Source organism: Bacteroides pyogenes (assembly GCF_014196225.1).
Lineage (GTDB): Bacteria > Bacteroidota > Bacteroidia > Bacteroidales > Bacteroidaceae > Bacteroides > Bacteroides pyogenes_A.
On sequence record NZ_JACIDI010000018.1, the window covers coordinates 1 to 57,671 of the forward strand.

Below are 57,671 nucleotides of genomic sequence, written 5' to 3' on the forward strand. Positions count from 1 at the left end.
CGGCAAGGCGATGGTTCCGTCATCGGCAAGGCGATGGCTCCGTCATCGGTCAGGCGATGGTTCCGTCATCGGCAAGGCGATGGCTCCGTCATCGGCAAGGCGATGGCTCCGTCATCGGCAAGGCGATGGCTCCGTCATCGGCAAGGCGATGGCTCCGTCATCGGCAAGGCGATGGCTCCGTCATCGGCAAGGCGATGGCTCCGTCATCGGTCAGGCGATGGTTCCGTCATCGGCCGGGCGATGGTTTCGCCCTATATATTATAAGATACGCGTACATTATTATATAAAATTACTATGGCATACATTAACTCTATAAATTGAAACAGGTATGATAGAATTCGAAGTAAAATCACGTAAGATGACTATCGGCAAGAACAAAGGCAAGACCATGTACTATGCCGTGCCCAAAGTAAGCAAACAGCACCTCACCTCCTACCAGCTGGAGAATGAGATTATTGCCGCCACCTCGCTCACACGGGGCGATGTGCGCAACGCCCTCACCTCGCTCGCCGAGACGGTGAACCGCGCCCTGAGTCGCGGAGACTCCGTCGACTTGGGCGACTTGGGCATGCTGAAGGTTATCGTCAACCCGGTGTATAAAGAAAAAGAAGAAGAGGTCACCGCCTCTGCCCTGAAAGGGCCCATCGTTCGCTTCTACCCCAAGCTGGGCATGCGACAGGCGTACAAGAGCGTGCAGATACGCGTAACGAACCCGAAAGCGCACACCGCAGGCGGAGGAGCCACCCCGCCCGCTTCCGGAGGCGGAGGCGAAGCCCCCGACCCGGCAGGATAAGGCCATACGTGCGTCTTTCCCGTTTCACAGCCGAGACAAGTCGCCGCCCACAGGAGCAACCATGACACACCGGCGCTGCATGCAAGCACGGCGAAAGGCATGTCAAGGGAGCGACCTCTGAAAGGCTTACAGCCTCACGCAGCGGCAAGTCCCCGTCTCTCGGTCAACGGACGGAAGAGACCGCCGCTGACCGGCCGCAGCGAAACCCACTTGGAAGCGCTTCCCGGCAGCCTGTCATGGTTCTCCTTTCCGGCACCGGCACGGAATGAGCATATATATAATATGGTGTAAATTACGCAGCGAGTAATTTAAACCATAGTATCAGCACTAAAAAACAGCAATAGTACTAAACTAAAAACAGTAACATTATGAAAACAACCCATTTCCTTGCAAGCACGGTGAAAGCAGCTTTCGCCCTTGCAGCAGTATTCACCCTCTCGTTCGCCATCGCCTCGTGCTCGAAGGACGATGACAACGAACCCAAAGTGCCTGCCAACACCATTGTTCTCGACGGTGTCACAATGCCGGTAACCGATGCGGGAATAGATGAAGTTGAATTAAATAAAGGCAACTACGAGATAATTCTCTTTGTGTCGGAAAAGAAGGGCATTAAAATAATGGCGGGGAAAGAGTACCATAATGGCAAGACCATCAACCTGACGAAGAAAGAGCCTGAACACGACGGATGGTATTGGAGCGTCGAATGCTATAATCCTGAGAAAATCTTCGATACTTATGGAGAACCCGGGAGTTCATATCCTGTCTTCATGAGCGGTACGCTCTATGTGAAACACCTTGGCAGCGAAGGCGGCAAGCCTGTCTTCGAAATCGTACTGAAGAACGGCAAGGTAAAAGGTGAAGGAGAGTATGGAGACGGCAAGGAGCATACCGTGAACATCAACTGGAAAGGAAGTCTGAGGTTCGATGACTACTAATCAACCGGTAATATAGAAGCAGATAAGCATATATATGGTAGCTACATTATATATCTAAGTGTAATTAAACTAAGTTCATTAACCTTTAAACTATTTACATTATGGCAAATTATGGAGGTGAATTATCAAGTTTGGATTTTAGTAATCTAATTGGCGGTCCGCTGACAGCGGTAGTGGAAGCACAGTCGCAAGCAGCTCAAAGCACGGTCGACTTCATAAAAGCAATGGGATTCGATGATGAAGGTAAGCCACAATATGTCACTTTCAAGTATCCTAAAGAGACACAACCCTACGTGCCTGCTGTATTAAATGAGCAAGGACAGGAAGTAAAAGCTGCTGTTCCGGCTAAGATAGAAATGATGGAAATGCAGGTACCTTTCCTGACGCTCATCCCTATTCCTTTCATACGCGTAGAAGAAGCGACAGTAGATTTCAACGCCAAAATCAATGCGGTGGAAACTAAAGATACCTCTTCGGAATTAGGAGTAGGCGCTTCATTAAACTTCAAGCAGAAGTGGTGGAGAGGGTCGGTAAACCTGAAAGCATCGTTCTCGTATAAGAAGAGTACGACTACCGGCAATAAAGTAGATCGTACCTACTCCATGGCAGTTCATGTTCGTGCCGTACAAGATGAAATGCCCGGAGGTATGGAAAAGATGCTCGGTATCCTCGAGTCGTCTATGCTCGAGAAGAAAGCGACAGAATGATGACAGACCATCGACCGTAACAACAGGTAGATACATCTGTCAGTAGTCAGTAATTATGAGTCCGGTAAAGCGTATCTGCATCCGGACTCATATTTCCCGAATAAAGGCAAAACATCTGATAAATAAAGAGAAAATGATAGAGTTAAGTGACTTTTTAGGCAATATCCTGTCTCAGATCAGCGAGGCAAGAAAGCAAGCCGACGAGGCAAGTATACGTATGGCCCGGCAGTATGCCGAAGACGAGCTGCTGCGGCATCTTCCCGTTCCCCGTGTACGCCTGCCCAACATGGAGATAACCATTCCCGTCTGTATCAAAGAAACTCGGAAAACAAGCGTATATGATCCTCAAAAGGGAATAGTGAGAAAAGAGCTGGTGCGCAATGTCTACAATACGATGCAGAAAGAATTCGTAAAAGCGTATCCGAAGCGGAAAGATTTGCAGAAAGGCTATATACATATCAACAAGCAGTTGCTGACCAATACCGACCGGCTGAAAGAACAATTGGAAAGAGAAAGAGAGATTGATCCGGTTGTGACACGTTACATAAACAAAGCTGTCGATGAGTTCGCCACTACCCGGAAGCTCTCGGGCAAGAACAAAGATGTTGTCATAGCAACCATGAAAGGCAAGCTCAGCACAATCGTCAACGAAAGCATTCCACTTACTAAAGGCAGACTTACCGCTATAGGCATAACGCCCGAAAGCAATGAAATGAAAGAGCTCGAAGTGTCGGGGCAGCAACCCATGATGCTGAAACTCTCGGTCAAAGAAGAAGCTTTCGAGCTTATACGCAAAGAAGAAGAAGGGCAAAGACAGGTAGAGGGCAAAGAAATCGACAATTACTTCCTGAGTATCGAATAACCATCAATACACGCGGCATATGAAACACTCGATAACCTTATTTACCGACAAGGCGCAGGAGCTGCTTCGCCAAGTCTCCTGCATAGCCGACCAAATGGAAAAGAGTTCTTCGGGACTTACGGAAACGCTTCGCAAATGGTTGTCGGAAACCGAAGAGTTCCTGAAACAGTATAATTGTGCCGAGCAAGCTACCTTTGCAGCCATACGCGCCTCAGTGGCAGCCATCGGTGACAGAGGACCTACAGACAAAGGAGACTCTTTATCCGACAGAAGAAAAAGAAGGAAACAACTCTTTGCGCAATACATCAACGAAGGCGCAGAGTGTCTCTACCGGGTATATATGAGAGAAAACATCAAAGTAGAAGAAGCCCGTAAGCTCATTACCCAAGTGATACTCGTAGCCCTGCAGAACGGTCACCTTCACAGTCTCCCTCCCGACGGCCCGATGACAATGCCTCAGCTCACAACTTTCTACTCGGCGCTTTATGCCGACAATGAGCTGCGCAAAGGGATTCATCAGGCATTGGCGCTTGTCTCCTACCCCGACATATTACGGCTGACAGACGAAACCCTCAGCAGAATACTCTATGCAGAGCCCCGACCGCATGATGGATGAATAACCATACCTATGCCCTTAACCTTAGGTCGAGAATAAAAGACTCTCCCGACATGATTGCCACCGGACAGGCGAAACACGAGGGAAGGGAACACCGGACAATACACACGGCATAAGAGAGGAAATCTTCTGCACCGCTCCCCGCCACTGGCAAGCAATAAGCAATCATTCCCGACAGCCCGGAATCCTGATGAAAAGCAAAAATTAAGAAGGTTTCCGGGTTGCGTATTGTATAGAAAAAGCTATCTTTGCAGGGAGTTCGAAAGACATCCATTAAATTCTACACAATATGAACGATAACAAGCTTATGAATCGCGCAGCGGACAACATCCGCATTCTTGCGGCCTCGATGGTCGAGAAAGCGAAGTCCGGACATCCGGGCGGTGTGGAGAGCACCTCCGGCCGGCTGGAACAAGGGCAAGTTGGAGTTCGTTTGAGTTAATTGCCCTGCCGGGCAACAATACCGAAGCAGTGACACTTAAAGCAACAACAGCAAGTATATGAAAACAACTCTATTCTTTGCAAGCGCAATGAAAGCAGCTTTCGCCCTTGCAGCAGTACTAATCCTTACCTCATGCTCAAAAGACGATGACCAACCCGCCAACATCGCTATCATCGATGGAGAGGCAATCCCCCTGATTGGAGCGAGTATAGATTATAAGCATTTGTCCGAAGGGACTTATGAGATATTGCTCACTACAGCGGAAAAAGGCTCCATTTATATAATGGGAAACGAAGAATACCACAACGGCAAGACCATCGACCTTACACGCAAAGAGCCTAAACACGGCAGATGGCATTGGAGTATAGAATACCGTAATTCCGGCACAATATTCTTTACTTCCGGGCATCCGGACTACTCGCATCCGGTCTTTAAAAGCGGAACGCTCTATATGAAACGCCTCGACGACACTGACGAAACCCCTGTCTTCGAAATCCGGATAAAGAATGGCAAAATAAAGAACAAAGATGGATATAAGGATGGTAAAGAACACACCATCAGCCTCCACTACAAGGGCAAATTGATGTTCTTGCCTCCATTTTGGAATAGAAAGTAAAAGACTCTCCCGACATGATTGCCGCCGGACAGGCGAAACACGGGGGAAGGGAACACCGGACAATACACAGGGCATAAGAGAGGAAATCTTCTGCACCGCTCCCCGCCACTGGCAAGCAATAAGCAATCATTCCCGACAGCCCGGAAATCCTGACCAAAAGCAAAAATTAAGAAGGTTTCCGGGTTGCGTATTGTATAGAAAAAGCTATCTTTGCAGGGAGTTCGAAAGACATCCATTAAATTCTACACAATATGAACGATAACAAGCTTATGAATCGTGCGGCGGACAACATCCGCATTCTTGCGGCCTCGATGGTCGAGAAAGCGAAGTCCGGACATCCGGGCGGCGCTATGGGAGGCGCCGATTTTATCAATGTGCTCTTCTCGGAGTTCTTAGTCTACGACCCCGAAAATCCCCGCTGGGAAGGACGCGACCGCTTCTTCCTCGATCCCGGTCACATGTCGCCGATGCTCTATTCTACACTGGCACTCACCGGCAAGTACACGTTGGAAGAGCTGAAGAACTTCCGCCAATGGGGAAGCCCCACGCCGGGACATCCCGAAGTGGACGTGATGCGCGGCGTGGAGAACACCTCCGGTCCGCTGGGACAAGGGCATACGTTCGCCGTGGGGGCCGCCATCGCCGCCAAGTTCCTGAAAGCACGCTTCTGCGAGCTGATGGATCAGACCATCTACGCTTACATTTCCGACGGGGGGATACAGGAAGAGATCTCGCAAGGGGCGGGACGCATAGCCGGAACGCTCGGACTCGATAACCTCGTCATGTTCTACGACGACAACGACATACAGCTTTCTACCGAGACCAAAGACGTGACCATCGAAAATACCGCCATGAAATACGAAGCATGGGGATGGAAGGTGATCAGCATCAATGGGCACGACGTAGACGAAATACGCTCCGCGCTCAACGAGGCGAAGGCGACGAAGGGACGCCCGGTGCTTATCATCGGCAAGACGGTGATGGGAAAAGGCGCCCGCAGGGCAGACGGAAGCAGCTACGAGGCCGATTGCGCCACTCACGGCTCTCCGCTCGGGGGCGAGGCGTATGTAAACACCATCCGCAACCTGAACGGCGCCCCTGAAAACCCGTTCGTAATCTTCCCCGAAACAGCCGGAATATACGCCAAACGCAAGGAAGAGCTGAAGCGCATCACGGCGGAAAAGCATTCGAAAGAGGCGGCTTGGGCGAAGGAAAACCCTGAAAAGGCAGCCAAGCTGGAGTTCTTCTTCTCGGGCAAAGCTCCGAAAGTGGACTGGGCGGCAATCGAGCAGAAGGCCGACGGAGCCACTCGCGCAGGTTCGGCTACGGTATTGAGTGCGCTTGCCACGCAGGTGGAGAATATGATCGTTGCCTCCGCCGACCTTTCCAATTCCGACAAGACCGACGGCTTCCTCAAGAAAACGCGCGCATTTAGTAAAGGCGACTTCAGCGGCGCTTTCCTTCAGGCAGGCGTTTCGGAGCTTACCATGGCATGCATCTGCATCGGCATGTCGCTTCATGGCGGAGTGATCGCCGCATGCGGAACCTTCTTCGTTTTCTCCGACTATATGAAGCCGGCAGTGCGTATGGCCGCCCTGATGGAGCAACCGGTGAAGTTCATCTGGACTCACGACGCGTTCCGCGTAGGCGAAGACGGACCCACCCACGAACCTGTGGAACAGGAGGCGCAAATCCGCCTGATGGAAAAGCTGAAGAACCATAAAGGAGAGAACTCGATGCTCGTTCTGCGTCCGGCGGACGTAGAAGAGACCACCGTTGCGTGGAAGCTCGCCATGGAAAATACGGCAACTCCCACAGGACTCATCTTCTCGCGCCAGAACATCGTCAACCTCCCCGCAGGAAACGCATACGCGCAAGCGGAAAAAGGCGCTTACATCGTGGCCGGTTCGGACGAGAACCCCGACGTAATTCTGGTGGCTTCGGGCTCGGAAGTATCTACTCTGGTGGCCGGCGCCGAGCTGCTCCGCAAAGAAGGCGTGAAGATACGCGTGGTATCGGCTCCTTCCGAAGGGTTGTTCCGCAACCAACCCAAAGCGTATCAGGAGAGTGTTCTCCCTGCGGGAGCGAAGGTTTTCGGACTGACGGCAGGTTTGCCCGTAACGCTTCAGGGACTGGCGGGCGGCAACGGGAAGATATGGGGATTGGAGTCGTTCGGCTTCTCGGCCCCCTACAAGGTGCTCGACGAGAAATTAGGCTTTACTGCCGAAAACGTATATAACCAAGTAAAATCAATGCTCCAATGAAACTAATCGGATTGGCTGCCGACCATGCCGGCTTCGAACTGAAAGAGTACGTCAAGCGTTGGCTGGCGGCAAAAGGGTTGAACTGCAAGGACTTCGGGACAGACTCCGACGCAAGCGTCGACTATCCGGACTATGCGCATCCGCTGGCTTCGGCTGTGGAAGCGGGCGAATGCTATCCGGGCATCGCCATCTGCGGAAGCGGCAACGGCATCAGCATGACGCTGAACAAGCATCAAGGCATCCGCGCCGCTCTTTGCTGGAACGAGGAAATCGCCCGCCTGGCACGGTCTCACAACGACGCCAACGTGCTGGTGATGCCGGGACGCTTCCTCGACACCGCCGAAGCGGACAAGATTCTGACGGCGTTCTTCGCCGCAGACTTCGAAGGGGGCCGGCATCAAAGGCGTGTAGACAAGATACCTTGCAAATAAACAGAACCGGGAGCAGGATTCGGCTTCCGGCTCATCACCTTTTTGGCGGAGCCTCTGTTCCGACAAAACAGAGGCTTCGACGCATAACGACAGAGGCTCCGTTCCGACAAAACAAAGGCTTCGCACCATAACGACATAGGCTCCGTTCGGACAAAACAGAGGCTTCGACGCATAACGACAGAGGCTCCGTTCGGACAAAACAGAGGCTTCGACGCATAACGACAGAGGCTCCGTTCAGACAAAACAAAGGCTTCGACGCATAACGACATAGGCTCCGTTGGGACAAAACGGAGCCTATGTCATTCATTATACAGGCAAACACTCAACTTTTCTCTCATTTATTCGCCGGAGTCGCAGAAAGTCGCTATCTTTACCCGGAATTTTGTATTATTCACCATTAACATGTAAACATTATGGCAAGCAGAAGACAACTGAAAAAGAACGTCAATTATATCGCAGGAGAATTATTCACCGAGTGTCTGGTAAACAGCATGTTCATTCCCGGCACAGACAAAGAGAAAGCCGACGAACTGATGAGCGAAATACTGAAAATGCAGGATGATTTCATCAGCCGCATCAGCCATACCGAACCCGGAAACGTGAAGGGTTTTTATAAAAAGTTCCGTCAGGACTTCAACGCGAAAGTCGATGAGATTATTGATACAATCGAGAAACTCAACTAAAACGGAATGAAGAAAGCCATATACAGCTTTATCTATTATCGCTTGCTGGGATGGAAAACCCACGTCACCGTACCCGATTACGACAAATGCGTAATATGTGCCGCACCGCATACGACAAACTTCGACCTGTTCATAGGGAAGCTCTTCTACGGAGCATTAGGCCGCAAAACCAGCTTTATGATGAAGAAAGAATGGTTCTTCTTCCCTCTGGGAATCTTCTTCAAAGCAGCGGGCGGCATCCCGGTAGACCGCGGGCGGAAGACTTCGCTGGTAGACCAGATGGTGAATCATTTCGCCAAGAGCCGCAAGTTTCATCTGGCCATCACCCCCGAAGGAACCCGAAAGCCGAATCCCGACTGGAAGAAAGGCTTCTATTACATCGCCCTCAAAGCGCAGGTTCCCATCGTCCTGGTCGGAATCGACTATGAAAAGAAGACGATTACGGCAACAAAAGCCGTCATCCCCACAGGTGACATCGACAAAGACATGCGCGAAATCAAGCTCTATTTCAAAGACTTCAAAGGGAAACATCCCGAGAATTTCGTTCTGGGAAAGATATAATGAAAGCATGAAGATCTCACTGATACAGACAGATATCGTTTGGGAAGACAAACAGGGCAATCTCCGTTCGCTTCACGAAAAGCTGCAAAGCCTCCGTGGAACAACGGAGATTGTTGTTTTGCCGGAGATGTTCTCCACCGGATTCAGCATGCAGACCCGCCTCCTTGCCGAGCCTGCCGCAGGAGAAACCATACGCACCCTCAGAGAATGGGCCGCCCTGTACGATACCGCCATATGCGGCAGCTATATGGCGGAAGACAAGGGAGCATATTACAACCGCGCCTTTTTCCTCACACCCGAAGGGAGCGAATTTTACTGCGACAAGCGGCATCTGTTCCGCATGGGAGAAGAGCCCGCGCACTTTTCGAGCGGGAACAGCCGGCTCATCTTTCCTTATCGGGGATGGAACATCCGCCTGCTCGTGTGCTACGATCTGCGCTTCCCCGTATGGAGCCGGAACGTAAACAACGCCTACGACCTGCTGATTTACGTCGCCAACTGGCCGCTTCCCCGCCGCACGGCATGGGATACCCTGCTGCGTGCGCGCGCCATCGAGAACCAATGCTACGTTTGCGGGGTGAACCGTACAGGCGCCGACGCGAACGGGTTGGAGCACGACGGAGGAAGCGTGATTCTTTCGGCAACGGGAGAAACCATAGTCTCGCTGCCCGACGGAAAGGAAGGAATAGCCACCGGAGAAATCGGCCTGCCGGCTCTCAGACGATTCAGAGAGAAGTTCCCGGCATGGAAAGATGCGGACGTTTTCCGTCTGTAACGCCTGCGCGACAGCGTCTCTCTTTGCACGCTACCGGTTCGGCCATGCGGACATTCGCGCCCATATTCCATTCCCCCGAAACAAATGTTAAAAGAGTCTGAAACCGCAACAATACCTATAAATAAGTAGTTAATGGTATAAACATCTTTCGTATCTTTGTCGTGACAAAACAATAACCGCACAGACTTTGATCGCATATAACTTAATTTACAAATTTATGAAAACAAATCTTAGCTCTCAAATCACTCTCAACAGGGTCTCCCCCAAATATTACAGACCGGAGAATGCGTTTGAAAAGTCGGTCCTGACAAGACTTGAAAAAATCCCGACCGACATCTACGAATCGTTAGAAGAAGGGGCGAACGGCATCGCCCGCGAAATAGCGAAGACCATCCGCGAGAAACAGAAAGAAGGACGTTTCTGCGTACTGGCGCTTCCCGGAGGAAACTCCCCAAGCCACGTATATGCCGAACTCATCCGTATGCACAAAGAAGAAGGACTCAGCTTCCGCAACGTAATCGTATTCAACATGTACGAGTATTACCCCTTGAGCGCAGACGCGGTGAACAGCAACTTCAACGCTTTGAAGCAGATGTTCCTCGACCACATCGACATCGACAAGCAGAATATCTTTACTCCCGACGGGACAATCGCCAAAGATACCATCTTCGAATACTGCCGCTTGTACGAGCAACGCATCGAGAGTTTCGGAGGCATAGACATCGCCCTTCTGGGAATCGGCCGCGTGGGAAACATCGCGTTCAACGAACCGGGGTCGCGTCAGAACTCCACTACCCGGCTGATACTGCTCGACAACGACTCGCGCAATGAAGCCGCAAAGAACTTCGGAAGTATCGAAAACACTCCGGTAAGTTCCATCACCATGGGAGTATCAACCATTCTGAGCGCAAGAAAAATATACCTCTTGGCATGGGGCGAAGAAAAGGCCGCTATGATCAAAGCGTGTGTAGAAGGACCGATCACCGACACTATCCCGGCGTCTTACCTGCAAACGCACCGCGACGCCCACATCGCCATCGACCTTTCCGCCGCTTCGAACCTTACGCGTATCCATCGCCCTTGGCTGGTGACTTCGTGCGAATGGAACGACAAACTCATACGCAGCGCCATCGTATGGCTTTGCCAGCTCACCGGAAAGCCGATCCTGAAGCTGACGAACAAGGATTACAACGAAAACGGGCTGAGCGAACTGCTGGCTCTTTTCGGCTCGGCATACAACGTGAATATCAAGATATTCAACGACTTGCAGCACACCATCACCGGATGGCCCGGCGGCAAGCCGAATGCCGACGACACTTACCGTCCGGAACGCGCCAAGCCTTACCCGAAGCGCGTGGTGATTTTCTCTCCGCATCCCGACGACGACGTCATCTCGATGGGAGGCACATTCCGCCGGCTGGTGGAACAAAAACACGAGGTGCATGTGGCTTACCAGACTTCCGGCAACATCGCCGTGGGAGACGAAGAGGTGGTGCGCTTCCTGCACTTCATCAACGGCTTCAACCAAGTATTCAACAACAACGAAGACAAGGTAATCAGCGATAAATACGCCGAAATACGCAAGTTCCTCAAGGAAAAGAAAGATGGAGACATGGACACTCGCGACATCCTGACCATCAAAGGGCTGATTCGCCGCGGTGAAGCACGTATTGCCTGCGCCTACAACAACATTCCGCTGGATCGCTGCCACTTCCTCGACCTGCCTTTCTACGAAACGGGCAAAATCCAGAAGAACCCCATCAGCGAAGCCGATGTAGAGATTGTACGCAACCTGCTCCGCGAAGTGAAACCTCACCAAATCTTCGTGGCGGGCGACCTCGCCGACCCGCACGGAACGCACCGTGTTTGTACCGATGCCGTGTTCGCCGCCATCGACCTCGAGAAAGAAGAAGGGGCTGAATGGCTAAAAGATTGCCGCATCTGGATGTATCGGGGCGCATGGGCAGAATGGGAAATCGAGCACATCGAGATGGTTGTCCCCATCAGTCCGGAAGAATTGCGGGCCAAACGGAACTCCATTCTGAAGCATCAATCGCAAATGGAAAGCGCTCCTTTCCTCGGAAACGACGAACGCCTGTTCTGGCAACGAAGTGAGGAACGAAACCGCGGCACTGCCGCTCTGTACGACCGCTTGGGTCTGGCTTCTTACGAAGCGATGGAAGCATTTGTAGAGTACGTTCCGCTATAAATACATCAAAAATGACAGAAGAGTGGGAAGCTGGTCGCTTCTCACTCTTTTTTATATTCGCGAGATAATGATTCGGTTCGAAAACATACGTTCGGGAAGGCCGTGCAAGCACGACGGCGGGCATATGGGAAGCTTTTCTCAAAAATAATCCTCTTTTCCTGCCTGTTTCTCATTTAAAATTCTATCTTTGCTCCTATGAATAAAAAGGGGAGCAGCATCCGTGATAGCGGAAGCCTGCCGCCGACCGCATAGCGCATTGAATATGCAGAACCGCCGGTCTCTTTATCCATGCGCGGTCGTGTTGTAAACCGAGCATTAGAATTTGAAAATTAACCGTTAATACACAAAAGAATATGTATACGATACAAGCAAACCCCACCGGCACACGGAGCATAGAAGTATCCGACGAGAATCTGAAAACAGTCGAGAAGTATGCTTTGTTCCGTCATCTGATCGACAGCAACGGCATCGTAGACGAGAACGTACTGGACAAACTGAAACTGAATATCCGTTCACTGATTGCCAGTCAGGAAGAGAACAGCAAGGATCTGCTCGACCTCTGCATCGACGTCATATACCACAACAATATGAAGGCGTTCGGCTTGCAGCAACTGATCAAGCTTTATCTTACTTGGCTTCCCGGTCAGGAGGAAGAAGAGGAGGAAGAATGATTACCGTAGACACATGCGGAACAACCGCCTACAGCCCCCTGATTCCGGCAGTGAAAGCCATCTACCGGGCAAACCCGGGCGATACGCTCCGGATTATCATGAACCGTACCGATGCTTTTCAGGACTTGAAAGAATATCTTTCCGAGCAAGGAATCGGCTTTCGTGAAATTTACGACGGAGAGTGCATGACCATTCAGTTTACGGTCGGCAGCACGCTGTAAGCCTCGGCGCGGTGCCCGCCCCTATCCGGCAAACGATTGGAAAAAACTCTTATTATCCGTATCTTTGCGGCATGAATGACTATAAACTGACCGACTGGCTTCCCACGACCAAAAAAGAAGTGGAACTTCGCGGATGGGACAAACTGGATGTGATTCTCTTCAGCGGCGACGCGTATGTAGACCATCCTTCGTTCGGCGCGGCGGTAATCGGACGCATCCTCGAAGCGGAAGGGCTGAAGGTTGCCATTGTTCCCCAGCCCAATTGGCGGGATGATCTGCGCGACTTTAAGAAGCTGGGACGCCCCCGTCTGTTCTTCGGTGTTTCCGCCGGATGTATGGATTCTATGGTAAACAAATACACCGCCAACAAGCGTCTCCGCAGCGAAGACGCTTATACGCCCGACGGGCGCCCCGATATGCGCCCGGAATATCCCTCCATCGTTTACACGCAGATATTGAAAAAGCTCTACCCCGACGTTCCGGTGGTATTGGGAAGCATAGAGGCGAGCATGCGCAGACTGAGCCATTACGACTATTGGCAGGACGCATTGCGAAAAAGCATCCTTTGCGACAGCGGCGCCGACCTGCTGATTTACGGAATGGGAGAAAAGCCCATCATCGAGTTGGCTCGGAAGCTGGAAGAACACCAAAAACGGTCCGCCGACAATGTGCCGCAGCCTTCTTTCAGCATACATCGCTCGCCGCTGAACGGTATTCCGCAGATAGCCTACGTGGCAAATAAAAAAGAGTTTGCGGACGAAGCGGGCGATATCCGGCTCTATTCGCACGAAGAATGCCTGTCGGACAAGAAGAAACAGGCGGCCAACTTCAGGCACATCGAAGAGGAATCGAACAAATACAGCGCGTCGCGCATCACGCAGTCGGTGGGCAACCGCATCGTCGTGGTGAATCCTCCCTACCCTCCCATGAGCGAGGAAGAACTCGACCGTTCGTTCGACCTGCCTTATACGCGTTTGCCCCATCCCAAATACAAAGGCAAACGGATTCCGGCATACGACATGATCAAGTTCTCCGTCAACATCCATCGCGGATGCTTCGGCGGGTGCGCTTTCTGTACCATCTCCGCCCATCAGGGCAAGTTTATTGTGAGCCGCAGCAAAGAGTCTATCCTGAAAGAGGTGCGGAAAGTGACGCAACTGCCCGACTTCAAAGGTTACTTGAGCGATTTGGGAGGTCCGTCGGCCAACATGTACCGCATGAAAGGACGCGACGAATCCGTATGCCGGAAGTGCAAGCGTCCTTCTTGCATACATCCGAAGGTTTGTCCGAACCTGAATACCGACCACCGTCCGCTGCTCGATATCTACAAGTCGGTAGACGCTTTGCCGGGAATCAAGAAGTCTTTCATCGGAAGCGGCGTGCGTTACGACCTGTTGCTACATCAAAGCAAAGATGCCGAAACGAACCGCAGCGCAACCGAATACACGCGCGAGCTGATTACCCGCCACGTAAGCGGACGTCTGAAAGTGGCTCCCGAACATACGAGCGACCGGGTATTGGCAGTGATGCGGAAGCCTTCTTTCGAACAATTCGAGCAATTCAAACGAATATTCGACCGCATCAACCGGGAAGAGAATCTGCGGCAACAGCTCATTCCCTACTTCATTTCCTCACACCCCGGCTGCCGAGAAGAAGATATGGCGGAGCTGGCTGTCATAACCAAACGGCTCGACTTTCATCTGGAGCAGGTGCAGGATTTCACGCCCACTCCGATGACCGTAGCTACCGAAGCATGGTACACAGGATACCATCCTTACACACTGGAGCCGGTGTTCAGCGCGAAAACGCAACGGGAGAAGCTGCGTCAGAGACAGTTCTTTTTCTGGTATAAACCGGAGGAACGCCGGAACATCGTGAGCGAACTGAAACGCATCGGACGGCAGGACCTGATAGACCGGCTGTATGGAAAGAAAAAACAAGCAAGACGATAGTTCCGGATAAAGCAGTCATTCCGCTTCCGAAAGCGGAATAATCCGGGAATAAACAACCTGCCAGAACGTAGAAAAGCGGATAAAGCCGCATATCGTAGAATGAAGAAAAAAACTTTATCCTTTTCTCCCAAAAGGTTATTCTCTGTAACGATAAAGCTGCATATCGTAGAAAAAAGACTTCTTTCAACGCTTCGTCTGTCACCCTGCCTCTGATTGATAAAGCTGCATATCGTAGGAAAAAGGCCGGCAGTGCCGCTAAAAGTATGTGCCTGAAAAGGCAGACAACCTCTACACCGGAAGCTTGTACGGACAGATCCGACATTGAAACCGGGAACAAAAAGCCGCTCATTCCCCCACCGGTATCGCAACCATCTCTTGCAACACGCTGACCGCCGTTTCCACATTCCCCACATCTTTCACCACCATGCTCCGTCTTCCGTTCTGTTCACGCAAGTCACAGCGACGGGTGTATTTCATCATATACTCTATCGCTTGGCCGAAAGCCCGGCTTTGATAGAACGGACTGTCGGGGTTGGAAACGAAAAAGAGCGTCATCCTCCCTCCTTTCAGGAATATCTTCTCCGCTCCGAGTCGCGCTCCCAAGCGTCGGAGAGGTACCACACGCAGCAGTTCCTCCGTTTCGGGCGGCACCGTTCCGAAGCGGTCTTCGAGCCGTGTACGGAAAGCGTCCACCTCTTTGTCGAGCGTCAGACCGTCGAGTTCGCGATAGAGCAGCATACGCTCGCTGCTTCCCGTCACATAATCCGCCGGAAGCAGTATCTCCAGATCGCTTTCGATCTGGCATTCGTCGACAAACAGCTCGCCGCTGATCTCTTTCGATTCTTTTATCTCATCCGCATACAGCTCGGCAAATTCATCATTCTTCAATTCGTGCACCGCCTCAGCCAATATTTTCTGATAAGTTTCGTAACCTAAATCGGCGATGAAACCGCTTTGCTCCGCCCCCAACAGGTTGCCCGCCCCGCGTATGTCGAGGTCTTGCATGGCGATATGAATACCGCTTCCCAAGTCGCTGAAGTTTTCAATCGCCTGAAGGCGCCGTCTGCCTTCGGTAGTCAGGCTGCTCAGCGGAGGAGCCAGCAAGTAACAAAAAGCCTTTTTATTGCTTCGCCCCACCCGCCCGCGCATCTGGTGCAAATCGCTCAGGCCGAAGTTCTGCGCCTGATTGATGATAATGGTATTCGCGTTCGGGATATCGATGCCGCTTTCGATAATGGTAGTGGCGAGCAGCACGTCATAGTCGTAGTTCACAAAGTCGAATATTACCTTCTCCAGCTCGGCGGGTTCCATTTGCCCGTGCCCTATCGCCACCCGGCAGTCGGGAATATGACGAAGAATCATGGCTTTCAGCTCCGGCAGGTTGGCAATCCGGTTGTTCACGAAGAAAACCTGCCCGTTGCGACTCATTTCAAAGCCTATGGCATCGGCAATCACCTCTTCGTTGAACGTATGCACTTCGGTCTGAATGGGGTAACGGTTGGGCGGAGGCGTAGAGATAACACTCAAGTCGCGCGCCCCCATCAGTGAGAATTGGAGGGTACGCGGAATGGGCGTGGCGGTCATGGTCAGCGTATCCACGTTCACTTTCATCTGTCGCAGCTTTTCTTTCACCGAAACGCCGAACTTCTGTTCTTCGTCGATAATGAGCAATCCCAAGTCTTTAAAGCGCACATCCTTCCCCAGAATACGATGGGTGCCGATAAGTATGTTCACTTCTCCTTCCTTCAACTCTTTCAGCACGGCTTTCGCCTGTGCCGCCGTACGGGCCCGACTCAGGTACTCCACCCGGCAAGGCAGACCTTTCAACCGTTCGCGGAAAGTCCGGAAATGCTGGTAAGCAAGTACCGTAGTCGGCACGAGCACGGCCACCTGCTTATTGTCCGCCACCGCCTTAAACGCGGCACGGATCGCCACTTCCGTCTTGCCAAATCCCACATCTCCGCACACCAGACGGTCCATCGGACGTTCGCTTTCCATATCCGTCTTCACGTCCGCCGTGGCCTTGCTTTGGTCGGGCGTATCTTCGTATATGAACGAAGCCTCCAGTTCCCGCTGCAAAAAGCTGTCGGGACTGTAGGAAAAGCCTTTTTCCTGTCGGCGTTGCGAATAAAGCTTAATAAGGTCGCGGGCAATGTCCTTAATCTTCGTCTTTGTACGCTCCTTCAGTTTTTCCCAAGCACCCGTTCCCAATTTATTCAAGCGCGGAGGCTCTCCTTCTTTTCCTTTGTATTTGGAGACCTTGTGCAATGAATGGATGGAGACGAACACCACGTCCTCGTTCTGATAGATGAGCTTTATCACCTCCTGCGTAGTGTCTCCGTTCGGAATCCGTATCAATCCGGCAAAGCGCCCGATGCCGTGGTCGGTATGCACCACATAATCGCCGGGAGTGAACTGGTTCAGCTCTTTCAGCGACAACGTTACTTTCCCCGAACGAGCCTTGTCGCTCTTCAGGTTGTATTTATGAAAACGGTCGAAAAGCTGATGATCGGTAAACACACACATCCGCAACGTATCATCCGCAAAGCCTTCATGAAGGGTGCGTTGAACGGGAGTAAAGGAAATATGCTCTTTGCGGTCTTCAAAGATGGCTTTGATGCGGTCAGTCTGCTTTGTACTGTCGCTGCAAACAAAGAGCGAATATCCTTTTCCGATATAATCTCTGAAAGCATCGGATACCAGGTCGAAATTCTTGTGGAAAATGGGCTGGGCGGAAGTCTCAAAAGAAACACTTGCATCGGGTACGCCTGTCGGCTTGTTGCCGAACTCCATCCGGCGGAAATCGAGCGCGCGCGACATAAACTCGCTGCCGTCTATCAATTTTCCCTCGAGCGTGATGCCTCCGTTCTCTTCGGCTTCCTGCACGGCAATGGCTTGCGGTGTCAAAGCCTCGTCGTGCACGGCCTGAATACGTTCGCGCAACCACAAGAAGTCGCGCATCGCCAACACAGTCTCTCCGGGAATAAAATCGAGAAAAGAGGTCGTCACTTCACCCGTCACCGCCAAGTCGGGAATAATCATTATCCCTTTTTTCTTTTCCCGCGAAAGTTGCGACTCCACCTCGAACGTGCGGATACTCTCCACTTCATCGCCGAAAAAATCGATGCGGTAAGGGTATTCGGAAGCAAAAGAGAAAGCGTCGATAATGCTTCCCCTCACGGCATATTGTCCGGGTTCATATACATAATCCACATATTCGAATCCGTAGCTATGCAGCACATCTGTAACAAACGCCGTATCCACACGCTCCCCTACATTCAGCTTCAGGGTTTTATCGTTCAGCTCTTTGCGCGACACCACTTTCTCTGCCAATGCGTCGGGATACGTCACAATACACAGACCTTTCTCCCCTCTTTCCAACCGGCTCAGCACTTCCGTACGCAGAATCTCATTGGCTGCGTCTTTCTGTCCGTACTTGACGGAACGGCGAAACGAAGAAGGGAAGAAAAGCACTTGCTCCGTTCCTAAAATCTGCGTGAGGTCGTGATAAAAATATCCCGCCTCTTCGAGATCGCCCAGAATAAAGACAAAAGGGCAAATGCCTCGACGCACCCACACCGATGAAGAAAGCGAGGCGGCAGAAGCGCACAGACCTCCGCAAAACACAGTCCGGATGGAAGGATCTTTCAAGATACGTTCCATCACCGCCATGTTGGGATGGGCGGCATATTGTTGCTGTAGTTCGGTAATAGTCATAAATATCATATTAACTCGCCACGAATTTGTAAAAACCCGTGGTACCATGTAATGAAAATCCACCGCAAAAGTACTAAATTATCCTTAGTTTTTCCTTTAACGAAAGGAAAAGCGTTATATTTGTCTTCAAATTACAAGTTTATATGCAAACATCCGATAGCATCGTCATCATCCCGACTTATAACGAACGGGAAAACATCGAAAACATCATTCGCGCAGTCTTCGGCTTGGAGAAAGTCTTCCATATATTAGTGATAGAAGACGGTTCGCCCGACGGTACGGCAGCTATTGTAAAGACCTTGCAACAAGAGTTCCCCGAACGCTTGTTTATGATAGAACGCAGCGGAAAACTCGGATTGGGAACGGCATACATCGCGGGATTCAAATGGGCGCTCGCGCATAGCTACGAATATATTTTCGAGATGGACGCCGATTTCAGCCACAATCCCAACGATCTTCCCCGCCTATATAAAGCCTGCGCGGAAGAAGGAGGAGACGTTTCCGTAGGTTCACGCTACGCAAGCGGCGTAAACGTGGTCAATTGGCCGATGGGGCGGGTATTGATGTCGTATTTCGCTTCCAAGTATGTGCGTGTCATCACAGGCATTCCCGTGCACGACACCACCGCCGGTTTCGTATGTTACCGCCGCCAAGTGCTGGAAGCCATCGATTTGGATCAGATACGTTTCAAAGGATACGCCTTCCAGATTGAAATGAAATTCACAGCCTACAAATCCGGATTTAAAATCACCGAGGTGCCTGTCATCTTCATTAACCGCGAACTCGGAACATCGAAGATGAACAGCAGCATTTTCGGCGAAGCCGTATTCGGAGTAATCACAATGAAAGTAAACAGTTGGTTCCATCCTTATCCGAAAAAGAAATGAAACGCATATTGATTCAAAACGCCATTCTCGTAAACGAAGGCAGGAAAGTGGCGGGCTCGGTGGTTATCGAAAGTGAAAAAATAGCTGAAATCTTGGTCGACGGCCAACTCCCCGCCGATTCATGTGAAGAGGTGATAGATGCCGCGGGATGCTATCTTTTACCGGGAGTGATCGACGAGCACGTCCATTTCCGCGATCCGGGGCTGACTCATAAAGCGGACATAACAACCGAAAGCCATGCCGCAGCCGCAGGAGGCATCACTTCCATCATGGACATGCCCAACACCAATCCCCAGACCACAACATTAGAAGCTTTGGATGAGAAGCTCGATTTATTGGCGGCAAAGTCTTCCGTAAACTACTCTTGCTACTTCGGAGCCACCAACAGCAATTATACATTACTTCCCCAATTGGATAAGCACCGTGTCTGCGGAGTGAAAATATACATGGGAGCGAGCACCGGCAATATGCTGGTCGACCGGATGGCGAGCCTGCGCAATATATTCGGAGGTACGGATTTGCTGATTGCCGCCCATTGCGAAGACCAGGGAACCATTCGGGAAAATACCGACAGATATAAAAAAGAATACGGAGAAAACGTGCCTTTGGAATTTCATCCGGCCATCCGGTCGGCCGAAGCCTGCTACCGCTCGAGCGAGCTTGCCGTGCAACTGGCGCGCGAAACGAATGCCCGCCTGCACATTATGCACATCTCCACGGCCAAAGAACTCAACCTGTTCACTCAGGCGCCTCTGACTGAAAAGAGGATTACGGCGGAAGCATGTATTCCGCATCTGATGTTTGCAGAAGAAGACTATGCCGTTTTGGGCGGACGCATCAAATGCAACCCTGCGGTGAAAACGGCCGATGACCGGAAAGCCTTGCGGGATGCCGTGAACGACGGACGGATCGACGCCATTGCCACCGACCATGCTCCTCACCTTCTGAACGAGAAAGAAGGAGGCGCCTTAAAAGCCGCATCGGGAATACCGATTCTGCAATTTTCACTCGTCAGCATGCTGGAGCTTGCGGACAAAGGAGTTTTCACCATCGAAAAGATAGTAGAAAAGATGTGCCATGCCCCTGCGGAAATGTACAAGATAGCAAACAGGGGATACATCCGCCGGGGATATCAGGCAGACCTCGTTCTGGTACGTCCCGACAGCAATTGGAAAGTTTCAGCGGAGTGTATCCGGAGCAAATGTAAATGGAGTCCGTTCGAAGGACATACTTTCAACTGGAAAGTGGAAAAAACATTTGTAAACGGACATCTGTTATATAACAACGGAAGCATAGACGAGAACTATCGCGGACAAGAACTTCGTTTTGAAAAATGACTAAAGCGATAAACCGCAAGAGTTTCTCAAAAAGTCACGGATATTTCCGCAGACTTGCCAAAAAACGAATGCTCCGAAGCCCATTGACAAAAACTTGAAGAGAACAATGCGACAAATCAGCGAACAATTATCTTTTGCCGTTCACGAAGTCAGCCCCTATATCAACTGGATTTATTTCTTCCACGCTTGGGGGTTTCAACCGCGCTTCGCCGCCATTGCGAACATTCACGGCTGCGACGTCTGCCGCGCTTCATGGCTCACCACATTTCCCGAAGAAGACCGCAGCAAAGCCTCCGAAGCGATGCAGCTTCTCAAAGAAGCCAACCGCATGCTCGATTTGCTCGACAGGGATTATCGGATAAATTCTCTTTTCAAAATCTGCAAGGCAAACTCCGACGGCGACAACCTGATTATAGAAAAAGAACCGGGACATTCGCTCGTGTTTCCGCTGCTCCGCCAACAGACACCGAAGCGAGACAAAAGTCCTTTCCTGTGCCTGAGCGATTTCATTCGTCCGGCAGCGTCAGGAATACCGGATACGATCGGAGCTTTCGCCTCTTCCATCGATGCCGATATGGAAGGACTTTATGAGAAAGACCCGTACAAGCATCTGCTTGTTCAGACTCTTTCCGACCGTCTGGCGGAAGCGGCAACCGAAAAGATGCACGAATATGTACGCAAAGTGGCGTGGGGGTATGCGAAAGATGAAGACCTGACCATACCCGAGCTTTTGGTTGAAAAATATCGAGGCATCCGTCCGGCAGTAGGCTACCCCTCACTTCCCGACCAATCGGTCAATTTCTTGTTAGACGAGCTCCTGGAGATGAACCGGATAGGAATTACACTTACCGAAAACGGAGCGATGCGTCCGCACGCTTCGGTCACCGGACTGATGTTCTCGCACCCTGCCGCAGAATATTTCTCGGTAGGGAAAATAGGCGAAGACCAATTGGAAGATTATGCCCGTCGCCGGGGAAAAACGATTGAAGAAATGCGCAAATTTCTGGCGGCTAATTTGCAATAAATTTCCTTTTCATGTGATTTTCGCCTTTCTTATACGACTAACTAACCGGAAAAGCTATCGAAGAAATCCATGAGCAAGCATATAACTGAAGCAACCCGCTCCGTCGAACAAGAGTTTCTGGCAATCATCCGCGAATACGAACGGATCATTTACAAGGTATGTTACTTATATGCCCGTCCCAATGCGCCCCTTAACGACCTGTATCAGGATGTAGTTCTCAATCTTTGGAAAGCCTATCCCAAATTCCGGAAAGAATGTAAAGTCTCCACATGGATTTACCGCATTGCATTGAATACATGTATTAGTTTTCTGCGCAAAGACAAACACGCGCCCGAGATCGTCACCCTTACTCCGGAAATGAATGAAAGAAAAGAGGGATATGATCCGGTGCACGAAATGCTGAAACGGCTTTACAGTATGATAAACCAATTGGGACAACTCGACAAATCGATTATTCTGCTTTATCTGGAAGAAAAAAGCTACGAAGAAATAGCCGAAATTACCGGACTGAGCGTAACCAATGTAGCAACCAAACTGAACCGGATAAAAAACAAACTAAGAAAAATGAAAAAGGAAGGATAAGATATGGAATTGGAAGAATTGAAAAAATCGTGGAATATCTTTGACGAACATCTGAAGAATAAAGAATTACTCAAAGAGGAAGAAGTGAATAAGCTGATAGATCATGCCGGCAAAGGAATTCATGCCATAGCCCGCCTGAATCTCCAACTGCTGTTGATATCGCTTCCGATACTGTGCTTACTCATAGCGGACGTATGGTTCAATGGCAAGCTGAATCTTGTTTATATAATCGTTATTGTATCTTTGATTCCCGCATTTTGCTGGGATATATTTACATTTCGCTTTCTCCGGAAAATCCAAGTAGACGAAATGCCGCCGGTAGAGGTGATCGGGCGCGTCAACCGCGTACACCGATGGATGATCCGGGAACGGATGATTGCTGTGGGCTATCTGCTGCTACTGGCCATGTTGTCATTTATTTATTGGGAAGTATGGCAATATGGAGCTTTGCCGGTTTTATTCTTTATGTTCCTGTGGGGAGGAGGATTGGCTTTAATCTTATGGGTTTATCGCAAGAAGTTTTTAAACCGCATTCGGGAAATCAAGAAAAACTTAAATGAGTTGAAAGAACTGATGTGAGCCCGAACAATAAAGATAATTGATAACTCCTGACAATATTTATGCTGCAACGTGTGTTCCTTTTTCTGCTGATTTTCCTTATTATGCCGGATCTCTTTCTATTTTTCCGGTTCATTATACGGATTACCCGAAAGCGATGGTTGCGTATAGCCTATTGGATACCGACTTTTCTGCTGGCCACAGGATTGCTTTGTCTGGTAGGCTTCGCCAATTATGGCTTTATTCAGCAACATAGTCAGGCAATCGGCTGGTTCTCTATTGCGTTTTTCCTGTTTACGGCACCCAAATTGCTTTTAGCCATCTGTACTTTGATTGGCATGCCTTTCCATAAATGGTTTCGACTGCCACGAACACCCTTTATAGGTACGGGGCTTACGCTTGCAACACTCTCCGTGTTCATGATTCTTTACGGATCGTTTATCGGACGTACAAAATTTGATGTGAAAGAAGTCACCTTTTCCTCCGGTTTCCTCCCCGAGAGTTTCAACGGATATCGCATCGTACAACTATCTGACATTCACATCGGCAGTTGGCAAGACAACAGTGCCGCCATTGAAAAACTGGTAGATTTAGTCAATGCACAGGCTCCCGATCTGATAGTCTTCACAGGCGATCTGGTAAATCACCGGGCGATAGAGCTCAACGGTTTCCAGAATATTTTAGCCCGTCTGAAAGCAAAGGACGGAGTATACTCTGTATTGGGCAATCATGACTACGGGCCTTATTTTCGCTGGAAAAACAAACAGGATGAAATCAACAATTTAAAAGAACTTCAACGCAGACAGAAGCAAATGGGATGGAAACTGTTGAACAACTCGCATGCCATCCTTACGCATGGGACCGACAGCATCGCGCTTATCGGCGTAGAGAACGAAGGAGAGCCTCCTTTCTCCCAGCACGGCGACCTGAAAAAAGCGATAAAAGGCACTGAAGGTTTGTTTCAGATTCTTCTGAGTCATAATCCGACACATTGGAGGCGGGAGGTTCTTCCCGAATCGAATATCGACTTGATGCTGGCGGGACATACCCATGCCATGCAGCTGAAAATAGGCGAATACTCTCCTTCCGCTTATATCTATCCGGAATGGGGCGGCATGTATACGGAAAAGAATCGCGGGCTCTACGTCAATATCGGCATCGGCTACGTAGGCCTTCCCTTCCGCTTCGGCGCCTGGCCCGAGATAACCGTAATTACCCTACGACGGTAATCACGCTTTTCCCATTCGCTTTCTTCTGCACTTGCACCTGAACGGCAATCCGTTCGCTCATTTCCTGTACGTGCGAAATCACTCCTATCTTCCGCCCCTGCATCTGCAATTGCTCCAATGCTTCCATAGCGGTACGCAAAGTGTCGGCATCCAACGAGCCGAACCCCTCGTCGATGAAAAGAGATTCGACGGTCAAATTGTTGCTCGAAAGCGACGACAACCCCAGCGCCAATGCCAGCGAAATCAAAAAGGATTCTCCGCCCGAAAGCGAATATACTGTCCTCACTTCATCGCACATATCGCGATCGATCACCTGAAGCCCTAAGGTTTCGGGCACTTGCTGCAACTTATAACGCTTGGAGAGGTAAGACAAATGCTTGTTGGCGTGCCAAAGCAATAAGTTCAACGTGTAACTCTGAGCAATTACCTTAAACTTAGCTCCATCGGCACTGCCGATCAGTTTGTTCAATTTGGCCCAACGCTCTGCGGACAAACTTTTATCCGCCAGTTCCTTCTCTATCGTCTCCATAGCTGCCCTGTTCTTTGCCTGCTGCAACAGGCGCGCTTCGATAGCAGACAGCACGCGTTCCGTATGCAGGTTTTCTTCTTGTTGCTTTCCAATGGCTTCTTCAAGGCTGTCGGGCCGCTCGATCCGTTTCTGACGCTCCCTCAGTTCGTCAATAACTGCCGATAGTTGTTTCATTTCTCCCTGCAAACCGGAAAGTTTGTTCCGCACATTCTCCACTTCCTGCCGGCTTTTATCGAGAGCCACAGTCAAATCTTTCTCTCTTTTAGCCACTGAGGCTTCCGCTTCATCGGCATCTTTTCCTTTCAGTAAACCGGCACGCTCCTGCTTCAAGCCGTTCAATGCCTTTTCTATTTCCTCAAACTTAGCAAGTTCGGCAGCGGCCGCATGGCGCAACAGCGACAATTGTTCTCCGGCAGCAAGAGATTGCTGCACGAACAACCGGTGCTGAGCAACATTCGTCCGCAGGGTCCGGCAATAATCACGCTTTCTTTTCAGGCGTTCATCCGATTGCTGCCATTCGGCATACAGGTTGCGATATGACAGCATCTTTTTTTCTAATTCGTTCAAGCAGGTTTTCAGTTCATCTTCGCTCACATTTTTCGCCCCTTCTTCTTGCAACAACGCCAATTGCGCCGCCAACTCCTTTTCCAGTTTCTTTTGATGAGCCAAATCGCGCTGCACGGCAATATTCCGGTTATTCGCCCGTCGATAAGCCTCCGATGCCGCTTTATATTCTAGTTCCATATTCCGGAAAATCGCATCTACCGCTTCCGATTCTTCATGATAAGGATGATTTTTGCTGCCGCAGACCGGACAAGCCTCTCCTTCCTTCAACTGCCGGCGCAAAGCTTTCACATCTCTTCCTACAGCCATACGGGCATTGTCATAAAATCGCTGAACCGTGTTGAGAACAGACTCACATTCGGCTAAACAGCTTGCCACCTCGCCCGATTCTTTCTCCAGCTTTCTTTTTTCTTCTTCGATTTTCATCCGGGTATCCGTCAGTTTCCGGATATTCCGGAAACGTTCCAATTCTTTCTGCAACCGGTTCCGTTCCTCCATTTTCGACGGATAACCGAAATCGTTTACCCGTCTCAAAAGAGCCTCGCTCTTTGCCTCTTCCTCTTTCAATCGTTCTTCTTCACCCGACAAAATAGATTCGGCCTCTTCTATCTCCAACTTTTCCGTCCCGCCATGATTCAGCAAATTACCCAATACATGGTAAGAATCGTTCAATTGCTTGTCGAAAGAGCGATATTTCGCCTCTCCCGCTTTCAATTGCGAACAAATCTCTTGCAGACTCCGTTCGGATTGCGCGTACACTCCCTGCTGCGACCGGATTTGTACATCCAATTCACGGGCTTTCCTCAGGTCGGGCTGTATGGCTTCCCATTGTTCTTTGAAACGAGCAAGTTCTTCTTCGCGTACACTCAGAACTTCTTGCGCTTTTTCCTTTTTCTCAAGCGCTTCCTGCTCCTCATTCTGTTTCTTTTTCCAAAGCGCTTCCTGCGTTTTCAAAGAGTTTACTATCGTCAACTGAGTGTTCAGTTCCGCCAATCGCCGGATTCCTTCCGAACGCTTTTCTCCTTCCGTTTCTTTCTCCTTTTGCAATAGAAGCAATTCCTCTTCCGGTATCAGTTCTATGACATTCTTTTTACTTTCAATCAGTGCCATTTCCTCTTGAACAGCCTTGTTCCGTGCAAAAACCTCCTGTGAAATGAGCGAGTAAATGCCTGTTCCTGTCAACTTCTCCAACAATTCGGCTTTTGCCGCTCCTTTAGATTTCAGGAAAGTGGCAAAATCATTTTGCGCCAACAACACCGTGCGGGTAAACTGTTCGTATGTCAATCCTGTCCGTTCTACCAATTGTGCCAGCAGTTCTTTCTTGGTTCCCTGCAATTCCTTTCCGGTATCCAGATCCTTCACCTCCAGCACTTGTGGCTGTAGCGAACCGTTTACTTTGTATCTTGTCCGCCTTACCGACCAACGCGACCGGTAACGGTGCCCGTCCACAGCTTGAAAATCGACTTCCGCATATCCGTCGCCCGTGCCGCGACGAAGCATGTTGCGCACATCCGACTGGTTTACCTGATTCTCTCCCACATCTGCAAGGACAATGCTTTCTACCGAAGCGGCGAAACGGGGAGCCTTATCATACAATGCCAGACACAGTGCGTCCAACAAAGTCGATTTTCCGGCTCCGGTAGGCCCCGAAATTGCAAAGATGCCGGCCGACCGCAAAGGCTCCGCCGTGAAATCGAGTTCTACGCTCCCCTCTATCGAAGTCAGATTCTTTAATCGTATCGCAATGATTCTCATTTTCCTTCCTCCTCTTCCTGCCTGCGTACAGCCGACGCATAAACTTCTTCAAACAAGCCCGTCAACTCGGCAGGCATTTCCGTATGATATACTTTTTCAAAAGCGGAACGAGCGATTTGCAACGGAGACATTTCCTCCAACCCTATCTTCCACTTCTCCTGTTCATTCTCTTCTTCTTTAGCCTCACCGTGAAAGGTTCTCACGATACGCGCCAGACGGTAATTCTTATCCGCAAGTGCGTCTTCCACCTCTTGCTTCAATGCAGGTTCGGGTTCTTCCAAAAGAATTTTCACTTCCAGATAAGGAGGCGTTCCCTCTATCCGGGGCAACTCATGCAACGCTTGCAGTACCGAATCTATGGGTTCGGCTTCTCCGCCCGGCACGCTGACCAGAGGAATTCCTCCCGGATATTCGAGACGTTCTATCGATAATGCACAACCTTTGTCCAAAGTAACCATCACCACTCCATGATGATAGTTCTTCTCCGCAAACGACATCGAAATAGGACTCCCCGCATAACGCACATTTTCTCTTCCCGAAACGCGCTGCGATTTATGGATATGACCCAAAGCCGTGTAAGCGATCTGCTCGGAGAAAGCGTCGGGCGAAACGCATTCCAAACCTCCTATCACTGTTCGTTCGCTATAATCTTTTTCGGCAATCTCCGATCCCGTCGTCTGTAAATGTCCGATTGCAACAAGGGCCTGATTCTTTTTCCGGCGATCGCACAACAAACGGAAGAAACGCTTATAAAACTCGCGCACTCCCTCCGCATAAGGATTGCCGTCTGTCTGCACTGCGGGATAATCGCCCTGCCGCAAAAAGGGGACAGCCATGCACAGCACCTCCGTCTCTCCCTGACGATTTCTAAGCTCTACCGTCAGATGGTCGAAATCTATTTCTCCGTCTTTCCCCTTTCGCACCACTCCCTTCACTTCCGTACGCATGGCCTGCAACAACGGCAAGGGAGCTTCGAGACGCGCCGCCGAGTCGTGATTGCCGGCCACTATAACGATTTGCAGATTCGGATTCTCCGCCGTCACTCTATGAATAAATTGATAATACATCCGTTGAGACGAGGCGGAAGGATTGGATACATCAAAAACATCTCCCGCCACAATCAACGCGTTGATTTCTTTCAAGCGAATCTCTTCCGCCAACCAGTCGAGAAAATCCTGATGCTCCTCCGTGCGGTCGAAACCGAAGAAAGTTTGCCCCAAATGCCAGTCGGCAGTATGCAATATACGTATCATATCATTTGCAGTCTATCTGTAACTAAATGACAAAAATAGCACAAACAAAAAGATTATAAGGCATCCGATTGCTTTTTTTACGAAGATTCGTTTATCTTTGCGCAGATAAAAAATCCTGCCTTATGAAGATTCTTTATTATATATATCAGGTTTGCATTGCTCTGCCCATTTTATTGGTATTAACTATTTTAACGGCAATTATCACGATTGTAGGCTCTCTGCTGGGGGGTGCCCATTTATGGGGATACTATCCGGGAAAAATCTGGTCGCAACTGGTTTGTTTCTTCTTGCTGATTCCCGTGAAAGTTCGCGGCCGTGAACATTTGCATGATGAGACATCGTATATCTTCGTCCCGAACCATCAGGGCTCATTCGATATTTTCCTGATCTACGGTTATATCGGAAGGAATTTTAAATGGATGATGAAAAAAAGCCTGAGGAAGCTGCCGTTTGTAGGAAAAGCCTGCGAGAGCGCCGGACATATCTTTGTCGATCGTTCGGGGCCAAAGAAAGTATTGGAGACTATCCGGCAGGCAAAATCATCGCTCAAAAACGGTGTATCTCTGGTGGTTTTTCCCGAAGGCGCACGTACATTCACGGGACACATGGGATATTTTAAGAAAGGAGCTTTCCAATTGGCGGACGATCTGCAACTCGCCGTCGTACCGGTTACCATCGACGGTTCGTTTGAAATTCTGCCCCGTACCGGAAAATGGATACACCGCCACCGCATGATATTAACCATACATAAGCCTATCCCTCCGAAAAGCAAAGGAATGGAGAATATCAGGGCAACGATGGCGGAAGCTTATGCGGCAGTAGAGAGCGGCTTGCCCGAGCGATATAAAGGTATGGTGAAAAACGAAGACCAAGACCGCTGAGAAAACTTGAAAGGAAATCGAAGTGTTTGAGAGCAATGCGGAAACCCTTTTCGATTTCCCGTTTCATTCTTTTTGTACGGAATGTGCCTGTTCCATTCGCTGATGTTCTTCAATGAGCTTCATATTCTCTTTTGCTTTTGTCAGAAACTCCTTCACCATCGGATTACTTTTGAAAGAATAGGGAGCATCCTTGACAATGTCATCAATTTGCGGCGTCATGACAGGATAAGGTAAAGAGCTGCACAGCATCATAAACACGTTAGGGCCCAGTACAGTCTCGTAATTCTCGGCAATAAAGCTCTTCACATACCGATTTATTGTGTTCAGAAGCGAATCGCTTTCCGCAGCCAACTGTTTGTGGATCTCCGCCAGATCGCGTCCCTCCATTACCATGCGGGTTTCTTTCTGTTCCAGCTCCAGAAGACTTTCCTCCATTGCATTTCTTTTCGCAATAAAATCATAAAGCGAAGTATTCAAAGGAGTTCCTGAAGCTTTCAGATCGGTATTGCTGATCGTGACCTTTATTTTTCCTTTTTCCAGTACAATCGGCATCAAGCTTTCATCGTCCATATAGAGCGACACCATCTCCACGGAATCCATCTTTCCTTTCATTGAAAACAACCCGTGAATCACTTCCGCCGAATCAAGTTTCACCCATTCCTCTCCACGCAAAATTTTCAGATAAATCATTTTTCCGTCCAAATGATTGACGGAAGAAGTCCCTTCTATTTTATATGTATGGCTGCATGCTGCCAACAAAGGAAGTAGAAATAAAAAAGAGAATAATCTGTTCACGTTTCTTTTATTCATAATAATTTCCAGAACAAATTTACAACTGATTCGGACTATGAAGAAACATTTTATCAATATTTAAAATTTGTAAGTCTCTTTTCTTTAATAATACTTATAAAACAGAGAAAGAAAGGCATTTATTTCATTTACTTTACCTAAATTTGCAGTTATGGAAAAAACCACTTATGCCCCTTTCGCCAAGCCGCTTTACGTAATGGTAAAGCCTGTGGGAGCAGTATGTAATCTTGCATGCAAATATTGCTATTACCTCGAAAAAGCGAACCTATATAAAGAAAATCCGAAACATGTGATGAGCGACGAACTTCTGGAGAAGTTTATCGACCAGTATATCAACTCGCAAACCATGCCTCAGGTGCTTTTCACCTGGCATGGCGGCGAAACGCTTATGCGTCCTCTCTCTTTCTACAAAAAAGCCATGGAGCTCCAGAAAAAATATGCCCGCGGACGCACGATCGACAACTGTATCCAAACCAACGGAACGATGCTCACCGACGAATGGTGCGAATTTTTCCGCGAAAACAACTGGCTGGTAGGGATCTCTATCGACGGACCGCAGGAGTTTCACGACGAATATCGCAAAAACAGGCAGGGGAAACCCTCTTTTGTGAAAGTGATGCAAGGAATCCGGCTCCTGAAGAAACACGGGGTAGAATGGAACGCAATGGCGGTAATCAACGATTTCAATGCCGACTACCCGCTCGACTTTTATCGTTTCTTCAAAGAGATAGACTGCCGTTATATCCAGTTTACACCAATTGTGGAGCGTATTTTTACACACGAAGACGGACGACATCTCGCCTCTCCGTCGGAAGATAAAGAAGGGAAGCTTGCAGACTTTTCGGTTACTCCCGAACAGTGGGGAAATTTCCTCTGTACTATTTTCGACGAATGGGTGAAAGAAGATGTAGGCAAGTACTACATACAGCTGTTCGACTCGACTCTTGCCAACTGGATGGGCGAGCAACCCGGCGTATGCACCATGGCAAAGACCTGCGGGCATGCGGGCGTGATGGAATTCAACGGAGACGTTTATTCATGCGACCACTTTGTTTTTCCGGAATATAAATTAGGAAACATATACAGCCGCACTTTGGTGGAAATGATGCACGGCGACCGGCAGCAACATTTCGGCAGGATGAAATATGAATCGCTCCCCACTCCATGCAAAGAATGCGAATATTTATTTGCCTGCAACGGAGAATGCCCGAAAAACCGCTTCAACCGGACGGCAGACGGACAACCCGGACTGAACTACCTGTGCAAAGGGTATTATCAATTCTTCCATCATGTAGCTCCATACATGGACTTCATGAAAAACGAATTGATGAATCAACGTCCTCCCGCCAATATTATGGAGGCCCTAAAAAAAGGAACCTTGAAAATAAACAATTAATATATCTATTTTTTTAACTGCTAATAAAGACCAATGAACAGACTAAGACTTTATGTGTTGGCGCTCACAGCGCTGATAGCGTGCTCCGCAAAAGCGGACGAGGGGATGTGGTTGCTGCAATTGATGCAAGAGCAGCATTCCATCGACCTGATGAAAAAACAGGGATTAAAGCTGGAAGCCGGCGATTTGTACAATCCGAACGGCGTGTCTCTGAAAGACGCCGTCGGCATCTTCGGAGGCGGATGTACCGGAGAAATCATCTCTCCGGAAGGATTGATACTGACAAACCATCATTGCGGGTACGCATCGATCCAACAACACAGCAGTGTAGAACACGATTATCTGAGCGATGGATTCTGGGCTACCTCAAGAGAACGGGAATTGCCTACGCCGGGACTCAAATTCGTTTTCATCGAACGGATCGAAGATATTACCGATATCGTGAACGCCAAAATAGCGGCTAAAGAGATTACCGAATCCGAATCGTTCGGCGGCACGTTTCTGAAAAAACTGGCTGAAGAACTTCATGAAAAGAGCGACCTGAAGGGTAAAACAGGCATTGTACCGCAAGCGCTTCCTTTCTATGCCGGAAACAAATTTTACTTGTTCTATAAAAAGGTGTACACGGATATCCGGATGGTGGCGGCTCCCCCTTCATCGGTCGGCAAATTCGGCGGCGAAACCGACAACTGGATGTGGCCGCGCCATACAGGAGACTTTTCCATCTTTCGCGTTTATGCGGATGCCAATGGAGAACCGGCGGAATATAGCGCAAGCAACACACCGCTGAAGACCAAAAAGCATCTGACTATTTCGCTCAAAGGAATAAAGGAAGGGAATTATGCCATGGTGATGGGATTTCCCGGAAGCACCAGCCGTTATCTTACCGTATCGGAAGTAAAAGAACGCATGGAAGCCGAAAACGAACCCCGCATACGGGTACGGGGCGCTCGCCTGGCGGTGCTGAAGGAAGCGATGAACGCCAGCGACAAAACACGTATCCAATACGCCAACAAATATGCCGGTTCGAGCAACTACTGGAAAAATTCGATCGGCATGAACAAAGCCATCGTCGGCAACGACGTATTGGGCACAAAAGCCGGACAGGAAGCCAAGTTCGCCGAATTTGCCCAAGCGCAAAACAAGCCGGAATATATCGATGTGGTAAAGAAAATCGACGAAATGGTGGCAAAAACCGCCCCTGTTAAATATCAACTGACAACTTTATCGGAAGTCTTCTACAGAGGTATCGAATTCGGTAACATCACTTTGGAAAAACTGCGGAAGGCATTGGCCGAAAAAAACGACTCGTTGATACAGGCACGACTGAAACACCTGCCGGAAATCTTCGAAACCATTCACAACAAAGATTACGACCATGAGGTAGACCGGAAAGTAGCGAAAGCATTGATTCCGCTTTATGCGGAAATGGTTCCTGCAGAGCGTCGTCCTTCCATCTACAAAGTGATTGAACAGAAGTATAAAGGGAATTACGATACATTCATCGACGAGATGTACGACAATTCTATCTTTGCCAATCGCGCAAACTTCGATAAATTCATGAAAAATCCGTCGGTGAAGGCAATCGATGAAGACGTGTCATTGCAGTATGCGGCCTCCAAAAACGAATTATACGACAAACTTGCCGGACAATTGAAAGAGCCGAAAAAAGAATTGGACTTACTGCACAAAGCATACATCCGCGGACTGGGCGAAATGAAACTTCCCGCCCCATCGTATCCGGATGCGAACTTCACACTGCGCCTGACTTATGGAAACGTGAAATCGTATAGCCCGAAAGACGGAGTGCATTACAAATACTACACAACGGCCAACGGTATTCTTGAAAAAGAAAATCCCGAAAACCGTGAATTTGTGGTTCCTGCCAAACTGAAAGAACTAATCGAGAAGAAAGACTTCGGCCGGTACGCCCTGCCAAACGGTGAAATGCCTGTCTGCTTCCTGTCCACCAACGACATCACGGGCGGCAACTCCGGCAGTCCCGTTCTCAATGAAAACGGCGAACTGATCGGTTGTGCCTTCGACGGCAACTGGGAGTCGCTGAGCGGCGATATCAACTTCGACAACAATCTTCAGCGTTGTATCAATCTGGATATCCGCTATGTACTGTTTATTCTCGAAAAATTGGGCAATTGCGGACATCTTATTAATGAAATGACTATTGTAGAATAATGAAGAAACAAGTATTATTTACACTTTTTTCATTGGCAACCCTCAGCATCCACGCCGACGAAGGGATGTGGATGCTGACCGACCTGAAGGCGCAGAACGCGGTTGCCATGAGGGAACTGGGACTTGAGCTTCCTATCGAAGAAGTATACAATGCGAACGGACTTTCGCTGAAAGACGCGGTTGTACACTTCGGAAGCGGTTGTACGGGAGAAGTCATCTCTTCCGAAGGATTGGTATTGACCAATCATCATTGCGGTTACGGAGCCATCCAACAACACAGCAATGTGGAACATGATTACCTGACGGATGGTTTTTGGGCGATGAATCGCGACGCGGAACTTCCGACACCGGGACTGACCGTCACTTTCATCGACCGTATTCTCGACGTGACCGACTACGTCAACGAGCAGTTGAAGAAAGACGAAGATCCGGAAGGTACCAACTATCTGTCGCAAACGTACCTGAACACGGTAGCCCAACGCTTCGCAAAAGCGGAAAACATAGAAGTGACTCCTGCCACTAAGCTGGAATTGAAAGCATTCTACGGAGGAAATAAATACTACCTCTTCGTGAAAACGGTGTACAGTGATATACGCATGGTAGGCGCCCCGCCTTCTTCGATCGGCAAGTTCGGGGCGGACACGGACAACTGGATGTGGCCGCGCCATACGGGAGATTTCTCTCTATTCCGAATTTATGCCGACAAGAACGGCAAACCGGCTCCATACTCCAAAGAGAACGTTCCTTTAAAGGTGAAGAAACATTTAAAGATAAGCCTTGCCGGCGTGCAGGAGGGCGATTTTACTTTTGTCATGGGCTTCCCCGGACGTAACTGGCGGTACATGATTTCCGACGAAGTGGAAGAACGGATGCAAACCACCAATTTCATGCGCCACCACGTTCGCGATGTCCGCCAAAAAGTTCTGATGGAACAAATGCTGAAAGACCCTGCCGTACGTATTCATTACGCCAGTAAATACGCTTCTTCAGCCAATTACTGGAAAAATGCCATCGGCATGAACGAAGGACTGGTGCGACTAAAGGTACTCGACACGAAGCGGGCGCAGCAAGAAGAGCTGTTGGCTCACGGTCGTGCCAAAGGAGACGACTCTTACCGGAAAGCATTCGATGAAATACGCTCGATCGTGGCGCAACGGCGTGATGCTTTATACCATCAGCAAGCAATAAACGAAGCGTTGGTTACGGCGCTCGATTTTATGCGTATTCCCTCAACGGCAACCTTAGCCGCAGCTTTGAAAGCGAAAGACAAGCAAAAGATACAAGCGGCAACGGTAAAATTGAAAGAAGAGGGCGAGAAGTTCTTCGCTTCCGTGCCGTTCCCCGAAGTGGAACGTATGGTGGGTAAAGAAATGTTGAAAACGTATGCCGGATACATCCCTGCAACGCAACGAATCACGATCTTCGAAGTCATAAACAAACGCTTCAAAGGGGATAGCGACGCATTCATCGACGCGTGTTTCGAACACTCGATTTTCGGTAACCGGGCGAACTTCGACAAATTCATCCGAAAGCCGAACTTGTATAAAATAACCCACGACTGGATGGTGTTGTTCAAACACTCCATAACCGATGGTATATTGAACACCGCCATCGCCATGAAGGCGGCCAACGAACACTACAATGCCGCCCACAAAGTATGGGTAAAAGGGATGATGGATTTGAGACAGGAGAAAGGAATTGCCATCTATCCGGACGCAAACTCTACGCTACGCCTCACCTACGGACGGGTACTTCCGTACGAACCTGCCGACGGAATGGTGTACGAAGCACATACTACGCTGAAAGGCGTAATGGAAAAGGAAGATCCCGATAATTGGGAATTTGTGGTTCCGCAGAAGCTCAAAGAACTATATAAGGCGAAAGATTACGGACGCTACGGCAAAAACGGTGAAATGCCTGTTTGCTTTATCGTCAACACGGACAATACGGGAGGAAACTCCGGAAGTCCGGTGTTCAACAGTAAAGGGCAATTGATAGGAACCGGATTCGACCGGAATTATGAAGGCCTTACCGGAGACATTGCTTTCCGTCCTTCTTCGCAGCGGGCTGCCTGTGTGGATATCAGATACACATTATTCATCATCGACAAGTTTGCAGGCGCTTCTCATCTCATCGATGAGCTGTCTATTGAAGACTAACAAACAAGAAAAGATTGGGACGCATATTTCGTATTCCGGAGCACGCATCATCAACGTGCCCCGGTCTGCGGAAATATGCGTCTTTCTTTTTCTTTATCTGTTTTGGCGATGAACAAAAAAACAAACATCTCCGTTATATCAAAACAGAGATTTGAACCAACAGCCCGATAAGGCAAAATACAATTTAGAAAGGATAGATTATGGAAAAATTTGAAGATTTAATAAAGTCGCCGACTCCCGTTTTAATAGACTTCTTTGCAGAATGGTGCGGCCCGTGCAAAGCAATGAAACCCGTCTTGGAAGAAGTAAAATCAATGGTCGGAGATAATGCCCGCATCGTGAAGATAGATGTCGACCAACACAGAGAACTGGCCATACAACACCGCATACAAGCTGTTCCCACGTTCATATTATTTAAAAACGGTCGGGCAGTATGGAAGCATTCGGGTGTCGTACAAGCCAAAGAACTGAAAAATGTAATCGAACAAAACTATTAAAACATCAAAAATATGAAAAAGATCTTAGCAGGAATTGTGTTCGGGATAATCTGCACATTGGGGTATGCAGGAGATGTTCAGGCACAAAACCCGCAACATAAAAAAGGAACCGTAAGCAACAGCGAAGTAATCCAAATGGACAAAGCGATGTTTCTGAAAGAGGTGTTCAATTACGAGAAATCCAAAGACTGGAAATATCAGGGCAATAAACCCGCCATTATAGATTTGTACGCCGACTGGTGCGGCCCTTGCCGTCAGGTAGCTCCCATCATGAAAGAGTTGGCAAAAGAATATGCCGGGAAAATCGTTATCTATAAGGTAAATGTCGACAAGCAAAGAGAGTTGGCATCGCTGTTTAACGCCACAAGCATTCCGCTTTTCGTGTTCATCCCCATGAAAGGCGAGCCCCAACTTATGCGTGGCGCGGCAAGCAAAGATGCTTACAAAAAAGCAATAGATAGCTTCTTGTTGAAATAAGAATAAAAGGTTAGTCATCAGCGAATGCGGATCGGTACGAAACCCTCACGAGAGAGGAGACTCTCGCTGACGGGCCCTGTATCGGTCCGCTTCTTCTTTTCCGGTATCGCTGACGAGGAAAGCGCCCGACCGGGCTACTTGAAGTATCCCACCGGATGATTCAACATCAACATCTGCCCCTTTCTCAGTTTTAAAACAGTCCGTAAAGCGGTATCATTCATTGTGGCACGGGGAACAGTGGCCAGATGCGCCGCAGCACAAAACACAGAAATGTTTTGCGATACAATCCCTGCGTCCATAGCTCCTATCAATTGATAACGCGTATTGCCCGCATCGCCGAAACGGGCAATATCGCTTACTAAAACCAATGACACGGGAGCCGTCTTTACAAAATCCTGTCCTGCGGCAACCGCTCCGCGATGATCGCCTTCGGCCACCAAATGCAGGCGATGACTCTTGGCATCGTACAAATAACTGCCTTGAGGCAATACCACATAGATGTCGACTTCTTGCTTATTCATTGCCGAGGGGGCCGTACGTTTGCCCGAAGCAGGACGATTCACTCCATTGGCTGCCCACAGCAAATCGGAAAGATCGGACAGACTCAATGCTTTCGATGCATACTCGCGTGTGGATTGACGCTCGGACAATGCTTTCATTACCGTACCTCCACGGTTCAGGTTCGGCTTAGGGAGTTCAATCACCTTATCGGCAGCAAAAGCCGCCGCAAGAGAAAACACCGAACCCAACAAAAACAGCTGTAATTTTCTCATGATCGTACTATTTTATGGTTGACAGACAAATATAGCCGAAAAAATCTATTTATAAACACACTCCATAAAAATATACTAAGCACGTTTAAAGCCAAAATAAAAAATGTCCGGCCAATTCTCGAAAATAAAATTTCACCTCCGCCAAGATTATAATCCGGAGCAGAGGTGAAATTGTTAACTGAGAACTTGTCAGACAGTCTCTTTAAAGTCTCTTATAAAGCTGATTATTTCTTATCACCGAAATAACGGTTGTAAAGTCCTTCAAAACCTTTACCGTGACGGGCTTCGTCCTTGCACATCTCATGTACCGTATCGTGGATGGCATCCAAATTCAAAGCCTTGGCACGGGTAACGATTCGTTTCTTATCTATCTTCACATGCACCTTGCTCGGCTTACATACGTTTCTCAGGGACAGCGTCACCTTCGTGAACATAGCCGCAGACAGTATATCTAAACTTTTTCATTTTCTCAGAATTTTAAATTAATTAGTCAATTACCCTTATATATCTTTTCTTAAGCAATTCTTACATATACCTTTATAATAAAGGTGGACTTCCATTGCCTGATGATCGTCTATTTCCCGACTTTCCGATTCTTTCATAAAATCGGGACAATCCAGATCGTAAATCCGGCCGCATTTCTTGCAGAGGAAATGAGCATGGGGCGAAGTATCCGCATCGAAGTTCGTATTCCGGTCATCGATCGTAAGCATCGATGCAACTCCCTGCTCCGAAAACAGTTTCAAAGTATTATAAACGGTTGTTTTCGATAGTGTAGGCATAGAAGGAGACAAGGCAGTATATATTTCATCAACCGAAGGATGTGTCCGGTTGTCCATCAGATATCCCATAATAGCGATACGCTGCATGGAAGGCTTTATGTTATGTGCCAGCAGCCGGTCGTACGCTTTCATCTTCCTCCCTCCTTTACAGAGTTGTATTAATTACAATTATTTATCTAATGCAAATGTAGAAATTCTCGGTTTTATTTGCAAACAAACCCGTTTTTTTTCAATAATAGTTCGGTCCGGCGAAACTATTTCCTATTTTTGCATGAGTATCTAAACAAAGAATAAGATGAATTACGGATTCGTTAAAGTAGCCGCAGCCATTCCACAGGTGAAAGTGGGCGACTGCAAATTCAATGCGGAGAGAATTGAAAGCCTGATTGCCATAGCCGAAGGCAAAGGAGTAGAGATAATCGCATTTCCGGAGTTGAGCATCACCGGATATACCTGCGGCGATTTGTTCGGACAGCAACTTCTGCTTGAAGAAGCCGAGCGCAGGCTTATGCAGATTCTGAGCAACACCCGCCAGCTCGACATTATCGCCATCGTGGGCATGCCGGTTGTCGTCAACTCAACGGTAATCAATGCGGCCGTAGTGATTCAGAGAGGGAAAGTGCTGGGCATAGCGGCCAAAACTTATCTGCCCAATTATAAGGAGTTCTATGAACAGCGCTGGTTTACTTCGGCCGCTCAACTCAGTGAAGAAAACGTACGCCTCTTCGGACAGACTGTTCCCATCGGGCCTAACCTGATTTTCGAAACATCGAATGTCAAATTCGCCATAGAGATATGCGAGGACCTCTGGTCGGCGATACCGCCCAGCTCCTCGCTCGCATTGCAAGGCGCAGAGATTTTGTTCAACTTATCTGCCGATAACGAAAGCATCGGAAAGCATCGGTACCTTTGTTCACTCATCAGCCAGCAATCGGCGCGTTGCATCGCAGGATACGTGTTTTCATCCTGCGGATTCGGCGAATCTACCACCGACATCGTTTTCGCCGGCAACGGAATGATTTACGAGAACGGTTCCCTTCTGGCGCAAAGCGAACGATTCAGCATGGAAGAACAGTTGATAATCAGCGAAATCGATGTGGAACGCATACGGGCGGAACGAAGAGTGAATACCACTTTCGCCGCCAATCAGGCGAATTTGGAAGGGCGCAAAGCTGTTTTAATTCCTACCGAACTCGTAAACAGTAAGGAACTGATATTGACTCGGGAGTTCGACCCGCACCCGTTCGTGCCCAAGGGATCCGAACTGGACGATCGTTGCCGGGAGATTTTCTCCATTCAGGTAGCGGGGCTGGCGCAACGGTTGGTACATATCGGAGCGAAGCAGGTGGTTGTCGGCATATCCGGCGGACTCGATTCCACATTGGCACTGCTTGTCTGCATAAAAGCTTTCGACAAGCTGAAACTCCCGCGCAGGGGAATCATCGGAATCACGATGCCTGGATTCGGAACAACCGACCGCACTTACCACAACGCCATCGAGCTGATGCGCTCATCGGAGGTGTCGATTCGGGAAATCAGCATCAAAGAAGCCTGCATCCAACATTTCAAAGATATCGGGCATGACATCCGTGTACACGACACAACGTATGAGAATGCCCAAGCACGCGAACGTACACAGATTTTGATGGACGTAGCCAACCAAACGAACGGAATAGTGATAGGGACGGGCGACTTGTCTGAGCTGGCACTGGGATGGGCTACATACAACGGCGACCACATGTCGATGTACAGCGTCAATGCAAGCATTCCGAAGACGTTGGTAAAATATCTGGTACAATGGGTGGCCGAAAACGAGATGGAGGCCACTACGCGGACGACCCTCCTCGATATTGCGGATACGCCCATCAGCCCCGAATTGATTCCGGCGGATGAGAACGGAGAAATCAGCCAAAAGACGGAAGACTTGGTAGGCCCTTACGAACTGCACGATTTTTTCCTTTATTACTTCATGCGTTTCGGCTTCCGCCCTTCGAAGATTTGCTATCTGACAACAATGGCGTTCAAAGGCAGCTACGACGAACCGACTGTCAGGAAATGGCTTTCTACCTTCCTGCGCCGTTTCTTCAGTCAACAGTTCAAACGTTCTTGTCTGCCCGACGGCCCTAAAGTAGGAAGCATCTCACTGAGTCCGCGCGGCGACTGGCGGATGCCCAGCGACGCAAGCGCCGCAATCTGGCTGAAAGATGTGGAGTTTGAGAGGACTTAAAGCGTGCCGAATCCGGTAGGCCGTGGCATTTATAAACCAATTATCGGAAGTTTCAGTTTTTTCCCATCGGGGAAACTATTTTTTCCCACTGGGGAAACTTTTGTTTCATGCTGGGAACTATCAGCGGAAAGGGCATTAGAGAGAGGATGAGAGGTAAGTGAATGGAAATGAGGGCGATTTGCGCCATGTCTCGGTGGTTTGCATTGAGGGATAAAGTGCAGAAGATGTGGATTTATGCAGAAGTTCCGTTACCAAATCGTTAGTCCATTTCTCTAATGGTAACGAAGAGGTAAGAGAAGGTAACTGACAGAAGAGTGTTCGGTAACTCACCGTGCCTTTATTTCGGTGCTTATGCTTTGTATTACAATGTTTTGCGTAGCTTAAAACGCTTCGATAACGGGTAACTTTGCCCATAAAAACAGAAGCGTATGCAAAAAGAAAAATTCAAGGTTTTGCTCTACCTGAAAAAGAGCGGATTGGACAAGTCGGGGCAAGCCCCGATAATGGGACGAATAACCTATGGGCGAACAATAGCCCAATTTAGTTGCAAGCTTTCATGCGACCCCAAGCTGTGGAATGCTCGTGAGAGCAGACTGAACGGCAAAAGCCGTGAAGCAGTGGCAACGAATAGCAAGTTGGAACGCTTGCTTCTCTCGGTACAGTCGGCTTATAGAGTTCTTTATGAGCGAGGGATTTTCTTTACAGCGACAGACATCAAAGAGCAGTTCCAAGGAAGTATGCAAACTCAAATCACCTTTTTGGAACGATACGACCGAATGGTCAAGGAGATGAAGCAAAAGGTGGGTATAGAAATAAAGGCGACGACTTTAAACAGTTACTACACTACTCGTAAGCACTTGCAAGCCTTTATCAGCGAGAAGTACCACACGACAGATATTTCTTTCGGACAGATAGAGGAAGATTTCTTGGAATGCTTGCAACATTATTCTGTTGGGAAGCTGGGGCATTCGCAAGGTCATTATCGTAAGATGGCTTTGGCGGTGAAGAAAGTCTGCCGCTTGGCGTATCGTGAGGGCTTGACAGAGCGACAACTATTCGCTCACGTAGAGATAGAACGAGGAGAGAACAAACAACCTCGTGCGTTGGACAGAGCTTCATTGGATAAGTTGCAAGCCTTGATTTTTGAACCGCATGAAATAGAGTTGGAGACTGCTCGCAATCTCTTTCTCTTTTCTTGCTTTACGGGGGTCGCCTATTGCGATATGGTCGCCCTTGGTCGGGAGCATCTCTTTACGGACGATGAGGGGGCGTTGTGGCTGAAGTTCCGCAGACAAAAGACCGATACGCTTTGTCGTGTAAAGCTCTTGCCTGAAGCCGTACACTTGATAGAGCATTTTCAATCTGACGAACGAAACACGCTCTTTGCTCCCATTGCCTATTCGGCTTATCTTACCCAAATCAAAGCCTTACAACTTCGGGCTGGCATTTCTATTCCCCTTTCGGCACATGTCGGGAGGCACACCTTTGCCACGCTAATAACATTGGAGCGAGGTGTTCCCATCGAGACGGTCAGCCGAATGCTGGGGCATAGCAACATCCAAACGACCGAACGATACGCCCACGTCACCCCGAAAAAGCTCTTCGATGAGTTCGAGCGATTTCTCTCTTTCACCGAAAACTTAACCTTAACTCTATAAGCCTTATGCGTAGTACATTCAAAATTCTATTCTATATCAATAAGAATAAAACGAAAGCAGACGGCACAACAGCCATCCTTTGTCGTATTACTATTGATGGTTCAAACGTGGTAATAACCACAGGCGAAAGCATTGTTCCCCACGGTTGGTGTGCGAAGCGAGGAGAAACAACGGACAAGAAAACCAATCAACGCCTGAAAAACTTTCAGGAAGAAATCGAACAAGGTTACAATACTTTGCTCTACAAATATGGAGCAGTGAGTGCCGAGCTTCTGAAGAACTACTTACAAGGCATCGGACGGAATCCAACGACACTTCTTGCCCTTAGTACAGAGGAACTCAATGCCCAAAGAGAAAGCAAGAGTAAGGGAACGTATAGCAACAATCGAAGTTCCGATAAACAGCTCAATGCTTTTGTGCGAAATCGTGGCGAAGAGGATATTTCTCTAACGGCTCTAACGATAGAGTTCTTTGATGATTATCGCTTCCATTTGAAGAAGGAAGGCTATGCCCCTGCAACGATAAACAGGCATTTGTGCTGGTTGAGTCGGTTGATGTATCGAGCCGTTGGTCAAGGGACTATCCGCTTCAATCCATTTGAGGGGATGAAGTATGAAGCCGTGGAGAATAAACCTCGTTTCCTAGGCAAAGGAGATATAGTTAAGCTCTTGGCATTCCCATTGCAAGATGAGGGAGCGGAACTAAGCCGAAGGATGTTTCTTTTCTCTGTCTTTACGGGGTTGGCATTCGCCGACTTGCAGAGCCTCCGAGCTTCGCAAATCGAAACGAACAGCGAGGGGAAGCGGTATATCCGTAAGGCAAGACAGAAAACGGAAGTGGAGAGTTTGATACCCTTGCATCCGATAGCGGAGCAGATACTTTCTCTTTACATCAAAGAGAGCAAGGGGGATTACAAGGTATTTCCCGATACGATGAGCAAAGGCAAACTACTTACCCATCTCAAAGCCGTGGGCTTGGCGTGTGGCATTCGAACTCCGCTAACTTGGCACTGTGCCCGCCATAGCTTCGGTACGCTGACTTTGGAGGCTGGTATTCCGATGGAGAGCATTACCAAGATGATGGGGCATTCATCCATTGCCAGCACGCAAATCTACGCTCAAATCACTGACCAAAAGATTGCAAACGATATGGAGAAGTTGATACAACCAAAGAGTATGTCGAATTAAATGCGAAGAGTTTGCCCATTAGCGAGGAGCAAACTCTTTCTCTTTATAGTTTCATTTTAAGTATTGGAAAAGGATTACCAAGTTCGTCCGTTTCTGTTCTCTCAAAAACTTGAAATCCCATTTTCTGATAAAATGTGAGTGCATTGGGATTTTGCTCGTTTACATCAATATAGCGTATTTTGCATTCGTCAATGGCTAATCGAATAAGTCTTTTCCCTATGCCTTTTCTGAAATAATCAGGCGAAACAAACAGCATTTCTATCTTGTCGTCCGAGATACCCATAAACGCAATGGGGCATTCATTGTCATTCACGACAAACAAATCAACCACACTCAATGCTCTTCGACCGTGAGGAATAAGATTCTGAATATCTTGCTCCGTTAGAAAAAGATGAGTTGCTCGAACAGCTCTCTCCCATACACTTATCAAAGAATCAATAAGTTCATCTGTTCGTGATTTATTGGAGGGGAAATACTCTATGGTCATATCTACTTTAGTAGTTTAGTTGCAAGTTTGTAGGTAAACATAATTCGAGGATTAGACAAGTCCCATTGCTCCACTTCTTGCCGTATCAATTCTGAATATTTCTTGCTTATATCCCTTAAAGCGTTTCCAACAGATTTCCGAAGATACTCACTCTCATGTGCTTTGTGCTTACTGATTAGAGCAATAGCCAGCGAAGGATTATCCTTAAAGTATGGGCGACTTGTCCAAATCCTCAATCCCTCGGTTACAGCACGGATAACATTGGGATTATCGTTAGTTATCCATTCTTTGATGAGTGGCAAAGACGCTTTATATCCTCTATGTTTGCAAATCTCATCAAACGCCTTTGCAAGCATTTCCTGCACACGCCAATTCTCATCGGTGCTTATTCGCTCTTTCAGAAAACAAAGTGCGTTATTATCTTCTGTTGCCAATTTGCCCAATATAGTTGTTGCTAACATTCGGGCTTGATAGGCTTCATGTTCAAACAACGTGAGTGCAAGTTCAAAACATTGTTCCTTTGAATGTGTAGAAAATATTTCGTCAGCCCCATCAAGGATATGCTGAAAGCCATGTTCAATTTGCTGTATCTTGTTCAAGATATTGTCTATTCCTATTGTCATAAATCCTTTCTAAGGTAAATCATATCTACGAGTTGTATATCTCCCTCAAAAATTGGACGATCGTAATTGTTCGTGAAAAAGTTCTCTATTCGATGATACTTTTTAAAACCACAGCTTTCATAAAACGATAGGATTGCAGGAACTTCACCAGTACCGACAAGCATTGCCTTATAGTCTTTTTTGTAGAAATCGGAAATATAATCTATCAATCTCCTACCGTAACCTTTACCCCGATATTGCTCGTATGTCGCTATGTTCTTCAATTCACAGGTATCACTGCTTACAGGCATTACAACGCAAATGCTTTTCAAGTCATCATCGTATAAGGCAAACAAGTCTCCACACGACAAATACTTGTCAATCATATTTTCCTGTTCGTCCGCTAACAGCAATAAATCAAGAAATTGTTTCTTGTTTTTGGCAATTCTTTCTATTTTCATCGTATATTTCATTTGGAATTGTCAGAATGCTTTTTTCGATCTTCTTCAACAGAGATTTTACAATAACGATATGGAACGGACGAATAAAGAAGAAATAGATTCTTCCTAACGCATTGTGATACTTTACCACCGTTGTTATCCGAAGTTCCTGCCTGCCGTTGAAATATCTGCCGCATAGCAAAGATGCGTGAAAAGTGAGATGTTTGTCTGCTTTGCCGAAAACCATCTCATTCGTCTCCTTCTCGCATATCATATTGCGGACGCCACTGTCGGTATCAAGCTTCAGTGGTTTTACCAAACAATTTCTCAATCGGTACAACATCTTTACCCAATGCGAAGATCGGTTAAATGCCATATCGAAAACCTGTTCTGCCGTTATCGGTTCCCGGCATGAAACGGTTTTCACGTAGGAATCAGTATAATCATATGGAATGTACTTGGAGATAAGGCTATTGCTGTCGGTCAGCAGTTCCATTTTAATTGATTCATCACAAGGAAGTCTTTGGTAAAATTCCAACCAATGCCCGTCGGGGTCTTCAAAGGTCAGCAACTTGCCGTAAGGCTCTGTTCTTATTTCTCCGATTGTCTTTACTCCTCTATTCTTTAATTCTTCATATACAAGTTCTATGTCGTCAGTTTCAAACATCAGTCTTGTTTTGCTTGCAACTACATCACCTTTGTGTGCAGGTCTTTTCAAGATAGCGAATGAAGTTTCACCTAAATCAAACTCTATCCAATCTCCATCTGTTAGCTTAACCTCAAAGCCCATGTCCTGATAAAATTGCTTTGACTTTTGCAAATCACTTACATAAATCCAACAGGCGTATATCTTTCTCGGTTTCATTCTTTTGATATTATTGATGTTTGATTTTGAGCAGACCGAAAAACGGGGTTATTTCTTGAACCTCCACAAGTTTCAAACGGACTTTCTGCAATGTCGTTTTCAAATCTTCGATAGAGTGGAACCAATATTCAGGAGGCGTATTCTCTTTCATGTCCTGCCAAGTATAGATATGTCCCTCTTGCAGATATGGTTTGATATGATTTTCATACACTTCTTTCGGGGTGGTATGTTCCAACAGATAGCGATAGACTTCATTAAACTTTTCGGGAGATGCGTCCGGATTGAACAAGATAATTTCATCTGCCATTATCATTTCGCCATCTGCTTTCAGCACCTGCTTCACGGCTTCAAACAGTCTTTCCTGCTCATTCCATTCCACTTGATGCAGAACGAGCGAGGAAATGATTAAATCCACGCTTTCTGCCGACAGTTCCAAGTTTTGAATGCTACCACACTGAAACGAAACATTATCATAGTGCTTATAAGTATCCTTTGCCTGTGCAATATTCTCTTGGCTCGTATCTATTCCGAGAGCGGATAGAAAATGAGGAACGAATGGTTGCAGGGATTTTCCCCAGCCACACCCCAAATCCAACAATCTATCTCCATTCTTGACACTTGCAAACTCAAACATCCGTTCGCTCAATGCTTGTGTGGACTCAAACGTGTCTCTGCCGTCAGGACTAATCGTTCTGCTGATATGTACGGATAAATTCTTTTCCCAACTCTTTTCCATACGCAATTATCTATTATCTCGCAAATCCGTTTTTGTAGAAATCGTACCAAGCATCTATCTGTTCGGGACTGTTGGCTTTCAGCAACAGGAGCATTTCACGGGTGAATTCCAAATGTCCTACACCGTTTGCCGTAACGATATTCTTATCACTTACAGCTTGTGCTTCCACATAGTTTTCTGCGTTAGTGTAACCTGTACCGCCCCAGTGCTTGAGTTGGTCGAGACCGTTGCCTGTATGTTTTACATTGTTCAGAAAACCGTGTGAACACAAGAAAGAAGCACCGTTGCATATCGCCCCTATAATTTTACCTTTATCCAAAGCCTCCTGCACCAATGGTGCGACAAGTTTCGCTTCGGACGAATCCCATCGGTTGCCACCGATAAGTACCAAGGCTGCATAATCTTTCGGCATGCTTTCGAAAGAATAGTCGGGCAATGTCCTGAAACCACCTATGGAACGGACTGCGTCCGATGTCGGGGCAAGGGTATGCACTTCGTACTTTATTTCACCACCCGGTATTACACCTACATGAAGAGCCGTGGAGAGAAAAGCCCCTTCCCAGTCTGTGTATTCATTTAACAAGACAAATAAAACTTTCTGTTTCATTGATGAATGTATTTTGAATTTGATAACTTCGCCACAAGTTCTTTCAACCCCTTCGTGAAGATTACTCCTGCAAAGTTACCCATTCATAACTAGAAAGGCGAAGAAAACTGCAAGAAAATACTTCTTGCGAATGTTTTATCTCCGATAGTTCTCTTGCAGTAGATTGTTGATGTCGGAGAGACGATAGAGTATTTTCCCTGCGATTTGGGTGTAGGGAATAATGCCCTTGTCCCGATAGTCTTGCAAGGTGCGAGGACTGACGAAAAGGCGTTCGCATACCTCTCTCCCCGTGAGATAGATTTCTCCCCCGAACAGCGGACGGTGCGTTTGGGCAATCTCCCGAATACGCTTGCTTACTTCTTGAATGCCCGAAATGAGTTGTTTCATTTCGGGCGTTTCTTTGTTTACGATTTCGTGTTCCATAGTCATTGTATTTTTCGGTTCGACTTTTCGAGGAGTGCTTCCACATCCTCTCGTTTGTAATAGCACTTATGCCCGATTTGAATGAAGGGCAATACGGAAGTATCCCGATAATGCTGGAGCGTTCGCTTGCTGATGTTGAGTATTCGGCACACGTCCCCGTTGTGCAACAGGTCAGGGACTTCGGGCTTCGTCCCGAAATGTTCTCTCATGCAAAGAGCCAACTCTTCGATGCTCTTTTTCAGTTCCTCCCAAGCGGAGGAGTCGATGGCTGTAAATCTCATATCAATATCGTTTTAATTGTTGTTATTTTCTCTTTTTGGTGCAAATGTATGCAGCCGAAATCCTTGTTCCCAGACCTGATGAAATCAAGGGGAATAGCAGGAACTTGCAGGCAAATGTATAAGTAAAACCTATCTGTTTTCAGAAGGGATTCCTTGCCATTTCTCTCTGTTCCCCCGAATTCCTTCCGAGAGGAAAAATCCTGTTTCGATGCGAAAATAACGAACCGACATATACTGTTTACCCCATTCCTGTTAAGTGGATACTTCTGGCGTCGAAATGGTATGAAGTGGCTCTCTTAGCAATGAAAACAGACGCTCCTTTTTCGTCCGAAGAAAAAGAATGCAGGCATTGGCAGTCCGATGAAGTTGGTTTCCGAGCCGTTCTCCTCGCTGTTCTCTCCTTTTGAGCGTTTTTGTCCCAATTTTTCCTGTTTATCCCATCCTTTCTCGGAGCATTTCTCTGTACCTCGAAGCAACAGACACACTAACCTTGGGTCTCTGTGTTCGGCTCTCTAACTTGGTTTCAGCATCCGTTTTCGGATGAAAGTTCAAAATCAAGCAAACAAAAGAGAAACGAACAATGAAAAAAGAAGAGAAGGACAACCTCTCCAAGAACGCCCAAATAGAAGAGTTTCTTTCGGCTCGGTATGAGTTTCGATACAACACCGTGTTACACCGAGCGGAGTACCGTCCACGAGGAACGGGCGATTACACAGCCATAGACCGCTACCGTATCAATACCCTCAAACGAGCATTGGACAAGGAAGCCGATGTACAGACCTCGCCCGAGAATCTGTACAGCATCATCGAAAGCGATTTCTCCCCACGTGTTAATCCTGTACAAACCTATTTCCAAGTGTTACCACTGACGAAAGGAAATGCGGAAGCTATCACCGCCCTTGCCGACTGCGTGAGCGTAACCAACTCCGAGAAATGGAAAGAATACCTCACCAAGTGGCTGGTTGCAGTGGTCGCCAACGCAATGGACGACAAGCAATGTCGTAACCATACCTGCCTTGTGCTGACAGGAGAGCAGGGCAAGTTCAAAACCACGTTCCTTGACCTGCTCTGCCCTCCGTCTCTCTCCGATTACCGCTATACGGGGAAGATATATCCACAGGAGAAGGACGTGCTGAGTCTTATCGGGCAAAACCTTATCATCAATATTGACGACCAACTCAAAGCCCTCAATAAACGGGACGAGAATGAACTGAAGAACCTTATCACCTGTCCGCAGGTGAAGTACCGTATGCCTTACGAGAAGCATATCGAGGAGCGACCCCACTTGGCAAGTTTCGTGGCTTCGGTCAATGGCAACGACTTCCTCACCGACCCGACAGGGAGCAGACGCTTCCTCCCTTTTGAGGTGCTGGCGATAGAGATAGACCGAGCCAAGAGCATTCCGATGGATGCCGTTTACAGCGAAGCCAAGACCCTATTGAATGAAGGGTTTCGCTATTGGTTCAATGATGAAGAGATTATTGAATTGCATAGAAACAGCGAAGCCTTCCAAGTCTATACGACAGAGATGGAACTGTTGCTCCGCTATTTCACCTTTCCCACGGAGGCAGAGACGGCAACAAAACGCTTCTATATGACCAATTCGGAGATAGTGGGTTACCTCTCCTGCTATACCCGACAGCAGCTCTCTCCCAAACGGATGGGCGAAGCCTTACGAAAGGCTGGCTATACAAAGGAGTGTCGCAGGATAAACGGCAATCCCGTGTATGTCTATGCCGTCCGTAAGGTTTACCCCGAGCAACCGCCATAGCACCCTGTTGTTGCCAACCTCTTTGTAATACTCCTTTCTCTTTTCTTTCCTATTCTCCTTACTACGTTACTACAACTAAGGACAATACATTGAAAGAGAAAGGGTTGCAGGAGGTCTCCATCTTGCGACACAGCTTACTACCATCTTTCTACGCTTTTACGGCAGAATGAATGGGAAGAGGTGTAGAAAGATGGTGTAGAAGGATAAAACCGAACGAAGTGTTACGCTTTTCTCTTTCACTGTCAATTACTTATCTGAATGTAGAAGGGTAGTAAGATAAAAAGGGGGAAATTCCAAAAAGAGAAAACAGAGCGAACAATGAGATAATGAACAAATGAATAACCCAAATCCAACAATAACAGCAATGAATAACGAATATTATGACCTACAATACATCAAGGCAATACCGATAGGCGACTACCTGCACGCCTGTGGCATCGAGCCTGCCAAGCGTTACAACGGCTATGCCCTTTATCACGCTCCCTACCGAGAAGACCCCAATGCCAGCCTGAAAGTGGACTTTCAGCAAAACCTGTGGCACGACTATGGGACAAGCCAAGGCGGAGGCATCATCGACCTTGTGATGCGGATGCAAGGATGCAGTGCCTACAAAGCAATGGCACATCTTGCCGAAGGAAAAGCGATAACCCTCGCTTCCTCTTCCTTTCATCGTGAAACTCACACAGAGCAGATAAGAGGTGAACAGCGACCAAGTAATGTAAGGCGTATTCTCTTCATCAGCGAAGAGTTGCCCCTGTATCTGCAAAACTATCTTCGAGAGGTACGCGGGATAGACCTTGCCGTGGCAAGTCCTCATCTCCGTCATATTCGCTACGAAGTAGGAGGACGAGAGTATTCTGCCATCGGCTTTGCCAATCGTGCAGGAGGATATGAACTCCGAGACGACAAGACATTCAAGGGAACGATAGCTCCAAAGGATATTTCTCTGATTGCAGGAGAAGCGAACAATGCTCCTCACTGCATCTTTGAGGGCTTTATGGATTTCCTTTCCCTTCTCACGATGAAAGGAAAAGAAATCGCTCCCTGCCTTGTACTGAACTCGGTCAGTAATCTTTCACGAGCCATTGCCTATCTCCACGAGAAAGGTATCGATTCCGTTCAAGCTTTCTTCGATAACGACCAAGCTGGACGACAAGCCCTACATTCTTTACAATCGGCAGGTATCAACGTGGAGGATATGAGCCGACACTATTCCCGATACAAAGACCTCAATGAGTACCACGTTGCCCAAAGAACAGGGCAAAAACAGGTGATACCACCTCGCAAACGAGGACTTAGACGATAAGGCAAAAGAGAGCAAACAACATTATTCTATCATCAGGTATTCAAAGATGCAGGAAATAAAATGTATGCGAATAAACGGCTTTGTTTCGATAGCTACGGCAGTTCCTCAGAACAGCAAGTTTGCAGAGCCAAACTTAGAAACAAAGCGTGCAGGCATTCACAGAATGCAACGTAACAAGAAAGAAGTACGAGCAGGGCGGAGCGGACATTTCAAGAAATGCCATAGCTCATTAGGGTATTTTCTTCACGCTGCACTCCGTTATCGCTAAAAATACCCTCCTGAGCCAAGGGACTTTGCCCCTTTGGATACCCCTAAATCAATCTTCAAACAATGGGCTACGCCGTATTACATATAGACAAGGCGAGAAGCAACGACTCGGGAAATACCGCTCATATAGCGCGGACATATACCCCGAGTAACGTCGATCCTTCTCGCACACACCTGAACAGGGAATTGGTGCAATTCCCTGCAAATGTGACCAACCGTAGCGAAGCGATAGAGCATCGTATCGCCACGGCAGGTATCTACCGAAAGGTTGCGAAGAACCAAGTCAAAGCCCTGCGCTTTATTCTGTCAAGCTCACCAAAGGATATGGCTCGTATAGAGCAGGAAGGACGCCTGTACGAGTGGTGTGATGAATCGATGGATTGGCTTCGCTCCACTTTCGGGGCGGACAACGTGGTCGCTGCCACACTCCACGCAGACGAGGAAACGCCCCATATTCACGCCACGGTCGTCCCGATTGTCACGGGCGAAAGACGGAAAGCCAAAGAGGAAGCCGAGAATGGGAAGCGGAAGTACAAGACGAAGAAGAACAAGGTACGGCTTTGTGCCGATGATGTGCTTACGCCCAAGAAGCTGGAGCAGTATCAGACGGACTATGCCAAGCGAGTGCAACGGTTCGGGTTGGAACGGGGCGTACACGGCTCGGTAGCCAAGCACCGCACCACGATGGAGTATTACAAGGAAATTCTCAAATCCACGAAAGAGAAGGAAGCTCAAAAGGCGGAACTCACAGCCAAGATAAAGGAGCTGGAGAAGCAGGCAGGCAAGCTCCGAATGAAAGGCACGCTGTACTCCCTCTTTGGCAACTCCGAACTCGACAAGGCAGAGAAGCGTATTGCAGACTTGGAACAGGAAGCCGAACGGCAACAGTATCTTTCGGAAAAGGAGAAGAATGAAATCCGAAAGGAAGTCGTTCTCTTGAAGGACACGGTCAAGGGAAGGGACAGAGCCATTGCCGAATTGAAAGAAACCGTGCAGATTTACGAGGAAGAGCGGAATTGGATAAAACGTTTTTTCAATGGCTTCTATCAACTGCTGAATATTCGTCTGATGCTCCGAAAGATGAATTTCTCTGATGACAGGATAGCAGAGATGTATCGCACGGAGACGCCCCAGCGAGGTACGGCTAAAGCCTATTCGGGATTATACAAGAGAGAGTTTACGGAAGAGGACAGCGAAATCTGTATCATCAAGGATGAGAAGAAACGACCGCTCCTCACTATCAATGGGCTTCCCATTACCGATTGGTGCGAACTAAAATGGAAACAGCTAATCAACCGTAATCGCTCGCGACGGCTATAATTGATTTTTTTCTTTCACCGACAAGAAAAAAGACGAAAACACACTCAATATCTCTTCGCAAAAGGGTATCTTTGCGAAGAGAATTGGATAACTTTAATTTCCATCTTCTACAACTACCTTCAAACCGAAGGGGAGAGAGTAATTGAACAACGGATGAATAGATAAACTCAAAGAGATGTCTCAATATAATTTCTCATATAACTACGATTCGCTGAATGATGCGTTCAATGCGGTGAATAGGAAGGGAAAGATGCAGAAAAGGCATCTTTCATCTGAATATTTGGCTGCAGCTCAGGAGTATCGTGAGATGAGAAAGAAACTCAATGAGCTATTGAGAAAGAAAAAGACAGAGCGTACGGAGGAAGAAACGAGCCAGATTGACCACTTGAAGCAATCGATGAAGGAGAATGCTCAGCAACAGAAAGCCCTGTTACAAGAGCATCTTAGTAAAGTGTCTTCAAATATTTTATCAAGTAGTTTTTGTTTCACCCTCACTCCAGATGCGTCAGAAGATCCGCAGAAGCCAGTTTATTCTATTGGTACTACAGCTGAAGAGTTCTTTGCAATGCAAGTCCTTTGCAGAAATGTGAAGAAACTGTTTAAGATATCCATGTCAAGTCGCGACGAGATACTTTCTCAGTTAAAGATGTTGTTGAGGGAGGATAAGAGCAGGTTCTATATAATCCGAACGGATGTTCGTCATTGTTTCGAGTCGATACCGCATGATAAATTGTTTGAGTATTTGGAGGGAAACAATCTGCTTGACGTAAAGAGTAAATCGCTCTTGCGCGGACTCATACGAAAGGAGTTTGAAGCCAAGAATCTGCGCCCACTTGTACCGACTCCTCAAACTGGTATTCCACGAGGTTGTGCTATCAGTTCGCTACTATCTGAATTCTATTTGTCCAAGATAGATGAGGTGGTTAAGCGTACACTGCCAGGAATAGTCTTCATGGCAAGATATGTGGATGATATTATTATTGTTGCACATCCAGATTTAGACGATGAGCACCACTGGTCATTAGATGATTATGTCAAAGCTCTAACCGATGCGTATGCTAAAAATGGTTTGATAATTCACACGCCTACAGATGGGACGAACAAATGCTATACTTATGATTCCCAAGATACAACAAGTCTAAAATTCGATCTTTTAGGATATACCATACAGTCTGTCAAAGAAAATAAGGATAAGCAAGGCTTTTTCTCTTTGTCGAAAAATAAAAAGCAAAGGATATCAAATCGCATAATAAAGACTTTTCAGAAATTTGATATTTTGTTAAATACAGTATCTTACGATGTTGCAGCTCATTATCTGTTTGATGCATTACATGTGTTGACATGCAATATCAATCTGTATAACGCCAAGCGAGGAGTGAAGGTGGGTATATTTTACTCAAACCAATTGCTGGACAATATAAAAGACCTGGAGGGATTAGATAGGCAACTTCAACATAGTTGTGGACAAATATCATTGAAAGGTAAAGCGTATATTGATCCTGCTAAACAGCCACAGATTGAAGCAACTCTGAAGAAGCAGCTTAAGCAAGTATCCTTTGTTAAAGGCTTCGCAATGCCTCATAAGCGATATAAGGTAAAGAAAAACAGACTACAAATGATTAAACAATCGTGGGTATGAGAAAGAGAAAGAAGATAAAGCTTAGTTATAGCAAAGAGCGAGTTCTCTTTTCCGATGTTTTGCCCTACGAGTGTCCTATAATATTTTCAAACCGATATTTGTATCGATTTCTTGCCAAGTATTTATGGGTTGGTGAAAAACAAAAGGTTGATAATATCACGTGGAATATCTTGAAGCAATCTAAACGTTTGGATGAAAAGGATGCGAATGCTTTTGCTGCATTGCTATTCGGATGTTATGAAAAGGGCAAAGGAATCGGGACACTTCAACATCGACTAAATGCTCTATTCTATCCTTATCATTTCAACATAGCTCACAAGCCGAATAAGAACAGAACGCTATCAATTATACATCCATATAGCCAGTGGCAAGTAGTAGAGTTTTATAATCAGTATAAGTATTCTATACTATATCTTTGCAATCAGAGTAAATACTCTCTTCGCAAACCACACAAGATAGCACAATACTTTTACTATAGAGATCGACTTCATCGAAAGTTGTTAGGACATGAAAGCGACAAAGTCGAATTGTTCTTCAATGAATATGAGAACTTGAAAACCTATTTCAGTTACGAGAAGTATTCGAATATATACAAGTTCTACGAAGACTATAGGTATCAGCGAGCTGAAAAGAAATTCAAGCATCTTATTAAGTTTGACCTTCAAAGTTGTTTTGATAGTATTTACACTCACACAATAAGTTGGGCGACTGCTGGAGGTGCGGACAAGGTAAAGGTTTTGCCTGGGTATAATGGCTCATGGGTTGGTGATGCATTTGATAATCTAATGCAGTCAGTTAATGCTCGTGAAACAAATGGTATTGTTATAGGTCCTGAATTCTCAAGAATCTTTGCGGAGATTATACTTCAGTATATAGATCAAAAGGTTGAGCAAGAATTGTTGAACAAAAAGCACCCAAACGAAAGTATCCGTCATAAATCTGACTATGAATGTTATCGGTATGTTGATGACTATTTTCTCTTCTATAATGATGAAAAGGATAGAAATCTCTTCTTGGAAAGCTTAATAAAATGGCTGAAGGAATTCAAGTTACAAATTAGTCCGTCCAAAACAGAAGAGTTTGAAAGACCTTTCATAACAAAAATTACAATAGCCAAACATCGAATCGATGATTTGTTCAGCGATATATTCTCAACTCCACTTTGGGAAGAAGTAGAATCAAATTTGGGCGCAGAGAAAGAGGAGGACGCTGAAGATGTAGGTTCTGATAAAGACAAGGAAATACTATACAGAAAATTCAATATATACCTGCCTGCAAATAGTGTAAATACTCGAATAAAGGCAATAGTAAGGGAAGGTGGAATTGAATATCGCGATATAGCAAACTATCTGCTTGAGAAAATGAGTCAACGCCTTGACGCTTTTCTCAATCGATATGAAATGGGGTTCAAGAAGTATGAACGCTTGATGTCTAAAGAGGATACCAATAAGGATGAGGTTGAACTTCTGGCACAAGGAGTACAAAGGAAGCTTACAAGTTATCTTGTATCTCTGATTGATGTGGCGTTCTTCGTGTTCAATAGCAACAGGCAGGTAAACACCACATTGAAATTGCAGAAGATAATGAATACCATCGTTATCTATGCAAAACGGCATGGTGATTTCAAATCTAATCCAGAGGTTAGATTCCAAACGATAAGTAAGGATATTATCTTTAAGAAAATACAGGATGAAATAGCCTTAGTTTTGTCTACAACTGATTCACATCGATACACTCTTCATGAGAGTCTCTATCTGTTAATATTGGCGAAAGAGCTAGGCACGGCATATCTATTCGCTCCAATTGTTATTGATTCATTCATTAAAAAAAGCGAGTTGCAGTATAACCTATTCGCATGCATTATATTGATGTATTATTATGCTAATCACCAATGTTACGATAGACAGAAGGAATTATTAAAAAAGGAGATTCTGAAGAAGTATCGGCTTGTTGCGGAGTCTGAGCGTAAACGCAATTCGGAGCTTACAATTCTCACAGCAGATATGATGACTTGCCCGTTTGTGGATGAAGAATACAAGATTAGTCTTCTTAAATTAATGGGAATTACTGAACCCGAAGATCAACGGATGATATTGCGCTTTGCTAAAAAACAAAAGTACATATTCACTCGCTGGACAATGTTTAATTTGAATAAGGAATTACAGGCAAAGATTTCACAGGAGGTATATTCGTAACTTTTTTAACAGCTGTTGGTCCAACTACACTTTCACACACATAACCTTCAAGCTAGCCGAAAAGACGCGGAAAGTTACGTATTCCAAAATGGTTGGTTAGGATTGTACCGAGTGTGAAATCTTGCCTTTTTCTTTTCACTTACAAAAGAAAAACAGAAAAAAACGCTCACTTCTGCTCGCAAAGGGTTATCTTTGCAAGTGAAATAGTGAGCGTTCTTTGGCTATTCAAAACATTGTGTATCAGTGCACTTCGCTCATTTCTAAATCGTTACCTATACGACCTACGTCTTATCTCAGAGCTTTGTAAATTAAGCACTTAGCCCGAAATCATATTTTTCTGTCGGGGAAACTTTTGTTTCCCCAGTGGGAAACTAACGTATGCATACATACCTCTCTCCATGCTTATATATTGATCCGCTTTTCACACCACACCAACAAAAAAACAAAGGGCTGCCGGAAGTAAACTTCCCGTCAGCCCCGTGAAATCCGAAAACAACAGATACCTAAGAAAACAACATTAAGTTTTTAAAAAAAAGAGAATCATACGAGATCTATTTTAAATCCAGCAGCAATCTTCTGCCATGTACAAGTTCGTCGTGAGTGATGCGGTATTTATCGAAACGCTTGCCGTTCAAGCGAATCTTATCGATGAAAAGCATGCCTTGCTTTGCACGATTCGTTTCAATCACGAGTTCTTTTTCCCGATACCACTTGGGATCGAGACGAATCACCACCTTATCGAAAACGGGAGTGGTGAGGGTATATTCCGGCAATCCGGGACAATCGGGATAGAAGCCCATCATGCTGAAAACAGCCCACGCCGACATTGTGCCCGTATCGTCGTTGCCGGGAATTCCGTCGGGCTTGGTGGTGAAATATTTATCCAGCAAGCGTTGCGTTTCTTTCTGCGTACGCCACTCCTCTCCTTTGAAATACGAGAACAGGTAAGGGTAAGCAATATCGGGTTCGTTGGCGGGGTCGTACAAACCTTCGTCAAAAATCATCTGCAACTTGTCGACGAATGTCCTCTTCCCTCCCATGAGTTTAGCCAGTCCGTACACGTCATGCGGAACGTAATAGGTATAATTCCATGCGTTTCCTTCGTGGAATCCGGGACTCGGCTCGAAGTTTTCTCCTTGCTTGGGATCGAAAGGCGAATAGAAAGTACCGTCGGGCAAAAGCGGACGCAACGTTCCGAACTCCTTGCTGTAATAGTGGCGGTAGCCCAAAGAACGTTTGTAAAACATTTCGGCATCTTTCTTCTTGCCCAAAGCGCCGGCAAAGCGAGAGAGGGCAAAGTCGGCTATGTAGTATTCCAACGCATGCGAAACCGAGTTGTCGTATTGCGCTCGGAGCGGCACGTACCCTTTCGAAAGATAATCGTCGTTGTCGGGACGCATCAAGTTCTGCGCTCCCGGCGAAGTGGCCGATTTATACATGGCTTCGTATGCCAGTTCTACGTCAAAGTCGCGCAATCCTTTCATCCATGTATCCACAATGACCGGAATGCTCGGGTCGC

The 57,671-nt window shown here is 47.4% G+C and carries 52 protein-coding genes and 2 pseudogenes (1 of these 54 running past the window's edge); 37 read left to right on the forward strand and 17 right to left on the reverse strand.

Annotated elements, in window-relative coordinates:
- The 17 genes from GGR07_RS11115 to GGR07_RS11195 all read left to right on the forward strand — a co-directional run.
- On the forward strand, positions 1-264 hold a 264-nt coding region (locus GGR07_RS11115), incomplete at its 5' end, for a hypothetical protein (protein ID WP_183200499.1).
- Between the two features lie 64 nt (positions 265-328).
- A complete protein-coding gene (locus GGR07_RS11120) occupies positions 329-793 on the forward strand; it encodes an HU family DNA-binding protein (protein WP_021644115.1) in 465 nt (154 codons plus the stop codon).
- Between the two features lie 368 nt (positions 794-1,161).
- Entirely contained in the window at positions 1,162-1,728 is a 567-nt protein-coding gene (locus GGR07_RS11125; RefSeq protein ID WP_034543019.1) for a hypothetical protein, read from the forward strand.
- 101 nt (positions 1,729-1,829) lie between these two features.
- Positions 1,830-2,435, forward strand: coding sequence for a DUF2589 domain-containing protein (locus tag GGR07_RS11130; protein WP_021644112.1), 606 nt, complete (start codon positions 1,830-1,832; stop codon positions 2,433-2,435).
- Positions 2,436-2,568: 133 nt separating this feature from the next.
- Positions 2,569-3,297, forward strand: a complete 729-nt coding sequence (locus GGR07_RS11135) for a hypothetical protein (RefSeq protein WP_147298142.1) — start codon at positions 2,569-2,571, stop codon at positions 3,295-3,297.
- A gap of 19 nt (positions 3,298-3,316) precedes the next feature.
- Positions 3,317-3,913 (forward strand): hypothetical protein, encoded by a 597-nt coding sequence (locus tag GGR07_RS11140; protein WP_021644110.1) that lies wholly within the window; start codon positions 3,317-3,319, stop codon positions 3,911-3,913.
- A gap of 289 nt (positions 3,914-4,202) precedes the next feature.
- Positions 4,203-4,355 (forward strand): hypothetical protein, encoded by a 153-nt coding sequence (locus tag GGR07_RS11145; RefSeq protein WP_021646098.1) that lies wholly within the window; start codon positions 4,203-4,205, stop codon positions 4,353-4,355.
- 58 nt (positions 4,356-4,413) lie between these two features.
- Positions 4,414-4,971 carry a hypothetical protein gene (locus tag GGR07_RS11150; protein ID WP_081724023.1) on the forward strand — a complete coding sequence of 186 codons (558 nt, stop codon included), beginning with the start codon at positions 4,414-4,416 and terminating at the stop codon, positions 4,969-4,971.
- A 251-nt stretch (positions 4,972-5,222) separates the two neighbouring features.
- Positions 5,223-7,235 carry a transketolase family protein gene (locus tag GGR07_RS11155; RefSeq protein ID WP_122056567.1) on the forward strand — a complete coding sequence of 671 codons (2,013 nt, stop codon included), beginning with the start codon at positions 5,223-5,225 and terminating at the stop codon, positions 7,233-7,235.
- Positions 7,232-7,666: a ribose 5-phosphate isomerase B gene (gene rpiB, locus GGR07_RS11160; RefSeq protein ID WP_122056566.1), complete on the forward strand. Its 435-nt coding sequence runs from the start codon at positions 7,232-7,234 to the stop codon at positions 7,664-7,666. The genes GGR07_RS11155 and rpiB overlap by 4 nt, the downstream gene beginning before the upstream one ends.
- Before the next feature lie 413 nt (positions 7,667-8,079).
- Complete coding sequence (locus GGR07_RS11165; protein ID WP_034543016.1) at positions 8,080-8,349, forward strand: hypothetical protein; 270 nt, start codon at positions 8,080-8,082, stop codon at positions 8,347-8,349.
- Positions 8,350-8,355: 6 nt separating this feature from the next.
- On the forward strand, positions 8,356-8,910 hold the full coding sequence (locus tag GGR07_RS11170) for a 1-acyl-sn-glycerol-3-phosphate acyltransferase (RefSeq protein WP_034543015.1): 555 nt from the start codon (positions 8,356-8,358) through the stop codon (positions 8,908-8,910).
- Between the two features lie 7 nt (positions 8,911-8,917).
- Positions 8,918-9,685, forward strand: coding sequence for an amidohydrolase (locus GGR07_RS11175; RefSeq protein ID WP_034543014.1), 768 nt, complete (start codon positions 8,918-8,920; stop codon positions 9,683-9,685).
- 217 nt (positions 9,686-9,902) lie between these two features.
- Positions 9,903-11,894, forward strand: a complete 1,992-nt coding sequence (locus GGR07_RS11180; protein WP_122056705.1) for a glucosamine-6-phosphate deaminase — start codon at positions 9,903-9,905, stop codon at positions 11,892-11,894.
- A 353-nt stretch (positions 11,895-12,247) separates the two neighbouring features.
- Complete coding sequence (locus GGR07_RS11185; protein ID WP_021646108.1) at positions 12,248-12,565, forward strand: hypothetical protein; 318 nt, start codon at positions 12,248-12,250, stop codon at positions 12,563-12,565.
- Positions 12,562-12,786, forward strand: coding sequence for a sulfurtransferase TusA family protein (locus tag GGR07_RS11190; protein WP_021646109.1), 225 nt, complete (start codon positions 12,562-12,564; stop codon positions 12,784-12,786). Before GGR07_RS11185 ends, GGR07_RS11190 begins: the two co-directional genes overlap by 4 nt.
- A gap of 71 nt (positions 12,787-12,857) precedes the next feature.
- The gene (locus GGR07_RS11195) at positions 12,858-14,738 is read left to right on the forward strand and encodes a YgiQ family radical SAM protein (protein WP_034543013.1); all 1,881 of its coding nucleotides are present in this window, start codon (positions 12,858-12,860) and stop codon (positions 14,736-14,738) included.
- A gap of 345 nt (positions 14,739-15,083) precedes the next feature.
- Here the strand turns inward: GGR07_RS11195 and mfd are convergent, their stop codons facing one another.
- Complete coding sequence (gene mfd / locus GGR07_RS11200; protein ID WP_034543012.1) at positions 15,084-18,455, reverse strand: transcription-repair coupling factor; 3,372 nt, start codon at positions 18,453-18,455, stop codon at positions 15,084-15,086.
- Positions 18,456-18,598: 143 nt separating this feature from the next.
- Here mfd and GGR07_RS11205 point away from each other — a divergent pair, with 143 nt between their 5' ends.
- From GGR07_RS11205 to GGR07_RS11230, 6 genes are all read left to right on the forward strand, one after another.
- Positions 18,599-19,342 (forward strand): polyprenol monophosphomannose synthase, encoded by a 744-nt coding sequence (locus tag GGR07_RS11205; RefSeq protein WP_021646112.1) that lies wholly within the window; start codon positions 18,599-18,601, stop codon positions 19,340-19,342.
- The gene (locus GGR07_RS11210; RefSeq protein WP_021646113.1) at positions 19,339-20,679 is read left to right on the forward strand and encodes a dihydroorotase; all 1,341 of its coding nucleotides are present in this window, start codon (positions 19,339-19,341) and stop codon (positions 20,677-20,679) included. Before GGR07_RS11205 ends, GGR07_RS11210 begins: the two co-directional genes overlap by 4 nt.
- A 106-nt stretch (positions 20,680-20,785) precedes the next feature.
- Positions 20,786-21,703 (forward strand): vitamin B12 dependent-methionine synthase activation domain-containing protein, encoded by a 918-nt coding sequence (locus tag GGR07_RS11215; RefSeq protein WP_021646114.1) that lies wholly within the window; start codon positions 20,786-20,788, stop codon positions 21,701-21,703.
- Positions 21,704-21,772: 69 nt separating this feature from the next.
- Positions 21,773-22,285: an RNA polymerase sigma factor gene (locus GGR07_RS11220; RefSeq protein WP_021646115.1), complete on the forward strand. Its 513-nt coding sequence runs from the start codon at positions 21,773-21,775 to the stop codon at positions 22,283-22,285.
- 3 nt (positions 22,286-22,288) lie between these two features.
- Positions 22,289-22,864 (forward strand): hypothetical protein, encoded by a 576-nt coding sequence (locus GGR07_RS11225; protein ID WP_021646116.1) that lies wholly within the window; start codon positions 22,289-22,291, stop codon positions 22,862-22,864.
- Positions 22,865-22,905: 41 nt separating this feature from the next.
- Complete coding sequence (locus tag GGR07_RS11230; protein ID WP_021646117.1) at positions 22,906-24,072, forward strand: metallophosphoesterase; 1,167 nt, start codon at positions 22,906-22,908, stop codon at positions 24,070-24,072.
- Here the strand turns inward: GGR07_RS11230 and GGR07_RS11235 are convergent.
- Together GGR07_RS11235 and GGR07_RS11240 are read right to left on the reverse strand one after the other, a co-directional pair.
- Positions 24,056-26,920: an AAA family ATPase gene (locus GGR07_RS11235; protein WP_021646118.1), complete on the reverse strand. Its 2,865-nt coding sequence runs from the start codon at positions 26,918-26,920 to the stop codon at positions 24,056-24,058. The two genes, GGR07_RS11230 and GGR07_RS11235, sit on opposite strands and share 17 nt — an antisense overlap.
- Complete coding sequence (locus GGR07_RS11240; protein ID WP_021646119.1) at positions 26,917-28,173, reverse strand: exonuclease SbcCD subunit D; 1,257 nt, start codon at positions 28,171-28,173, stop codon at positions 26,917-26,919. The genes GGR07_RS11235 and GGR07_RS11240 overlap by 4 nt, the downstream gene beginning before the upstream one ends.
- A gap of 122 nt (positions 28,174-28,295) precedes the next feature.
- Between GGR07_RS11240 and GGR07_RS11245 the strand changes: the two genes are divergently transcribed.
- Positions 28,296-29,054, forward strand: a complete 759-nt coding sequence (locus tag GGR07_RS11245; protein WP_122056565.1) for a lysophospholipid acyltransferase family protein — start codon at positions 28,296-28,298, stop codon at positions 29,052-29,054.
- Positions 29,055-29,117: 63 nt separating this feature from the next.
- Here GGR07_RS11245 and GGR07_RS11250 read toward each other — a convergent pair whose 3' ends face one another.
- A complete protein-coding gene (locus tag GGR07_RS11250; protein WP_021646121.1) occupies positions 29,118-29,864 on the reverse strand; it encodes a DUF4369 domain-containing protein in 747 nt (248 codons plus the stop codon).
- A gap of 151 nt (positions 29,865-30,015) precedes the next feature.
- Between GGR07_RS11250 and GGR07_RS11255 the strand changes: the two genes are divergently transcribed.
- The 5 genes from GGR07_RS11255 to GGR07_RS11275 all read left to right on the forward strand — a co-directional run bounded on the left by GGR07_RS11255 (position 30,016) and on the right by GGR07_RS11275 (position 36,586).
- Positions 30,016-31,260: an anaerobic sulfatase-maturation protein gene (locus GGR07_RS11255; protein WP_021646122.1), complete on the forward strand. Its 1,245-nt coding sequence runs from the start codon at positions 30,016-30,018 to the stop codon at positions 31,258-31,260.
- A gap of 33 nt (positions 31,261-31,293) precedes the next feature.
- Positions 31,294-33,453 (forward strand): S46 family peptidase, encoded by a 2,160-nt coding sequence (locus tag GGR07_RS11260; RefSeq protein ID WP_034543011.1) that lies wholly within the window; start codon positions 31,294-31,296, stop codon positions 33,451-33,453.
- Complete coding sequence (locus GGR07_RS11265; RefSeq protein ID WP_122056564.1) at positions 33,453-35,612, forward strand: S46 family peptidase; 2,160 nt, start codon at positions 33,453-33,455, stop codon at positions 35,610-35,612. The genes GGR07_RS11260 and GGR07_RS11265 overlap by 1 nt, the downstream gene beginning before the upstream one ends.
- 200 nt (positions 35,613-35,812) lie before the next feature.
- Positions 35,813-36,109, forward strand: coding sequence for a thioredoxin (gene trxA / locus GGR07_RS11270; RefSeq protein WP_021646126.1), 297 nt, complete (start codon positions 35,813-35,815; stop codon positions 36,107-36,109).
- Positions 36,110-36,121: 12 nt separating this feature from the next.
- Positions 36,122-36,586 (forward strand): thioredoxin family protein, encoded by a 465-nt coding sequence (locus tag GGR07_RS11275; protein ID WP_021646127.1) that lies wholly within the window; start codon positions 36,122-36,124, stop codon positions 36,584-36,586.
- A 134-nt stretch (positions 36,587-36,720) separates the two neighbouring features.
- On the opposite strand, the gene GGR07_RS11280 is transcribed toward GGR07_RS11275, so the two are convergent.
- The 3 genes and pseudogenes from GGR07_RS11280 to GGR07_RS11290 all read right to left on the reverse strand — a co-directional run bounded on the left by GGR07_RS11280 (position 36,721) and on the right by GGR07_RS11290 (position 38,273).
- A complete protein-coding gene (locus GGR07_RS11280; protein WP_021646128.1) occupies positions 36,721-37,359 on the reverse strand; it encodes a SagB/ThcOx family dehydrogenase in 639 nt (212 codons plus the stop codon).
- 224 nt (positions 37,360-37,583) lie between these two features.
- Positions 37,584-37,727, reverse strand: a pseudogene (locus GGR07_RS11285) (NADH peroxidase); the annotation flags it as partial.
- A gap of 132 nt (positions 37,728-37,859) precedes the next feature.
- On the reverse strand, positions 37,860-38,273 hold the full coding sequence (locus GGR07_RS11290; protein WP_034543009.1) for a Fur family transcriptional regulator: 414 nt from the start codon (positions 38,271-38,273) through the stop codon (positions 37,860-37,862).
- Between the two features lie 163 nt (positions 38,274-38,436).
- Between GGR07_RS11290 and GGR07_RS11295 the strand changes: the two genes are divergently transcribed.
- The 3 genes from GGR07_RS11295 to GGR07_RS11305 all read left to right on the forward strand — a co-directional run bounded on the left by GGR07_RS11295 (position 38,437) and on the right by GGR07_RS11305 (position 43,213).
- Positions 38,437-40,368 carry an NAD(+) synthase gene (locus GGR07_RS11295; protein ID WP_021646131.1) on the forward strand — a complete coding sequence of 644 codons (1,932 nt, stop codon included), beginning with the start codon at positions 38,437-38,439 and terminating at the stop codon, positions 40,366-40,368.
- Between the two features lie 428 nt (positions 40,369-40,796).
- Positions 40,797-42,026, forward strand: coding sequence for a site-specific integrase (locus GGR07_RS11300; RefSeq protein WP_034543008.1), 1,230 nt, complete (start codon positions 40,797-40,799; stop codon positions 42,024-42,026).
- 5 nt (positions 42,027-42,031) lie between these two features.
- On the forward strand, positions 42,032-43,213 hold the full coding sequence (locus tag GGR07_RS11305) for a site-specific integrase (protein WP_034543007.1): 1,182 nt from the start codon (positions 42,032-42,034) through the stop codon (positions 43,211-43,213).
- Between the two features lie 43 nt (positions 43,214-43,256).
- Here GGR07_RS11305 and GGR07_RS11310 read toward each other — a convergent pair whose 3' ends face one another.
- The 9 genes and pseudogenes from GGR07_RS11310 to GGR07_RS11350 form a co-directional block, all read right to left on the reverse strand.
- On the reverse strand, positions 43,257-43,700 hold the full coding sequence (locus GGR07_RS11310; RefSeq protein ID WP_034543006.1) for a GNAT family N-acetyltransferase: 444 nt from the start codon (positions 43,698-43,700) through the stop codon (positions 43,257-43,259).
- 2 nt (positions 43,701-43,702) lie between these two features.
- Positions 43,703-44,317, reverse strand: a complete 615-nt coding sequence (locus GGR07_RS11315) for a DNA alkylation repair protein (RefSeq protein ID WP_034543028.1) — start codon at positions 44,315-44,317, stop codon at positions 43,703-43,705.
- 2 nt (positions 44,318-44,319) lie between these two features.
- Positions 44,320-44,763: a GNAT family N-acetyltransferase gene (locus tag GGR07_RS11320; RefSeq protein WP_027326196.1), complete on the reverse strand. Its 444-nt coding sequence runs from the start codon at positions 44,761-44,763 to the stop codon at positions 44,320-44,322.
- Entirely contained in the window at positions 44,720-45,238 is a 519-nt protein-coding gene (locus GGR07_RS14095) for a DUF2867 domain-containing protein (RefSeq protein WP_122056703.1), read from the reverse strand. Before GGR07_RS14095 ends, GGR07_RS11320 begins: the two co-directional genes overlap by 44 nt.
- A gap of 18 nt (positions 45,239-45,256) precedes the next feature.
- Positions 45,257-45,607 (reverse strand): annotated as a pseudogene (locus GGR07_RS14100) (VOC family protein); the annotation flags it as partial.
- A gap of 10 nt (positions 45,608-45,617) precedes the next feature.
- Positions 45,618-46,343, reverse strand: coding sequence for a class I SAM-dependent methyltransferase (locus GGR07_RS11335; RefSeq protein WP_034543005.1), 726 nt, complete (start codon positions 46,341-46,343; stop codon positions 45,618-45,620).
- A gap of 13 nt (positions 46,344-46,356) precedes the next feature.
- Positions 46,357-46,950, reverse strand: a complete 594-nt coding sequence (locus tag GGR07_RS11340) for a type 1 glutamine amidotransferase family protein (protein ID WP_034543004.1) — start codon at positions 46,948-46,950, stop codon at positions 46,357-46,359.
- 135 nt (positions 46,951-47,085) lie between these two features.
- Complete coding sequence (locus GGR07_RS11345) at positions 47,086-47,373, reverse strand: helix-turn-helix domain-containing protein (protein ID WP_034543026.1); 288 nt, start codon at positions 47,371-47,373, stop codon at positions 47,086-47,088.
- A 2-nt stretch (positions 47,374-47,375) separates the two neighbouring features.
- Positions 47,376-47,654 carry a helix-turn-helix domain-containing protein gene (locus tag GGR07_RS11350; protein WP_039422245.1) on the reverse strand — a complete coding sequence of 93 codons (279 nt, stop codon included), beginning with the start codon at positions 47,652-47,654 and terminating at the stop codon, positions 47,376-47,378.
- 580 nt (positions 47,655-48,234) lie between these two features.
- Between GGR07_RS11350 and GGR07_RS11355 the strand changes: the two genes are divergently transcribed.
- The 5 genes from GGR07_RS11355 to drt3b all read left to right on the forward strand — a co-directional run bounded on the left by GGR07_RS11355 (position 48,235) and on the right by drt3b (position 56,152).
- Complete coding sequence (locus tag GGR07_RS11355) at positions 48,235-49,425, forward strand: VapE domain-containing protein (protein WP_122056563.1); 1,191 nt, start codon at positions 48,235-48,237, stop codon at positions 49,423-49,425.
- 364 nt (positions 49,426-49,789) lie between these two features.
- Complete coding sequence (locus tag GGR07_RS11360; RefSeq protein ID WP_034543001.1) at positions 49,790-50,731, forward strand: toprim domain-containing protein; 942 nt, start codon at positions 49,790-49,792, stop codon at positions 50,729-50,731.
- A gap of 330 nt (positions 50,732-51,061) precedes the next feature.
- Complete coding sequence (gene mobV / locus GGR07_RS11365) at positions 51,062-52,318, forward strand: MobV family relaxase (RefSeq protein WP_122056562.1); 1,257 nt, start codon at positions 51,062-51,064, stop codon at positions 52,316-52,318.
- A 175-nt stretch (positions 52,319-52,493) separates the two neighbouring features.
- The gene (drt3a, locus tag GGR07_RS11370) at positions 52,494-53,957 is read left to right on the forward strand and encodes an antiviral reverse transcriptase Drt3a (RefSeq protein ID WP_034543000.1); all 1,464 of its coding nucleotides are present in this window, start codon (positions 52,494-52,496) and stop codon (positions 53,955-53,957) included.
- A complete protein-coding gene (gene drt3b / locus GGR07_RS11375) occupies positions 53,954-56,152 on the forward strand; it encodes an antiviral reverse transcriptase Drt3b (RefSeq protein ID WP_221213966.1) in 2,199 nt (732 codons plus the stop codon). The genes drt3a and drt3b overlap by 4 nt, the downstream gene beginning before the upstream one ends.
- 551 nt (positions 56,153-56,703) lie before the next feature.
- Here drt3b and GGR07_RS11380 read toward each other — a convergent pair.
- On the reverse strand, positions 56,704-57,671 hold the 3' end of the coding sequence (locus GGR07_RS11380) for a GH92 family glycosyl hydrolase (RefSeq protein WP_021646148.1). The gene runs 1,306 nt beyond the window's last position; the window shows 968 of its 2,274 coding nt (coding positions 1,307-2,274); its start codon lies beyond the right edge, outside the window — the gene reads right to left on this strand; its stop codon occupies positions 56,704-56,706.

What these genes read in the sequence shown, in the direction of transcription:
- GGR07_RS11295 (WP_021646131.1), top strand. Translation starts at nt 38,437, where the DNA reads ATGAATTACGGATTCGTTAAAGTAGCCGCAGCCATTCCACAGGTGAAA.
- mfd (WP_034543012.1), bottom strand. Translation starts at nt 18,455, where the DNA reads ATGACTATTACCGAACTACAGCAACAATATGCCGCCCATCCCAACATG.
- GGR07_RS11145 (WP_021646098.1), top strand. Translation starts at nt 4,203, where the DNA reads ATGAACGATAACAAGCTTATGAATCGCGCAGCGGACAACATCCGCATT.
- drt3b (WP_221213966.1), top strand. Translation starts at nt 53,954, where the DNA reads ATGAGAAAGAGAAAGAAGATAAAGCTTAGTTATAGCAAAGAGCGAGTT.
- GGR07_RS11305 (WP_034543007.1), top strand. Translation starts at nt 42,032, where the DNA reads ATGCGTAGTACATTCAAAATTCTATTCTATATCAATAAGAATAAAACG.
- GGR07_RS11275 (WP_021646127.1), top strand. Translation starts at nt 36,122, where the DNA reads ATGAAAAAGATCTTAGCAGGAATTGTGTTCGGGATAATCTGCACATTG.
- GGR07_RS11190 (WP_021646109.1), top strand. Translation starts at nt 12,562, where the DNA reads ATGATTACCGTAGACACATGCGGAACAACCGCCTACAGCCCCCTGATT.
- GGR07_RS11220 (WP_021646115.1), top strand. Translation starts at nt 21,773, where the DNA reads ATGAGCAAGCATATAACTGAAGCAACCCGCTCCGTCGAACAAGAGTTT.
- GGR07_RS11175 (WP_034543014.1), top strand. Translation starts at nt 8,918, where the DNA reads ATGAAGATCTCACTGATACAGACAGATATCGTTTGGGAAGACAAACAG.
- GGR07_RS11235 (WP_021646118.1), bottom strand. Translation starts at nt 26,920, where the DNA reads ATGAGAATCATTGCGATACGATTAAAGAATCTGACTTCGATAGAGGGG.
- GGR07_RS11290 (WP_034543009.1), bottom strand. Translation starts at nt 38,273, where the DNA reads ATGAAAGCGTACGACCGGCTGCTGGCACATAACATAAAGCCTTCCATG.
- GGR07_RS11320 (WP_027326196.1), bottom strand. Translation starts at nt 44,763, where the DNA reads ATGAAAATAGAAAGAATTGCCAAAAACAAGAAACAATTTCTTGATTTA.
- GGR07_RS11225 (WP_021646116.1), top strand. Translation starts at nt 22,289, where the DNA reads ATGGAATTGGAAGAATTGAAAAAATCGTGGAATATCTTTGACGAACAT.
- mobV (WP_122056562.1), top strand. Translation starts at nt 51,062, where the DNA reads ATGGGCTACGCCGTATTACATATAGACAAGGCGAGAAGCAACGACTCG.
- drt3a (WP_034543000.1), top strand. Translation starts at nt 52,494, where the DNA reads ATGTCTCAATATAATTTCTCATATAACTACGATTCGCTGAATGATGCG.
- GGR07_RS11180 (WP_122056705.1), top strand. Translation starts at nt 9,903, where the DNA reads ATGAAAACAAATCTTAGCTCTCAAATCACTCTCAACAGGGTCTCCCCC.
- GGR07_RS11230 (WP_021646117.1), top strand. Translation starts at nt 22,906, where the DNA reads ATGCTGCAACGTGTGTTCCTTTTTCTGCTGATTTTCCTTATTATGCCG.
- GGR07_RS11170 (WP_034543015.1), top strand. Translation starts at nt 8,356, where the DNA reads ATGAAGAAAGCCATATACAGCTTTATCTATTATCGCTTGCTGGGATGG.
- GGR07_RS11250 (WP_021646121.1), bottom strand. Translation starts at nt 29,864, where the DNA reads ATGAATAAAAGAAACGTGAACAGATTATTCTCTTTTTTATTTCTACTT.
- GGR07_RS11185 (WP_021646108.1), top strand. Translation starts at nt 12,248, where the DNA reads ATGTATACGATACAAGCAAACCCCACCGGCACACGGAGCATAGAAGTA.
- GGR07_RS11335 (WP_034543005.1), bottom strand. Translation starts at nt 46,343, where the DNA reads ATGGAAAAGAGTTGGGAAAAGAATTTATCCGTACATATCAGCAGAACG.
- trxA (WP_021646126.1), top strand. Translation starts at nt 35,813, where the DNA reads ATGGAAAAATTTGAAGATTTAATAAAGTCGCCGACTCCCGTTTTAATA.
- GGR07_RS11355 (WP_122056563.1), top strand. Translation starts at nt 48,235, where the DNA reads ATGAAAAAAGAAGAGAAGGACAACCTCTCCAAGAACGCCCAAATAGAA.
- GGR07_RS11165 (WP_034543016.1), top strand. Translation starts at nt 8,080, where the DNA reads ATGGCAAGCAGAAGACAACTGAAAAAGAACGTCAATTATATCGCAGGA.
- GGR07_RS11265 (WP_122056564.1), top strand. Translation starts at nt 33,453, where the DNA reads ATGAAGAAACAAGTATTATTTACACTTTTTTCATTGGCAACCCTCAGC.
- GGR07_RS11125 (WP_034543019.1), top strand. Translation starts at nt 1,162, where the DNA reads ATGAAAACAACCCATTTCCTTGCAAGCACGGTGAAAGCAGCTTTCGCC.
- rpiB (WP_122056566.1), top strand. Translation starts at nt 7,232, where the DNA reads ATGAAACTAATCGGATTGGCTGCCGACCATGCCGGCTTCGAACTGAAA.
- GGR07_RS11340 (WP_034543004.1), bottom strand. Translation starts at nt 46,950, where the DNA reads ATGAAACAGAAAGTTTTATTTGTCTTGTTAAATGAATACACAGACTGG.
- GGR07_RS11260 (WP_034543011.1), top strand. Translation starts at nt 31,294, where the DNA reads ATGAACAGACTAAGACTTTATGTGTTGGCGCTCACAGCGCTGATAGCG.
- GGR07_RS11345 (WP_034543026.1), bottom strand. Translation starts at nt 47,373, where the DNA reads ATGGAACACGAAATCGTAAACAAAGAAACGCCCGAAATGAAACAACTC.
- GGR07_RS11205 (WP_021646112.1), top strand. Translation starts at nt 18,599, where the DNA reads ATGCAAACATCCGATAGCATCGTCATCATCCCGACTTATAACGAACGG.
- GGR07_RS11280 (WP_021646128.1), bottom strand. Translation starts at nt 37,359, where the DNA reads ATGAGAAAATTACAGCTGTTTTTGTTGGGTTCGGTGTTTTCTCTTGCG.
- GGR07_RS11195 (WP_034543013.1), top strand. Translation starts at nt 12,858, where the DNA reads ATGAATGACTATAAACTGACCGACTGGCTTCCCACGACCAAAAAAGAA.
- GGR07_RS11215 (WP_021646114.1), top strand. Translation starts at nt 20,786, where the DNA reads ATGCGACAAATCAGCGAACAATTATCTTTTGCCGTTCACGAAGTCAGC.
- GGR07_RS11130 (WP_021644112.1), top strand. Translation starts at nt 1,830, where the DNA reads ATGGCAAATTATGGAGGTGAATTATCAAGTTTGGATTTTAGTAATCTA.
- GGR07_RS11135 (WP_147298142.1), top strand. Translation starts at nt 2,569, where the DNA reads ATGATAGAGTTAAGTGACTTTTTAGGCAATATCCTGTCTCAGATCAGC.
- GGR07_RS11140 (WP_021644110.1), top strand. Translation starts at nt 3,317, where the DNA reads ATGAAACACTCGATAACCTTATTTACCGACAAGGCGCAGGAGCTGCTT.
- GGR07_RS11210 (WP_021646113.1), top strand. Translation starts at nt 19,339, where the DNA reads ATGAAACGCATATTGATTCAAAACGCCATTCTCGTAAACGAAGGCAGG.
- GGR07_RS11155 (WP_122056567.1), top strand. Translation starts at nt 5,223, where the DNA reads ATGAACGATAACAAGCTTATGAATCGTGCGGCGGACAACATCCGCATT.
- GGR07_RS11240 (WP_021646119.1), bottom strand. Translation starts at nt 28,173, where the DNA reads ATGATACGTATATTGCATACTGCCGACTGGCATTTGGGGCAAACTTTC.
- GGR07_RS11150 (WP_081724023.1), top strand. Translation starts at nt 4,414, where the DNA reads ATGAAAACAACTCTATTCTTTGCAAGCGCAATGAAAGCAGCTTTCGCC.
- GGR07_RS11300 (WP_034543008.1), top strand. Translation starts at nt 40,797, where the DNA reads ATGCAAAAAGAAAAATTCAAGGTTTTGCTCTACCTGAAAAAGAGCGGA.
- GGR07_RS11120 (WP_021644115.1), top strand. Translation starts at nt 329, where the DNA reads ATGATAGAATTCGAAGTAAAATCACGTAAGATGACTATCGGCAAGAAC.
- GGR07_RS11360 (WP_034543001.1), top strand. Translation starts at nt 49,790, where the DNA reads ATGAATAACGAATATTATGACCTACAATACATCAAGGCAATACCGATA.
- GGR07_RS11350 (WP_039422245.1), bottom strand. Translation starts at nt 47,654, where the DNA reads ATGAGATTTACAGCCATCGACTCCTCCGCTTGGGAGGAACTGAAAAAG.
- GGR07_RS11310 (WP_034543006.1), bottom strand. Translation starts at nt 43,700, where the DNA reads ATGACCATAGAGTATTTCCCCTCCAATAAATCACGAACAGATGAACTT.
- GGR07_RS11255 (WP_021646122.1), top strand. Translation starts at nt 30,016, where the DNA reads ATGGAAAAAACCACTTATGCCCCTTTCGCCAAGCCGCTTTACGTAATG.
- GGR07_RS14095 (WP_122056703.1), bottom strand. Translation starts at nt 45,238, where the DNA reads ATGGAACTGCTGACCGACAGCAATAGCCTTATCTCCAAGTACATTCCA.
- GGR07_RS11245 (WP_122056565.1), top strand. Translation starts at nt 28,296, where the DNA reads ATGAAGATTCTTTATTATATATATCAGGTTTGCATTGCTCTGCCCATT.